This is a genomic window from Pseudomonas sp. Irchel 3F6 (assembly GCF_900187595.1).
Classification (GTDB): Bacteria; Pseudomonadota; Gammaproteobacteria; order Pseudomonadales; family Pseudomonadaceae; genus Aquipseudomonas; species Aquipseudomonas siliginis.
The window spans coordinates 228,747-285,579 of sequence record NZ_FYDP01000007.1; the positions used below are offsets into that span (position 1 = coordinate 228,747).

Below are 56,833 nucleotides of genomic sequence, written 5' to 3' on the forward strand. Positions count from 1 at the left end.
GGCGTGGGTTTCGTAATAGAAGACGAAATCCTCGGTAAGCGTGGCCTTGAGGAACGGCACCGTCAGCAGGTCCTTGGGCAACTGGCTCAGTGAACGGGTTTCGAGCAAGGCATCCGGACGGCCGAGGCCGAGCTTGTCACTGGCAAGTGCCGCCGGCGGCGCTTTGGGCTTGAGCAGCAGCCAGCCGAAACCGCCCGCCACACCGGCCACCAGGCACAGGCCGAGCACGACCAGCGGCCAGCGCCGCGAAGGTTTGGCCGCCGGTGTCGCGGCAGCTGGAGTCACAGTGTTATCGCTCATGTTCACAACATCCGAGTTCATCCGTGGCGGGATGCTTAATAGTTGAAAGTCTTGACCAGCAACAAATCACCGATCGCCCGCAGGGGCACGATGAAGGTTTCGCGTTTTTCGTCGACGGTGTTTTCGTTGAGCACCAGGGTGATCTGCGAGGTGATCACCTCGTTCTGATTACTGGTTTCCTCGAAGTTATAGCCACCATCGCCGTAGTTGCCCCAATAGTTGACGTAGACCAGATACGTGCCGTGCAGCGGCGCGGTCATGGTGAACATTTCCGGGCCGGGGCCGTCGACACCATCCGGGTCGAGGCCGCCGCCATTGCTCAGCGCCGGCCGTGCCCAAAAGGCATGCTGACCGTCGGGGGTGACAATATGCAGATCCAGCTCGGCTTTCGGGTCGTCCCATCCCAAGACAAGACGAATCTTCGCCGGCGTGCGCAGATTATTTGCTTCATAAAATTGCACGCGCTTGAGCGACTGGCCCTCGGCGCTGATCACTTCGACGCTGTTGGAGCCGGCGCCGAAGGCGTAGGGCCGGGCAAAACGCCCCTGATCGTCGGTGTACAGATTCAATGGATTGCCGTTGACGGCGAGGCTGTGCGGCGGACGCATGTGCCCGAGGGCTTTGAGCTGGCCCTGGATCATCGTGCGATTGCGCTGAATGCCGCGATCGATCGGCGGCGTCGGGTAGGCGACCTGCGGATTTTCCGAGCGATCGAGCAAGCCGTGATAACGCCAGCCGCCGACTGGCTCGGACAATTGCGCAGTCGGCGCGGCCCACAGCACAGGCGCGCAGGCGAAGCCGATCAGCAGCAAAAGAAATGAACGCATGTGACGCCTCCTGCCATGCCTTGAACGAAACCTTGCACCCGATCCTCGGTACTTCACAGCGGTGAACTGCGTTTCGTCTGAATGCCCCGCAACTGTCGGGGCCGTAGAAGCCGCGAAGATTAGCGATTCGGCAGTTTTTTAACAATCGGATACATGTGTGATTGCTGTAGGAATCTCGCTTTCGAGAGGGCGTGAGCCGAATAGCGAAGTTATTCGGCTCATAAAATGAGCCGAATAAGCCTCAGCCCCGGAACTTCACATTAACTTTGTGACGAGGGGATTTATCCCAGCTCGGCTGCGCAGCAGTCGTAAAACCGGCGACTTCGATTTTCCTGAGAGTATCGGTTGTCTGGTTTTAGGGTTGCTACGCAACCCAGCAGGGATAAATCCCCTCGCCACGGGGTCATGTGCGCGGCTTTGGGTGGGGCGCCTCATTTGCCCATACCCCCCCTATCTGCTAGTGTCGCGCCGGTTTAACGTCTACCGGAATTTGCCGCCATGGCCCGCAAAAAAGCTGCACTGGATTTCGAACAATCCCTCGCCGACCTGCAAACACTGGTCGAGCGTCTGGAGAACGGTGAATTGTCGCTGGAAGACTCGCTGACCGCTTTCGAGCAGGGCATCGGCCTGACCCGTGACTGCCAGGCGGCGCTGGCCCAGGCCGAGCAGAAAGTGCAGGTGCTGCTGGAGCGCGATGGCGAGCTCGCCGAGGAACCCTTCGACGCGGATGAGCCAGAATGATCGCGGCGTATTCGGCGAGCAGTCAGGCCCGGGTCAACGCGGCGCTGGAAACGCTGTTCAACGCGCCGCTGCCGGAACTGGCGCGGCTCTACGAAGCGATGCGCTACAGCGTGATGAACGGCGGCAAGCGCGTGCGCCCGTTGCTGGCTTACGCGGCGTGCGAAGCCCTCGGCGCAAAGGCTGAACAGGCCAGTGGCGCGGCCTGTGCGGTCGAGTTGATCCACGCCTACTCGCTGGTGCATGACGATTTGCCGGCGATGGACGATGACGATCTGCGTCGCGGCCAGCCGACGACCCACAAGAAATTCGACGAAGCCTGCGCGATCCTCGCCGGTGACGGCTTGCAGAGCCTGGCCTTCAGCGCCCTGCTCGACTCGCGCCTGAGCGATTGCAGCAGCGAAATCCGTCTGCAGATGGTCACGGCGCTGGCCCATGCAGCCGGTCCGGCGGGCATGGTCGGTGGCCAGGCCATTGATCTCGGTTCGGTCGGTCTCAAGCTCGATCAAACAGCCCTGGAACAGATGCACCGACACAAGACCGGCGCGCTGATTGAAGTCAGCGTCAAGCTTGGTGCCCTGGCCAGCGGCCGCGCCCAGCCTGATCAGCTGCAGGCATTGCAGACTTATGCACAGGCCATCGGCCTGGCCTTTCAGGTGCAGGACGACATCCTCGACGTGGAAAGCGATACCGCGACCCTCGGCAAACGCCAGGGCGCCGATATCGCCCGCGACAAGCCGACCTACCCGGCCCTGCTCGGCCTCGACGCCGCCAAGGCCTATGCTCTGGAACTGCGCGATCAGGCCTTGCAGGCGCTGCGACCGTTTGACGCGGCTGCCGAGCCGTTGCGCGAGCTGGCGCGGTATATCGTCGAGCGGCGCAACTGACGGCGTATCGGCCAAAAAAGACCAACGCGTGGGCAGGGGCCGATGCATCAGGTAAACTGCCGCATCTTTTATACCTATAACGATTCGCCTGATGCCCACGACGTTTCATGAGATTCCCCGCAAGCGCCCGACCACGCCCCTGCTCGACCGCGCGAATACGCCGGACGGCCTGCGCCGGTTAGGCGAAGCCGAGCTGGAAACCCTGGCCGATGAGTTGCGCCTGGAATTGCTCTACACGGTCGGCCAGACCGGTGGGCATTTCGGTGCCGGCCTGGGCGTGATCGAGCTGACTATCGCGCTGCATTACGTCTTCGACACCCCGGACGACCGTCTGCTGTGGGACGTCGGGCATCAGGCGTATCCGCACAAGATCCTCACCGGTCGCCGCGAGCGCATGGCCAGCCTGCGTCAGAAGGACGGCATTGCCGCATTCCCGCGCCGCTCCGAGAGCGAGTACGACACCTTTGGCGTCGGCCACTCCAGCACTTCGATCAGCGCCGCGCTGGGCATGGCCATTGCCGCCCGCCTGCGGGATAGCGATCGCAAGGCCATCGCCGTGATCGGTGACGGCGCGCTGACCGCCGGCATGGCCTTCGAGGCGCTCAACCATGCGCCGGAAGTCAACGCCAACATGCTGGTGATTCTCAACGACAACGATATGTCGATCTCGCGCAACGTCGGCGGGCTGTCGAATTATCTGGCGAAGATCCTTTCCAGCCGCACCTACGCAAGCATGCGCGAGGGCAGCAAGAAAGTCCTTTCGCGCCTGCCCGGCGCCTGGGAAATCGCCCGTCGTACCGAAGAATATGCCAAAGGCATGCTGGTCCCCGGCACCCTGTTCGAAGAGCTGGGCTGGAACTACATCGGCCCGATCGACGGCCACGATCTGCCAACCTTGATCGCCACCCTGCGCAACATGCGCGATCTCAAAGGCCCGCAGTTCCTGCACATCGTCACCAAGAAAGGCAAAGGCTTCGCCCCGGCGGAAGTCGACCCGATCGGCTACCACGCCATCACCAAACTCGAACCACTGGACGCCCCGGCTGCCGCGCCGAAAGCCGCCAGCGGGCCGAAGTATTCGGCGGTGTTCGGCGAGTGGCTGTGCGACATGGCGGCGGCTGACGCGCGCCTGGTCGGGATCACCCCGGCGATGAAGGAAGGCTCGGATCTGGTGGCGTTCAGCGAGCGTTTCCCGGAGCGTTATTTCGACGTGGCGATTGCCGAGCAGCACGCGGTAACGTTCGCCGCCGGCATGGCCTGCGAAGGCGCGAAACCGGTGGTGGCGATCTATTCGACATTCCTGCAACGCGGTTACGACCAGTTGGTACACGACGTCGCGGTGCAGAACCTCGACGTGCTGTTCGCCATCGACCGCGCCGGTCTGGTCGGCGAAGACGGCCCGACCCACGCTGGCAGCTATGACCTGTCCTACCTGCGCTGCATCCCGGGCATGCTCATCATGACCCCGAGCGATGAAAACGAATTGCGCAAAATGCTCACCACCGGCCACCTCTACAACGGCCCGGCGGCAGTGCGTTACCCGCGTGGCAGCGGGCCGAATGCAGTCATCGAAAAAGATCTCGAAGCGATCGAAATCGGCAAGGGCATCGTCCGTCGTCAGGGCAGCAAGGTCGCCATGCTGGTGTTCGGCGTGCAACTGAGCGAAGCCTTGAAAGTCGCCGAGAAGCTCGACGCCACCGTGGTCGACATGCGTTTCGTCAAACCGCTGGATGAAGCGCTGGTGCGCGAGATCGCCGGCAACCACGAGTTGCTGGTGACTATCGAAGAGAACGCAATCATGGGCGGCGCCGGTGGCGCGGTCAGCGAATTCCTCGCCCGCGAGAACATCCTCAAGTCGATGCTGCATCTGGGCTTGCCGGATATCTATGTCGAGCATGCGAAACCGGCGCAGATGCTTGCCGAGTGCGGGCTGGATGAGGCCGGGATCGAAGCGTCGATTCGCCAGCGACTGGATTTGCTCAACAGCTGACGCAATCCCTTGTAGGAGCTGCCGAAGGCTGCGATCTTTTGATCTTGCTCTTCGGCAGCTCCGGAACCTTTAAAAAGCAAAATCAAAAGATCGCAGCCTTCGGCAGCTCCTACATGGTTTTGCAAAGACCATAGATTGCCATGAACCTCTCCCGCCTCGCCCTGCCCTTCCTCCTGCTGCCAACCGCAAGCGCTGTCGCCGACACCTTCGAGCGCGATCAGGCGCTGAAGCTGCCGGACACGCTGATCAGCGCCAATCGTCAGGTCGAGGCGCGCAACGACAGCAGCGCCGCCAACACCGTGTTCACCCGCGAAGACATTGATCGCCTGCAACCAAGCGACGTGCCCGATCTGCTGCGGCGCGTGCCCGGCGTGCAAGTGGCGCAGACTGGCGGGCGCGGCAGTCTGCCGGGGATCTACATTCGCGGCACGCAATCGGCGCAGAGCCTGGTGCTGGTCGATGGCCAGCGCATCGGCAATTCGACTTCCGGCGACAGTAATCTGCAACATCTGAACATCGAGCAGATCGAGCGAGTCGAAGTGCTGCGCGGCTCGCGCTCGGTGATTTATGGCAGCGACGCGATTGGCGGGGTGATCCAGATCTTCACCCGACGCGGCACTGGGCAAGGCTTGCAGCCACGCCTGCATCTGGGCTTCGGCAGTCAGCAGACATGGGAGCGCAGCCTCGGCTTGTCCGGCGGCGACGAGAAGACCCGCTTCAACCTCGGCGCCAGCCTCGACGAAACGGCCGGGATCGACCGTACCCACGAGTCGTATCCAAGCGACAGCGACCATGACGCCTACCGCAACAAATCCCTGAGCCTGAGCCTCAGCCACGCGCTGAACGAGGACATCGAAGTCGGCGCCAATCTGCTGGATAACCGTGGCAGGAGCGAATTCGACAATCCGTTCGGCCGCTTCGACATGGACACGTTTGAGTCGGTGCAACAGCAGCCGTACAGCGACTTCAATATCAGTAGCGTGAGCAGTTACGTCGATGCGCGGGTCAACGAAACCTGGAAAACCCGCGTCGAATTCGGCCACAGCGAAAACCGCGAGAAGACTTTCGACAAGCTCAGTGACGAGCGCACGGTGTTCAACACCTATCGCGACTCAGTGAACTGGCAGAACGACCTGACGCTCGACCCGCGCAACAGCCTGATCCTCGGTGGTGACTGGTACGAAGACCGGATCAACAGCAGCACTGCGTTCGACGAGGACAGCCGCTGGAATCGCGCAGCGTTCATCCAGCATCGCTATCAGGCCGACAGTTTCTCCACCGAGATCGGCCTGCGCCACGACGACAACCAGCAGTTCGGCAACCAGAACACGTGGAGCGGCACTTTCACCCTGCCGCTGAACCCGGACAACGACGTGCTGCTGAGCTACAGCGAAGGTTTCCGCGCGCCGACCTTCAACGACCTGTACTACCCGGATTTCAGCAATCCCGACCTGAAACCGGAAACCTCAAAAAGCTACGAACTGCAATGGCGCAGCCAATTGAGCGACAGCGCGCGGCTCGAGGCCTCGATTTACCGCACCGATCTGCAAGACGCGATCATCTTCGGTAGCAACTCACGCCCGCAGAACGTTGCGTCAGCGCGCATCAACGGTTTTGAAGCAGCGCTGAAGCAGGAGCTGTTTGGCTGGCAGAGCAATCTCGGCGTGGCAATCATTGACCCGCGAGATCGCGATACCGGGCATACGCTGGCGCGACGGGCGCGGCGCACGGCCAGTTGGGATCTTGACCGGCAGTTCGATCGCTTGGGAGTGGGCGCCAGTTGGCAGTTGGTCAGTGGCAGTTACGATGATTTGAACAACACCCAGTCGCTGGGCGGCTACGGCACGCTCGGGCTGCGCAGCAGTTGGGCGCTGAACCGTGAGATCAAGCTGGATCTGAAGGTAGATAACTTGCTGGACAAGGGCTACAGCCGGGCGAACTACAGCTATGACGGCGCGCAGTATGGCTATCGCGAGGAAGGTCGGGCGTGGATATTTGGGGTCACCTGGACTCCTGAACTCTGAACTGAGATTTGTGTTGGTTGGCAGGCCTCTTCGCGAGCAGGCTCGCTCCCACAGTAGACTGAGTGCGGCCACACAGTTTGTTTTCAACGCAAATCCAGTGTGGGAGCGAGCCTGCTCGCGAATACAGGCGATGCGGTCTACCGATCCGGCGCGATCAATTGGCAGAGTTTGGCGGTCGCACTGATCATCTGACCACTGGGCCTTTCCAGACCTTTGTCAGTGACCAATAGCAGTCTCCCCTGCCTGACTGCTGCCACCTGCGGCCAGGCCTTCCACGCGCCAAGTTGCGCCTGATCACCGGCGACAATCACTTCGGGATCACGCTGCAACACTGCTTCAATACTTACCTGCGGTGCCGGCAGATTCAGCTCGGCGAAGACATTGCGCGCGCCGCACACCTCAAGCGCATCGCTGATGATCTGCCCGCCGCCAACGGTATACAGCGGCTTGTCCCAGATCTGATAAAAAACCCGCAGCGGCACATCACGACGATAACGCTGACGAAGGTCATCCAGTTGTTTACGCAATTCGGCCGCTCGTTGCGCCCCGCGTTCAGGACGTTCGAGCTGTTCGGCAATGGCTTCGATCTGCGCCGCAAGTTGCGTCAACGTATGCGGCTCGGCGACGAAGGTCGGAATGTTCAGGCGCTTGAGCTGATCACGCTGCCCGGCGCCGACGCTGCCGGGCCAGAGCAGCAGCAAATCCGGTTTCAGGCTGAGCAAGCGCTCCATGTCGAGCTGGCCGTAGCGGCCCACTGATGGAACATCCGCTATCACCGCCGGCCGCTCGCCCGCATCCAGTACGCCGACCAGCAGGTCAGCGGAATCCAGTTCAACGACGATTTCAGACAGCGAGGGGGCGAGGCTGACCACACGCAGTGCGGCCAGCGCCGGGCTGCTCAGGGCGAGCAGCAGAACCGCCAGCCACAGGCGATGCATCAGCCGAGTTGACGCGGAATACGATAGAGATAGAACAGCACGGCGGTGGACAGCGCCAGCAACATCAACGGCACGGCTTCGAGGCCGACGAATACCGCCAGTGCGCCAATCCAGGCCGGCAGGGACGCTACCAGCAACGCCGTACGCCGACGCGCCGCAAGGGCAATCCAGGCGGCGGGTTCTTCGGCGGTATCGAGGGCTTTTTGCGTGGCGATCAGGGCGTGTTTGTAGCGGGCGAAATACTTCAGGCTGACAAACATCGAGGCGACGCCGGCGATGAACAAGGGCATCGCCAGCACTGGCAACAGGCCCTGGCCTTCACCGAACAGCGCGTTGAGCACGAACAGCGGCAACAGCGCCAGCGCCAGGTATTGCCACCAGGCCACCGCCAACCGCCGCCGCACCTGGCCGCGGGTCACGCGCGGTCGGCCTCGCCCTGATGCTCGTTGCCCATCATGTGGTCGAGCTTGCTGGCCTTGGTCGCCAGGTAGAGTTTGTTGTGCGGATTGTGGCCGGTGTGCAGCGGCACGCGTTCGGCGACGACGATGCCCATGTCGGTCAGCGCTTTGACCTTGCGCGGGTTGTTGGTCATCAAGCGCAGGGATTTCACGCCCAAGTGTTCGAGCATCGGCAGGCACATGGCGTAGTCGCGCTGATCGGCGGCAAAGCCCAGACGCTCGTTGGCTTCCACGGTGTCGGCGCCGCCGTCCTGCAATTCGTAGGCGCGAATCTTGTTCAGCAGACCGATGCCACGCCCTTCCTGACGCAGATACAGCAGCACGCCCCGGCCTTCGCGGGCGATCGCCTGCAACGCGGCTTCCAGTTGCGAGCCGCAGTCGCAACGCTGGCTGAACAAGGCATCGCCGGTCAGGCATTCGGAATGCAGGCGACCGAGTACCGGGGCGCCATCGGCAATTTCACCGAGGCTCAGCACGACGTGCTCACGCCCGGTGCTCTCATCGAGAAAGCCGTGCATGGTGAATTGCGCAAAAGGCGTTGGCAGCTTGGAAGCGGCGACGAAGACGACAGGCACCGATGTGCTCCTGATCTAGAAGACTGAAAATTCGCAGGCGGGCATTGTAACAGCAGGTTCCTGTAGACGCTTAGGCTGAATTATCGGGCATAACCATCAAAAAGTTTGATGACAGCTGCCATGCGCTCCCACAGGACATTGTGATCATTTTGGATCAAACGGATACGGCTGCTGCCACTTCTCGAAGACCGGCTTCAACTCTCCGCTCTTGACCAGCTCCGCCATGCGCCGGTCATACAGCGCCATCAACGCGCGAGCCTGTGGGGTATCGGCGAAACCGAGAAACAGCGGCAACTCAGCCAGATGCGAATAGCGATACTGCGCTGGATCCGCGGCATCGCGCACGACCGCTTCAATCTCGGTCAGCGCATCGATGTAGTAATCCGCCCGGCCCTGCTTGAGCATCAGCAGAATGCCGGTACGTCGTTCGATCTGGTTGAAGCGCTGGATGTTCGGCAAGTAGTTCTCGTAGCGGTAGCCGCGCACCCAGGCCAGACGATATTTGCCCAGGGTCGCCTGGGTCGGCGGCGGGCTGCTGGACAGGCCCAGCGCGTAGATGTGATCAGAATCGAACTTCGATTGCGGGTACAGCACATGCTCGGCTTCGTCGCGGTAGGAGCCGACCAGCGCGTCGACTTCCTTCAACTGCACCAGCCCGATCGACCGGGTGTACGGCACCGTGCGGATATCCAGCTTGACCCCGGCCGGCTCGAACACTTTGCGCAACACGTCCCAGGCCAGACCATGGCCGTCGGCGGCGGTGTAATCCTCCCAGTCTTCGCTGGCCAGATGGATCACCCCAGGCACAGGCGCGGCGGCCTGCGCATGGGCGAACGTGCCCAGCAGAGCCAGAAGCAGCAGCGCCAACCCGCGTCGCAGCATTGCGTGGTTCCTCACGTGAGTCGAATCAGGCGAATACCCATACCAGCCCTTGCATCGCCAGCCAGGCGAACACACCGGCCAGCACGTCGTCGAGCATGATGCCGACGCCGCCATGCACATGCTTGTCGATCCAGCGGATCGGCCACGGCTTGAGAATATCGAAGAAGCGGAACACCAGAAAACCCGCGAGCAACCAGTACCAGCCTTCCGGCACCAGCCACAGGGTGATCCACATGCCGACCATTTCGTCCCAGACGATGCCTTCGTGGTCGTGAACGCGCAAATCGTCAGCGACTTTGCCGCACAGCCAGAAGCCGAACAGCATGGTGATGCCGAGCATCAGCCAGTAGCCCCAGTCGGGCAGCATCTGCCACAGCGGAATGAACGGCAGCGCCACCAGCGAACCCCACGTGCCCGGGGCTTTTGGCAAGGTGCCGGAGCCGAAGCCGAACGCGAGGAAATGCCACGGATTGCGCCAGACCGAAGGAGGCACGAATTCGGCAGGAACCTGTTTCGGGTGATCTGTCACGGTGTCTCCTGAAAATGTTGGTAGCCGCGAATCTGCGGAGTGATGTCGCGTCGGTCGCGGTCCAGCAGCAGCACGCCCTGGCCCGGCAGCACTTGCCCGATCACATGGATCGGCCAGCCGTCGGCCAGCAGTGCCGGCAACTCGGCGGACGGCAAGGTGAAGGCCAGTACGTAATCATCACCACCGCTCAATGCCGCGCGCTCGGCACCGCGCTGGCCGAGAAACGCGACTAAAGCATCCGACAACGGTACACGCTCGCGTTCAATCTCAAGTCGCACCTTCGACGCCAGCGCGATATGCCCGCAATCGGCGAGCAGGCCGTCGGAGATGTCCAGTGCCGCCGTGGCCTTGCCGCGCAGGGCCTGACCGAGCGCCAGTTGCGGTTGTGGCGACCAGTAATGATCGAGCAGCGGCTGGGCGATATGCGCTTCGGCATCACGTTGAGCCAATACCAGCGGCAAGGCGCCGGCCGCATTGCCCAGTTCGCCGCCGACGCAGAGCAGATCACCGGCCTGCGCACCGCTGCGGGTCAAGGCCTGGCCAGCGGGTACGCGGCCGAACACGGTGACCGTCAGGCTCAACGGCCCGCGCGTGGTATCGCCGCCGACCAGGGCAACGCCGCAGCTTTGCGCCATGCGGTTCAAACCCCGGGCATAGGCTTGCAGCCAATCGGCAGTTACCGTCGGTAAGGTCAGGGCAAGGGTAAAGGCAACGGGCGCGGCGCCCATGGCGGCCAGGTCACTGACCGCGACGGCCAGCGAGCGCTGACCGAGCAGAAACGGATCGCAGGGGTCGGCGAAATGCACACCGGCCACCAGCGTATCGGTGGAAACCGCCAGCTGTTCCCCAGCGGGAACCGCCAGCAAGGCGCAGTCGTCGCCGATCCCCAGAGCAACGCCTTCGCCGCCCTGCGCACAAGGCGCGGCGGCGAAGAAATTGCGGATCAGCTCAAACTCGCCCATGGCCGAGAAAAAGTATTCAAGCGCCGATCAGCGCTTGAACGCCTTCACTTCAGCTTCACGCAGGCGCGGGGCCAGCTTGTCGAGCACACCGTTGACGAACTTGTGGCCGTCGGTCGAACCGAACACCTTGGCCAGTTCGATACCTTCGTTGATCACAACGCGGTACGGCACGTCGACGCGCTTGAGCAGTTCCCAGGTCGACAGGCGCAGAACCGCCAGTTCAACCGGGTCCAGCTCTTCGATCGCCAGATCCAGGCACGGCGTCAGGGCGGTGTCGATTTCGGTCTTGAACTGCGGAACCCCGTGAAGGATTTCACGGAAGTAGGCACCGTCAACATCGGTGAAATCGTTATCAACGCGAAACTGCGCTTCGATCTCGTTCAGCGATTGCCGGGCCATGTGCCACTGGTACAGCGCCTGGGTCGCGAGCTGACGGGCTTCGCGACGCTTGGCGCTCTTCGACGGCTTGCCGGCATCCGCAGGTTTCGGATCGCGCGGGTTGAAACGATCGCTTTCGTCGCTAATCACTTGGCCTCCAACTGTGCCAGCAGGCTGACCATTTCCAGAGCGGACAGGGCAGCTTCGGCACCTTTGTTACCGGCCTTGGTGCCGGAACGTTCGATGGCTTGTTCGATGGAATCAACGGTCAGCACACCGAACGCAACCGGTACGCCGAATTCCATGGAAACCTGGGCCAGGCCTTTGGTGCACTCGCCAGCCACGTATTCGAAGTGCGGAGTACCGCCACGAATGACCGCGCCAAGAGCGATGATCGCTGCGAACTCGCCTTTCTGGGCGACTTTCTGCGCAACCAGCGGGATTTCGAAGGCGCCCGGTGCGCGGATGATGGTGATGTCGCTTTCGCTCACGCCGTGGCGAACCAGGGCATCAACGGCACCGCTGACCAGGCTTTCAACCACGAAGCTGTTGAAGCGGCCCACTACCAGAGCGTAGCGGCCTTTGGGGGCGATGAAGGTACCTTCGATGGTCTTCAGGGTCATTCGTCAGTTCTCTTAAAGAGCCGGGACGCGTCTGCTACGCGTCCCTCAGTGATTATTTGCCGCGAATCGGAGTCCGGAAACAGCCGGTCATTATTCGGAGGGCACGTATTCTACAACTTCCAGATCAAAACCGGATATCGCATTGAATTTCATTGGTGCCGACATCAAGCGCATCTTGCGCACGCCGAGGTCACGCAGGATCTGCGAACCGGCCCCGACAATGCTGTAGGTGGTCGGTTTTTTCGGCGCTGCCTGCTCGCCGGTTTCACGGATATGCGCCAGCAGCACGTCACCATCAAGCGGGTGACCGAGCAGCAGCACCACACCGCTGCCGGCCTCGGCGACCGCAGCCATGGCGGCGCGCAGGCTCCAGCGGCCCGGTTGCTTGACCATCAGCAGGTCGCGCAGCGGGTCCATGTTGTGCACGCGAACCAGCGTCGGCTCCTCAGCGCAGACAGTGCCCAGCGTCAGGGCCATGTGCACGTCGCCTTCCACCGAATCACGATAGGTCACCAGGTTGAATTGGCCCAGTTCGCTGTCCAGCGGCTGCTCGGCAATCCGCTGAACGGTACGTTCGTGGATCATCCGGTAGTGAATCAGGTCGGCGATGGTGCCGATCTTGATGTTGTGTTCGGCGGCGAATGCTTCGAGTTCAGCGCGACGGGACATGGTGCCGTCGTCGTTCATCACTTCGCAGATCACTCCGCTCGGCTCGAAACCGGCCATGCGCGCCAGGTCGCAAGCGGCTTCGGTGTGGCCGGCGCGAGCGAGGGTGCCGCCGGCCTGGGCCATCAGCGGGAAAATGTGACCCGGGCTGACGATGTCTTCAGCCTTGGCGTCTTTGGCGGCTGCCGCTTGCACGGTGCGCGCGCGATCGGCGGCGGAGATGCCGGTGGTCACGCCTTCGGCGGCTTCGATCGAAACGGTGAACTTGGTGCCGAAACCGGAACCGTTGCGTGGCGCCATCAGCGGCAGCTTCAACAGTTCGCAGCGCTCACGGCTCATCGGCATGCAGATCAGGCCACGGGCGTGCTTGGCCATGAAGTTGATGTGTTCGGCCTGGCAGCATTCGGCGGCCATGATCAGGTCGCCTTCGTTCTCGCGGTCTTCGTCATCCATGAGGATGACCATCTTGCCTTGGCGGATGTCTTCAACCAGTTCTTCGATGCTATTGAGCGCCACAAGGCACCCCCTTCTTTTGAATTATTTGAGGTAGCCGTTTTGGGCCAGAAAGCTTTCGGTGATGGTGCTGCCGGCAGTCTTTTCTGCAGCCTTGTCACCCAGCAGCAGACGCTCCAGATAACGCGCCAGCAGGTCGACTTCCAGATTCACCCGGCGGCCCGGCTTGTATGAAGCCATGATGGTTTCGCTGAGGGTGTGCGGAATGATCGTCAGCATGAATTCGGCGCCATCGACTTCGTTCACGGTCAGGCTGGTGCCGTCGACGGTGATCGAGCCTTTATGGGCGATGTACTTGGCCAGTTCTTTCGGCGCACGGATGCGAAATTCCACGGCACGGGCATTGTCGCTGCGCGATACCACTTCACCGACGCCGTCGACGTGTCCGCTGACCAGATGCCCGCCGAGGCGAGTGGTCGGGGTCAGGGCTTTTTCCAGATTGACCGGGCTGCCGCCTTTCAGGTCATTCATGGCGGTGCAATCGAGGGTTTCGCGGCTGACGTCGGCGGCAAAGCCGTCGCCCGGCAACTCGACGGCGGTCAGGCAAACGCCGTTGACCGCGATGCTGTCGCCGAGTTTGACGTCGCTCAGATCGAGCTTGCCGGTTGCGACGTGCACCCGCACATCACCGCCCTTTGGGGTCAGTGCGCGGATACTGCCGATGGATTCGATGATGCCGGTGAACATGGGGTTCTCCTTGAGAACGAGGCCAGCGCTAACGCAATGGCCGGGAATTATACGCGGGCTGAAGGGGCAGGGATCGCAGTGACTCGCCAGTCATCGCCCACCGCGCGGATTTCAGTGATTTTCAGCTCTGGCGCGTCTTTCATCTGCGCCAGCGGCCAGTCGAGCAGCGGACGCGCCGTGGAGCCGAGGAATTTGCCGGCAATGAAGATCACGAATTCGTCGACCAACCCCAATTGCGCAAAGGCACCGGCCAGACGCGGCCCGGCCTCGACCAGCACCTCGTTGGTGCCTCGATTGGCCAGTTCGATAAGCAATTGATGCAGATCGACCTGGCCGTCGGCACCCGGCACTATCAGGCATTCCGGGCCATTGGCGTATTGCTCCTCGACCGCGACACAGGTGGCGACCAGTGCCGGCCCGGCCTTGAAGAACGGCGCATCCAGCGGCACTCGCAGGCGGCCATCGATCAATACGCGCAATGGTGGGCGACTCATGGCCAGCGCGGTTTGCTCGCTGTCGAGACCGAGTTCGTCCGCGCGCACGGTCAACCGAGCGCCGTCGGCCAGCACCGTATCGGCGCCGGTCAGCACCACCGCCGCCTCAGCGCGCAAACGCTGCACCGCCGAACGCGCCGCCGGGCCGGTGATCCATTGGCTCTCGCCGCTTTCCATCGCCGTGCGCCCGTCGAGGCTCATGGCCAACTTGACCCGCACGAACGGCAAGCCATGTTCCATGCGTTTCAGAAAACCTTGATTGAGCTTGCGCGCCTCAGCTTCCAGCACCCCACTTTCCGTGGCGATACCGGCCTCGGCCAGGCGCTGCAAACCGCGCCCGGCGACTTGTGGATTGGGATCACGCATCGCCGCCACGACCCGGGCAACGCCAGCAGTCACCAAGGCATCGGCACACGGCGGTGTGCGGCCATGGTGGCTGCAAGGTTCGAGGGTCACATACGCCGTCGCGCCCCGGGCCTGCTCGCCGGCGGCGCGCAGGGCGTGGACTTCGGCATGGGGTTCGCCGGCGCGCTCATGCCAGCCTTCGCCGACAATCTGCCCGTCACGCACCAGCACGCAACCGACTCGTGGATTGGGATGAGTGGTGTAGTGGCCCTTGCGCGCCAGTTCCAGCGCGCGGGCCATGAAATGGGCGTCGAGGATCGCCTGCTCGGCGGCGGTGGTCATTCTTTCACCGGTTCGCGGGCGAGGCGGTCGATCTCTTCGCGGAATTCATTGAGGTCCTGGAAGCGTTTGTACACCGAAGCGAAACGGATGTAGGCGACTTCATCGAGCTTTTGCAGCTCGGCCATGACCAGTTCGCCGACCACGAGGGACTTGACCTCGCGTTCGCCGGTGGCGCGCAGCTTGTGCTTGATGTGGACCAGAGAGGATTCGAGGCGCTCGACGCTGACCGGACGTTTCTCCAGCGCGCGCTGCATGCCGGCGCGGAGTTTTTCTTCGTCGAACGGTTGGCGGCTGCCGTCGGTTTTGATCAGGCGCGGCAACACCAGTTCGGCCGTCTCGAACGTCGTGAAACGTTCGCCGCAGGCCAGGCATTCACGCCGGCGGCGCACCTGTTCGCCCTCGGCGACCAGACGCGAGTCGATGACCTTGGTGTCGTTGGCACCGCAGAAGGGACAGTGCATGGTGGCTGGCAACAAAAAATGGGAGGGCCATGGTAGCGCATCCCCGTGGCAAGACAAGCCATAGGCTTTGCGGTATACAGAACGGCATGATCGTCTGATCCATGGAATTCATTCTGCCGGAGCCTCCAATGCCGTTACGTCCGCTCGTTCTGCTCAGTCTTTTCAGCCTGCTGGTGGCCTGTGGCAGCGACGCACCCAAGCCGCAACCGCCGACCCCAGGCCCCGCGCCGCAGCAGGCGCAGAAAAAAGCCAAAGAGGCTGCCGAACTCGGCCCGCTGCCGGCGCATCAGCGCGAATTGAGCGGCAGCCTGCAAGGGGTGCCGGCCGGCGCCGAAGTCGAATTGGCGCTGCTGGTGATTGATGAAAAGGACCGCCCGCAACAATTGCTCGCCAGTTCCAGCCTGATCGGCAACAACCAGATCCTGCCGTTTCACCTGCGCTTCAACCCCGAGGCGTTTCCGGCCGGCGCACGGGTTGAGCTGCGCGGTCGCGCGAGCCAGTCCGGACAACTGATTCTGCACCTGCCATCGCAGACCATCACTCAACCGACCACTCAGGCGTTGGGCCAGCTGCAATTCGTCAAAGCGCCATGACAGCACCGCTCGACCTGCAACAGGCCTTGGGGGAATTGCTCGGCGACGCCAGACTGAAAGCCTGTGCGTTGCCGGGCACTGATTTGCAGCTGTGGCTGATCGACGGTGACAACATGGCCCGCGAATTCAGCCAGGAAGAAACCCAGCGCATCCTGCATGAACCGCCCTATTGGAGCTTTTGCTGGGCCAGCGGCTTGGCCGTGGCGCGTTATCTGGCACAGTTTCCAGAGTGGGTGCGCGGCAAGCGCGTGCTGGATTTCGGCGCTGGTTCCGGGATTGCCGGGATCGCGGCGGTGAAGGCCGGGGCGCTGGAAGTGGTGGCCTGCGATCTCGATCCGTTGGCGATCGCCGCTTGCCGGGCAAATGCCGAGCTCAATGCTGTGCAGATGAGCTACTCGACGGATTTCTTTGCCGAGGCCGATCGCTTCGATCTGATCCTGGTCGCCGACGTGTTGTACGACCGGGCGAACTTGCCGCTGCTCGACGCGTTTCTCAGTCGCGGACGCGAGGCGCTGGTGGCGGATTCACGGGTGCGGGATTTTCGGCATCCGTTGTATGAGCGAATTGAAATTCTCGAGGCGATGACCTTGCCGGATCTGGCCGAGCCTGAGGAATTCAGACATGTCAGCCTCTACCATGCGCGGCGCGACTAAAAGCTTCGCGAGCAGGCTCGCTCCCACACTGGATCTGTGTCGTTCATAAATCCCCTGTGGGAGCGAGCCTGCTCGCGAAGGCGTCCGCCCATGCAACACACCTCTCGACCCGCCCCGCTTCCGGCCACCCCCCACCAAGCCTTATAGTTGCCCCATCCACGCTTTGACGAGATCCCCCATGAGTGAGCAAACGCCGTACATCTTCGACGCCACGACTGCCGATTTCGACCAGTCGGTGATCGAAGCCTCCTTCAACAAACCGGTGCTGGTGGATTTCTGGGCCGAATGGTGTGCGCCGTGCAAGGCGTTGATGCCGATGTTGCAAGGCATTGCCGAGAGCTATCAGGGCGAGTTGCTGCTGGCCAAGGTCAACTGCGACATTGAGCAGGACATCGTCGCCCGCTTCGGCATTCGCAGCCTGCCGACTGTGGTGCTGTTCAAGGACGGTCAGCCGGTCGATGGCTTTGCCGGCGCACAACCGGAATCCGCCGTGCGCGCGCTGCTGGAACCGCATGTGCAGATGCCGCCACCGGCCGCTGCCGACCCGTTCGAACAGGCCCAGGCGATGTTCGACGAAGGTCACTTCGCCGAGGCGGAAGCGGTGCTGGTGACCATTCTCAATGAAGACAATACCAACGCCAAAGCGCTGATCCTTTACGCACGCTGCCTGACCGAACGCGGCGAACTGGGCGAAGCGCAAACCGTGCTCGACGCGGTCAAGAGCGATGAGCACAAAGCCGCACTGGCCGGCGCCAAAGCGCAGATCCAGTTCCTCGGCCTCGCCCGCGATCTGCCGGACGCCGCCGACCTGAAGAGCCGCCTGGCGCAAAATCCGCAGGATGATGAAGCGGTGTACCAACTGGCGATCCAGCAACTGGCGCGCCAGCAATACGAAGCGGCGCTGGACGCCTTGCTCAAACTGTTCATCCGCAACCGCAGCTACGGCGAAGGCTTGCCGCACAAGACCTTGCTGCAGGTGTTCGAACTGCTGGGCAATGATCATCCGTTGGTGACGGCTTACCGTCGCAAAGTGTTTGCGGCGCTGTATTAAGGCCTTACCCGATCCAGCTATAGAGCGGCGTATCCCCGCCGCTCGCCACTTTCACATCGGAACTGTGGCGCAAGCGCACGAGCAAACGCTTGCCCGCTGCCGCACTGCCGGTGAGCGCTTCCAGTTGATCGAGCAGATCCGGTCCACTGAGTTGCCCGGCCTTACGCAGCAAGTCTTTGGCCACCTGCCACAGCGCATCGTCCTGATTCACCGGCTTCGCCGCCGGAGCGGGCGCAACCGCCTCAGACTGCGCAATCGGCGCCTGCCCGCTCAGCGCCGAACCCAGCCTGGCCCAATCGCTGTCATCCAGCTCCACCGTCAAATCCACCGGCAACTCGCCGACCGTTCCGCGTATCCGCAACATCAAGTTCGCTCCTGCACTTTTCTGACCTGCATGCTCCCATGGGACTTGTGCAACGCCAAGTAAAGGGCGCCAAACACATCTGGTAATTCCCGGTTAATCGGCTAAATTAATCTCTTTTTGCGGGAAGGATTCCCAATGTCTTCAGGACGAAAACTGGCCTCTTAAGGAGGCCCGACCTCTACAGGTGGCGTGATACTTGAAGGAAATGAGAACCTCAATATCGAAGGAAGAATAATCGCTTCCATTGGACAACTCGCCAGTTGTCCGGTCTGTGGGCCTGGCAAAGGCCCCATCGTAGCAGTGGGTGAAAGAACGCTGATTTTACCTGCCGGACCAGCTGCGCTAGAGGGTGACTACGTCGCCTGCGGTTGTCCGCCCATGACCAATAAGCTGCTCACTCAGCAACACAGTGGTTTCGCAGGAATTGGCCGGCCCGCTCCAATTGACATGGGGCCACCGATTGCTGCCCTGACCTCTTATCGCTACTTGCAGGTCATCATCGAACGCCTTAATGACACGGAAAAGCCAGGTTTGGCTTACAAACTCAAGGACAAGGCGAAGGTTGCCGTTTTACAAGACAGCACTTGCAACCTCACAGGCGAAGGCTGCGAACACCCGGTAAAAAACGCTTCGGATTACGACACCCTGTTGGTAGGGGAAGATTCCGAATGGACTTTCTATGCCTATGAAGAGCCCCTGACACAGGATTTGTCATGAAATCGGAAATCAAACTCATCTTTAAAGACTTTCTGATGCAGCCACCGCCAGGCGTAAAATTTCAGCTGCTTATCGACGGTCAGGTCGTAGATGACAACATCGTTCAAAACGATGACAGGCCTCGCATTTATTCATTGATATCCAAAAACGGCCAGATCGCTATAACGCTCGCGGGCAAGGAACTACCGTCGATCAAAACCCGAGACACCCACGAAGTGACGGTTCAGATTGTGGGGAACTCCGGTACAAAAAAAGGTATGCACACTGCTACGTTGAATCCAGGGAAGTCTCTTTCGATCGTAGCGATATCACCGTGGGTAAAAGTCCCGCTAACGACCAGCGGCGCTGTCTCGAACGACGCATTCTACGAAGTCGAATATGGTGTGAAACGTACAAATGAAACCCGAACGGTGAAAGTCGTCATTCAGGACATGCCGCGCAGGATACTGATGGAGGCGCTGTCACACCGGGGATCAACACAGTGGGCAGGGAATAAAAGCAAAAAGTCGCTGCCACACCCTACTCTCAGCCAGAGCGTGGAATTTCCACCAAACACAAATAAATGCAATCTGTTCGTCTACGACGTGCTGACCGCAATTGGGGTCAACGTGGCGTTGATTGAACATGGCAAATCGAAATACCTGCCATATTTCTCCAAGGTTAGTCCTCCGCTCGCGGGTGAATGGGCGAATGGACAACGATTGCTCAACAGCTGGAAAGTCGAGCGCACGCCGTTGCCCGGGGACGTCGGCGCTTACGCAATGAATTATTCCGACGCCAGCGGCCATGTCGGCTTCGTTCTAACGAAGGGCGTATGCATTTCTGCAGGGTGGGAAAAAGTTGAAGTTAACGACGCAGGTTTTCGCCATGCGACCGGCAATGCAAATCCCAGCGACCATGACTTCACTATTTTCCGACGCTACAAACACAGCACGCCACAATGAAACGCCCTTATTCGCTCCTCCTCATAATTCCGTTTTTGCTCATCGTGGCATGGCGCATCTGGTTGCCTGCCGATCTTTCGGCTTGTCCCGCTGACGGGGAAACTGCAGGTCCACTGACCCTTGTTATTCGTGATTACTTTGAGCGCAATAGCCGGACCGACTGGCGAGACATGGATGATCGTTTCGACATACTTTCAACCCCCGAAGGCCAGAGCATAGCGAGTCAACCGAATTCACACACTTGCGAAGCATTGCGGGTACTGCAGAGTCCGGCGTTCAGTCAGAGTGAAAAAATCTTCACCATGGCACTTATGTTCAGACTGCCAATCGACCAGTACATGGCCCTGATGGATCGCAGTCATCAACTCTACACGCAGGGCAAAATGGATAAGGAGGTGCTGACTCTGGTGGTATTTCCGCGCGGAACAGCCATCAACTACTGGTGGCTTCCGGCTTGGCGACAGCGTTTCAGTCGCGATGCCCCGAGCGTGCTCGACGCAAATCTGATCAACGATGTCCTTTCGGGACACTATTGGTTCGACTATCCCGGCGCAGGCTTCTGATTCTGCAAGCATGACATTCAATCCCAGCACCGCCCGCGACCTCATCCCGGGCGGTGCTTAGCCATGTCTTGCGCAATCTCAAGCGCACGGGCACACTCTGCGCACTTTCGTTATAAGATTACATAACAAACTTTTCATTTTTCTCGGAGTCCGTCATGCGTCGTCTGTTGCTCGCTTTGCCGTTTGCCCTGTTGCCGCTGGCCGCTGCTCATGCGGTGGATGAGCACGATCACGATCATGAGCACGGCAGCCTCGGCGCCCATGAGCATGGTGTGGGTCGCCTGAATGCCGCGCTCGATGGTCAGACCCTGGAGCTGGAGCTGGAAAGCCCGGCGATGAATCTGGTGGGTTTTGAACACGCCGCGACGTCGGATGCCGACAAGGCCAAAGTGGCCGCCGCTCGGGCGCAGCTGGAAAAACCATTGGCCCTGTTCAGCCTGCCGGCAGCTGCAGGGTGCAAAGTGGTCAGCCAGGAACTGGAAAGCCCGCTGTTCGGCGACAAGCCGGACGCCGACGATCACGACGAAGATGAAGCGGACAAGGACGGTCACGAGCATCACCACGACCACAGCGAAATCCACGCGCATTACCAATTCAGCTGCGCCACACCGGGCGCGCTGAACACGCTGAATCTGGCCAACATCTTCAAAACCTTCCCGGCAACGCAGAAGATTCAGGTACAACTAATCAGCGCGACCGGCCAGCAAGGTACCGAAGTGACGGCGAAATCGGCTGCGCTGAAATTCTAGGATCCACCGAAATCCCCTGTGGGAGCGAGCCTGCTCGCGAAGGCGGCGTGTCAGTTGACAGGTGGGTGTCTGACCCAGCGCTTTCGCGAGCAGGCTCGCTCCCACAGGGTTGTGTTCACTTCATGAAAATCGGTGCCATGACCCAAGCACTCATCGAACTTTCCGACCTTGGCTTCAACTGGCCCGGTCACCCGCCGCTGCTGGAGATCCCGGCGTTTCGTCTGGAAGCCGGCGAAACCCTGTTTCTCAAAGGCCCCAGCGGCAGCGGCAAGACCACGCTGCTCGGCCTGCTTGGCGGGGTGCAGAAGCCCAATCGGGGCAGCATTCGCCTGCTCGGCCAGGAGCTGACCGAGCTTTCTGCCGGCAAGCGCGATACGTTTCGTGTCGATCACACTGGCTACATTTTCCAGCAATTCAATCTGCTGCCGTTTCTCTCGGTGCGCGAGAACGTTGAGTTGCCGTGTCACTTCTCGAAACTGCGTGCGCAACGGGCGAAACAGCGCCACGGCAGCGTCGATCAAGCCGCCGCCACGTTGCTCGCCCACCTGGGTCTGAAAGACGAAAGCATCCTCAGCCGCCGCGCCGACTCGCTGTCCATCGGCCAGCAACAACGGGTCGCCGCCGCACGCGCATTGATCGGCCAACCGGAGCTGGTGATCGCCGACGAACCGACCTCGGCGCTGGATTACGACGCCCGCGAAAACTTCATTCGCCTGCTGTTTGCCGAGTGCCGCGAGGCCGGATCGAGTCTGTTGTTCGTCAGCCACGACCAGAGCCTGGCGCCGCTGTTCGACCGTCATCTGTCCCTGGCCGATCTCAATCGCGCCGCTACGTCCGCCGAGGTCTGAGATGTATCTGTTTCGTCTGGCCATGGCCAGCCTGGCCAACCGCCGTTTCACCGCATTGCTCACCGCTTTCGCCATCGCCCTGTCCGTGTGCCTGCTGCTCGCCGTCGAGCGCGTGCGCACCGAAGCCAAGGCCAGTTTCGCCAGCACCATCAGCGGCACTGACCTCATCGTCGGCGCTCGTTCGGGGTCGGTAAACCTGCTGCTGTATTCGGTGTTCCGCATCGGCAACGCTACCAACAACATCCGTTGGGACAGCTTTGAACACTTCGCCAACAACCCGAAAGTGAAGTGGGCAATCCCCATGTCCCTAGGCGATTCCCATCGCGGCTATCGCGTGATGGGCACCACCGAAGCCTATTTCCAGCACTACCAGTACGGGCGCCAGCAACACCTGGCGCTGGCCGACGGTCGCGCGTTTGCCACCGATCCTTTCGAAGTGGTGCTCGGTGCCGAAGTCGCCGAAGCGCTGCACTACAAGCTCGGCGACAAACTGGTACTGGCCCACGGCGTGGCGGCGATCAGCCTGGTCAAGCACGACGACAAACCCTTCACCGTGGTCGGCATCCTCCAGCGCACCGGCACCCCGGTGGACCGCACGCTGCACATCAGCCTCGGCGGCATGGAGGCGATCCACATCGACTGGCACAACGGCGTGCCGGCGCGCGGCAACGGCAGGATCAGCGCTGATCAGGCGCGCAATATGGACCTGACGCCACAAGCGATCACCGCGTTCATGCTCGGCCTCAACAGCAAGATTTCCACCTTCGCCTTGCAGCGCGAGATCAACGAATACCGTGGCGAACCGATGCTGGCGATCCTGCCGGGCGTGGCCTTGCAGGAATTGTGGAGCCTGATGAGTACGGCCGAGAAAGCCTTGTTCGTGGTCTCGCTGTTCGTTGTGCTGACCGGGCTGATCGGCATGCTCACGGCGATTCTCACCAGCCTCAACGAACGTCGCCGCGAGATGGCGATTCTGCGTTCGGTGGGCGCGCGGCCGTGGCACATCGCAAGCCTGCTGGTGCTGGAAGCCTTCGCCTTGGCGCTGACCGGGGTGATTGCCGGGCTGGCGTTGCTGTACGTCGGCATCGCCACTGCGCAAGGGTACGTGCAGGCCAATTACGGTTTATACCTGCCGCTGGCATGGCCGAGCGAGTATGAATGGACGCTGCTCGGTGGCATTCTGGCGGCCGCGCTGCTGATGGGCAGCGTGCCGGCCTGGCGCGCGTATCGCCAATCATTGGCCGATGGCCTGTCGATCCGTTTATGAGGATGTTCACCATGCCCCGCGCCCTGCTTGCGCTGCTGATGCTGGTCGCCCTGCCCGTGTGGGCGGCGCCGAAAGACCTGACCTGGTCGGAAATGATCCCGCCGGACGCCGCGCCGGAAGTGCCGAACATGACCCCGCTGCATGACCTGTCGAAGATGGGCGACGCACTCTCCGCTGAGTCCGCGCCGGCGGCCAAGCAGGACATGCCCAACGCTCCGGTAGTGAAAAGCCTCGACGGGCAGAACATTCGCCTGCCGGGTTACATCGTGCCGCTGGAAGTCAGCGAAGAGGGGCGCACCACGGACTTCTTGCTGGTGCCGTATTTCGGCGCCTGCATCCACGTCCCGCCACCGCCGTCGAACCAGATCGTACACGTGAAAAGCGAACTGGGCGTGAAGCTCGATGAGCTGTATCAGCCGTATTGGGTTGAGGGACCGTTGCAGGTGAAAGCCTCGAGCAGTGAGCTGGCCGATGCCGGGTATCAAATGGAGGCGGAGAAGATTTATGCGTATGAGCTGCCGGAGTAATTCCCGGTAGTATTGTATTGTCCGCAGAGACCCCATCGCGGGCAAGCCCGCTCCCACAGGTTATCTGGGTGAGCAAAAAACTGACAAACAACTGGATCATTGTGGGAGCTGGCTTGCCAGCGATGGGGCCGAGATGAACGCCACAAAAAAACGGGCCTTCACTGTTTCATTGAGCTGAGTCAAAACACCGTATCAGACGGCTTCGTACCCTAGGACATCGAATTTTTATGTCCTTTCGGAGCCCCCATGAACAAGTCCTTGCTCAGCGCCTCGTTGTTTGCCCTCGCGCTCGCAGCCCCGCTCGCCCACGCCCACGAAGCCGGTGACATTCTCGTGCGCGCTGGCGCGATCACCGTCAACCCGAAGGCCGACAGTTCCAGCGTCAAGGTCGATCAGGGTCCGCTGAGCGGCACTGATCTGGGCGGCAAGGCGACCATGAGCAGCGACACCCAACTGGGTCTGAACTTCGCCTACATGCTCACCAACAACATCGGTATCGAGCTGCTGGCAGCCACGCCGTTCGAGCACGACGTCAAGCTCAAGGGCACCGCCCTGCCCGCCGCCAACGGCAAGCTCGGCACGCTAAAACACCTGCCGCCGACCCTCAGCGTCGTCTACTACCCGCTGGATTCGAAATCGCCTTTCCAGCCGTATGTCGGCGGTGGCATCAACTACACCTGGATCTACGACGAACACGTCGGCAGCGAAGCCAGCGCCAACGGCTTCAGCAACTTCAAGGCGAAAAACTCCTGGGGTCTGGCCTGGCAGGTCGGCGCCGACTACATGATCACCGACAACATCATGCTCAACGCCCAAGTGCGCTACATCGATATCGATACCCGCGCGACCGTCGAGAACAACGCCGTCGCACCGGGCACCCGCGCACGGGTGAATGTGGATGTCGATCCGTTCATCTACATGGTCGGTTTGGGCTATAAGTTCTAAGCTGACTTTGACCGAACGTTCACGTGGTGGTGAATGAGGCTTGGTGGCGGGCAGGCACAGACCTGACGACGACCGTACGCAGTCGATCGGGGAATAACATTCCCTCGCCACAGGAATAGCGATATTCCGGCCGTGAAAAAGGCGCCTGTTGCAGGGCGCCTTTTTCATTTGGTGCTGAGTCATGTGGGGCGTTGGAGGCCCGGGCCCCTCACCCCAGCCCTCTCCCGGGGGAGAGGGAGCCGATTTGTGTGTTGTTCAAAACCTGAGTTCGACTGGGTATCGCAAGTCGGCGTACTTCTCACAAACACCTCAGTCAGTTCCCTCTCCCCCTGGGAGAGGGCTAGGGTGAGGGGCTTCTCAGGAGCGCCCGAGCAAGCGCGCCAGGCCCACACTCATCGGCGTCTGCGGCGGCATTTCAAAGCGCTGCAGCAAGCGTCGGTTGTCAGCCCGCGAATGGCGGATATCACCCGAACGCGCCGGCCCGTAGCTCACGGGCGGCAGTTCACCGACCACTGACTTCAATGCTTCGAGCATCTGCTTCAGGCTCATTGCCTGATTCCAGCCGACGTTGACCGCACCTTCCTGCACTTCGGGCTTTTCCAGCGCCTGCACCAGCAAATCGACCAGATCACCGACATAAAGAAAATCGCGGGTCTGCTCGCCATCGCCAAATACGGTGATCGGCAAACCTTTCGACGCACGTTCGCTGAAGATGCTGATCACCCCGGAATACGGCGAGGACGGATCCTGGCGGGGGCCGAAGATGTTGAAGAAGCGGAAAATCGCCGGCTCCAGACCATGCTGGCGACGGTAGAAATCGAAGTACTGCTCACCGGCCAGTTTGTCCGAGGCATAGGGTGTCAGCGGCGCCTTCGGCGTGTCTTCATCAATCGACTCGCCCTCGCCATTGTTGCCGTACACCGCCGCGCTGGAGGCGTACACCACACGCTTGACCCCGGCCAGGCGCATGGCTTCGCAGACATTCAGGGTGCCGATGAAATTGCTCTGATGGGTTTTCACCGGATCGTCCACCGAGGCCTGCACCGAGGCCACCGCCGCCAGATGCGCGACAGCGTTGCAACCTTGTATGGCGCGGGCGACCAGGGCGGCATCGGCGACATCGCCGACCACCAGTTCAACCTTGGGATTGTCCAGCGGCAGGTTGCTGCGCTTGCCGGTCGACAGGTCGTCGAGCACGCGTACCGCATAGCCCTTGGCGAGCAAGGCATCGGTCAGGTGCGAGCCGATGAATCCGGCTCCGCCAGTGATTAAAACCGTTGCTTCAGCCATGTCGGTAGAACCTGTCCAGTAGACCCGGGAGCGCGGCACGCCAGGCGCGCGGCTTGATCCCGAAAGTGTGGAGAATTTTCTTGCAGGCCAGCACTGCATGTTGCGGCTCTTCGGCGGCGTCCGGGCGCGCGGCGTGGGCCTGCGCGGTCGGTGCTTCGATCGCCAGCGGATGCAGGCTGCGTGCTTCGGTGAGAATCGCCTGGCCCAGCGCCAGCGGGGTGGTCGCTTCGTGGCCGGCGTAATGGTAAGTGCCCCACAGCGGCGCGGCGCAGTCGAGTTGCTTGAGCACGGAGATGATCACTCGCGCGGCGTCATCGACCGGAGTCGGATTGCCGCGCCGATCATCGGCCAGCAGCAACTCTTCGGGTTTTTCCGCGCGAGCGAGGAAGCGTCCGAGGGTGCCGTCCGGGCTGTCGTCGAGCAGCCAGCCGAAACGCAGCAGTACATGTTGCGGGCAGGTCGCGCGCACGCTTTGCTCGATGCGCCACAAGGCCTGACCGCGCAGGCCCAGCGGCACCGGTTCGTCTTTTTCGCTGTAAGCGGTAGCACGTGAGCCGTCGAACACGCGATAGCTCGACGGCTGCACGAGGACAATGTTGTGGTGCTGGCACAGTTCGGCCAGACGCTCGATGGCGCGTTCCTGGCCGATCATGCGGCTTTCGCTGACGCTCTCGGCCTGGAACCAGTCGAAATAGTAGGCGAGGTTGATCAACGCATCGGGACGGGTGTCGTCGAGCAGTTGGGTGAGGCTCGCGGCATCCCAGCCGTTTTCGGGCGGGCGGGGGGCGAGGAAACCGATGTCTTCTTCCGCACCGAGGCGAATCAGCGCCTGCCCAAGGGCATTTCCGCCGCCCAGTAACATAAGGCGCATTCGCATAGAGTCAGCAGGCCCAGTCTGATTGGAACGATGGCTTTAGCGACAGTTCTTGTGGAACCGTCGTCGATAATTGCCGGAATCGTTGCATTTTGCGGGTTTAGTGCGCAACCGTCATCCGTAAAGTGTAGATGCGCGGATTTGTATCGGCCTCACTGGCGCTATCGCGAGCAGGCTCGCTCCCACAGGAGACCGCATTCCAAGGTGGGAGCGAGCCTGCTCGCGAAGGCGTCCGAACGGTACTTGCATCTTCCCGCCCCCGCCCGCATAACTCCAGTCATGAATCTGCCCCTCCCCGCCAACAGCGCGCTGGCCGGTTTTCACCCCGCCGTCAGCGCCTGGTTCAACAAAACTTTCCCGGCGGTCACCGCCGCTCAGGCCCGTGCGTGGCCGTTGATTCGCCAGCGCCGGTCGACGCTGATCGCCGCGCCCACTGGCTCCGGCAAAACCCTGACCGCGTTCCTCGCCGTGCTCGATGAGCTCGTCCACCGAGGCCTGGAGCATCCTGACGGTCTGCCCGCCGAAACCCTGGTGGTCTATGTTTCGCCGTTGAAGGCATTGTCCAACGACATTCAGATCAACCTGCAGAATCCGCTCGCCGGCATTACCGCGCAATTGCGCGAAATGGGCCTGCCGGAGCTGACCATCACTACCGCCGTACGAACCGGCGACACGCCGCAGAAAGACCGCGCCGCCATGCGCAAGACCGCGCCGCACATTCTGGTCACCACGCCGGAATCGCTGTACGTGCTGCTTGGCTCGGAATCCGGGCGCAGGATGCTCGGCACCACGCGCACGGTGATCATCGACGAAATCCACGCGATGGCAGCCGGCAAGCGTGGCAGTCATCTGTCCTTGAGCCTTGAACGGCTGCAAGCGTTGTGCGCCGAACCGCTGACCCGCATCGGCCTGTCCGCCACGCAGAAACCGGTAGAAGCCGTGGCGCAGTTCCTGGTCGGTCATGATCGCCCCTGCGAAATCGTCGACATTGGCCACGCCCGCCCTCGGGATCTGGGCATCGAAGTGCCGCCGGTGCCGCTGTCGGCGGTGATGGCCAATGATGTCTGGGAACTGGTGTACGAGCGCCTCGCCGAACTCGCTCGCGAGCATCGCACCACACTGATTTTCGTCAACACCCGACGCCTTGCCGAGCGCCTCAGCCGGCATCTGAGCGAGCGCCTCGGCAAGCAGGCCGTGGCGGCGCACCATGGCAGCCTGGCCAAGGAGTTTCGCCTCGACGCCGAACAACGGCTCAAACGCGGCGAGCTGCAAGTGCTGATCGCCACGGCATCACTGGAACTGGGCATCGATATCGGTGAAGTCGACCTGGTCTGCCAGATCAGTTCGCCGCGTTCGATTGCTGCGTTTCTGCAACGGGTCGGTCGCTCCGGACACCAGGTCGGCGGCACTCCCAAGGGTCGTTTGTTCGCCACCACCCGCGACGATCTGATCGAGTGCGCCGCCCTGCTCGACTGCGTGCGCCGGGGCGAGCTCGATACGCTGCACATTCCGGAAAAACCGCTGGACGTGCTGGCGCAGCAGATCATTGCCGAGGTCAGTTGCCAGGAATGGTCGGAGGACGCGTTGCTGGCGATGTTCCGCCGAGCGTGGCCGTATCGCGATCTCGACGAAAAACACTATCAGGCCCTGCTGAGCATGCTCGCCGAGGGTTACAACGGCCGCCAGGGCATCCGCAGCGCCTACCTGCACCGCGATGCCGTCAGTCGCACCTTGCGTGGCCGGCGGGGCGCGCAACTGACCGCCGTGACCAGTGGCGGCACCATCCCGGACAACGCCGACTACAGCGTATTGCTAGAACCCCAGGGCTTGAACATCGGCAGCGTCAACGAAGATTTCGCTGTGGAAAGTATCGCCGGCGACGTGTTCCAGCTCGGCAATACCTCGTACCGCATCCTGCGGGTGGAAAGCGGCAAAGTGCGCGTCGAGGATGCGCAGGGCATGCCGCCGACCATTCCGTTCTGGCTCGGCGAAGCGCCGGGGCGCAGTGATGAACTGTCGGCGGCCGTCGCGCGCCTGCAAGCGCAGTTGGACGAATTGCTCAGCGCCAGCCCCGGGATTCTGCAACCGGCGCTCGACTGGCTGACCGCCACACTCGGCCTCAACCTCGCCAGCGCCGAGCAACTGGTCGAATATCTGGCGCGCGCACGGCAAACCCTCGGCGCCCTGCCCTCGCAGGACACGCTGTTGATGGAACGGTTTTTCGACGAGTCCGGCGGCACCCAACTGATCATTCACACGCCGTTCGGCAGCCGCATCAACCGCGCCTGGGGCCTGGCCCTGCGCAAGCGTTTCTGCCGCACCTTCAACTTCGAGTTGCAGGCCGCCGCCAGCGAAGACGCGATCGTGCTGTCGCTGTCCACCAGTCACAGCTTCGAGCTCGACGAAGTCTGGCGTTACCTGCACAGCAACAGCGCCGAACACACCCTTATTCAAGCCGTGCTCGATGCGCCCTTGTTTGGCGTGCGCTGGCGCTGGAATGCCGGGGTGGCGCTGGCGTTGCCGCGCTTCACCGGCGGGCGCAAAGTCGCTCCGCAACTGCAACGGATGAAAAGCGAAGACCTGATCGCCAGTGTGTTTCCCGACCAGATCGCCTGCCTGGAAAACCTCGCCGGCGAGCGTGAAGTCCCCGAACATCCGCTGGTGGAACAGACCCTCGACGATTGCCTGCACGAAGCGATGGACAGCGAAGGCTGGCTGACCCTGCTGCGGCGCATGGAGCGTGGCGAGGTGCGCCTGATCGCCCGGGATTTACCTGCGCCGTCGCCGCTGGCGGCAGAAATTCTCAGCGCCCGACCCTACACGTTTCTCGACGACGCGCCGCTGGAGGAACGCCGCACGCAAGCGGTGATTAATCGACGCTGGAGCGATCCGCAATCGACCGATGATCTCGGCGCGCTCGATGCCGATGCGATCACCGCAGTGCGCGAAGAAGCCTGGCCGTCGCCCAATTCCATGGATGAAATGCACGAAGCGCTGATGAGCCTTGCCTGCATCAGTGACGCCGAAGCGCGCGCCAACGCGGGTTGGCCGGACTGGCTGCAAACGCTGATGGCCAGCGGCCGCGCCTGCCGGTTGCAGATCGACGCCGAGCATCAGTTGTGGCTGGCTCGCGAACGCTTGAGTTGCCTGCAGGCACTTTATCCACAAGCCACGCTGCTGACTGAAGCAGTCGCGCTGCCCGGGTTCGACGAAGCATGGACATTCGATGAGGCGCTGGTCGAAGTGATCCGCGCCCGCCTCGGTGCCTTTGGGCCGATCCCGTTGCCGGCCATCGCCGAGCCGCTGGCCCTGCCCGCCGCGCAAGTGAGTCAGGCCCTCGCCCGACTGGAGCGTGAAGGCTACGTCTTGCGCGGCCAGTTCACGCCGAACAGCGCGATTGAAGAATGGTGCGAACGCCATCTGCTGGCGCGCATCCATCGCTACACGGTCAAGCGCCTGCGCCGGGAAATCGAACCGGTGGCATTGCAGGACTTCATGCGTTTTCTGTTCGACTGGCAGCATCTGACGCCGGCCACCCAAGGTCAGGGCAGTGCGGTGCTGCCGGCGATTGTCGGCCAGTTCGAAGGCTACCCGGCGGCAGCTTCGGCGTGGGACAGCGACATCCTGCCGGCACGCCTCAAGGACTATTCGCCGAGCTGGCTGGATGAACTGTGCCGCAACGGCAAACTGGTGTGGACGCGCATCAGCGCGCGGCAGAAAGTCAGCGGCTCGGCATTGCGCAGTACACCGATTGTGCTGCTGCCGCGAAGCCAGGTGGGTTTGTGGAGTGCGTTGGCTGAGCAGACGCCAGTGAGCGAGTTATCGCCGAAAACACAGAAAGTCTTTGAGGCGCTGAGTCAGCATGGCGCGCTGTTTTTCGATGAGTTGATTCATGAAGCGCGCCTGCTGCGCAGCGAACTGGAAATCGCCTTGCAGGAACTGGTCGCCGCAGGTTTGGTGAACGCCGACAGCTTCGCCGGCCTGCGCGCGCTGATCACGCCGGCAAGCAAGCGCCAGCAGCGCAGTAGCCGACGCGGGCGCGGCGCGTTTATCGGCGGCATGGACGATGCCGGGCGCTGGGCATTGCTGCGCCGGGGTTCGTCAGCCGATGCCGCCGAGACACTCGAACACGTCGCCATGACCCTGCTGCGCCGCTACGGCGTGGTGTTCTGGCGCTTGCTCGAACGCGAAGCGGACTGGCTGCCGAGCTGGCGGGAATTGCTGCGCACCTTTCATCGTCTGGAGGCGCGGGGCGAGATTCGTGGCGGGCGGTTTGTCAGTGGTCTGGCTGGCGAGCAGTTTGCCTTGCCCGAAGCCATTCCCTTGCTGCGCGAAGTACGCCGCCGCCCGCAGGACGGCAGCCTGGTGGCGGTGTGTGGGGTTGATCCATTGAATCTGGCCGGGACGTTGTTGCCGGGAGCGAAAGTACCGGCGCTGGTGAGCAATCGGCTGGTGTATCGCGATGGGGTGCCGGTGGCCGCGGTGATTGCCGGCAAGCAGCAGGTTTGGGTAGAGCTGGATCCGATAGCCATGGGACAACTGCATGCCAAGCTGATCCGGCATTGAGAGTGTTCGCACCGGCGTCTTCGCGAGCAGGCTCGCTCCCACAGTCCAATCCCATTGCCCCTGTGGGAGCGAGCCTGCTCGCGAAAGCGCCGGCCCTGTCTCTACACAAACAGGCGTCAGGTCCGTGACTCCTGCGGTACCTCACCCGCAACCACCGCCCCCTCCTCCTGCCGCTTCGGCAACAGAACCTGTTGTGGATAAGTCTGCGCAAAATGCACATTGGGGGTGTTATCCACAAGCTTCTTCAAGCGCTGGTTGAATGCGCGGCTCACCGCATATTGGCCACCGGACACCGTGCGGAATTGCGCCGTCAACACCACGCCGTTGAGATCCATTTTGTCCACGCCAAACACATCCAGCGGCCCTTGCAGGTTGTACTTGAGGAACGGGTCTTCGCGGATCGAATCACCGGCCTCGCGAATCAGCTCAATGGCTTTGTCGACATCGGTGTCGTAGGTGAACTGCACCGAGAAAAATGCGAAGGCGAACTGGCGTGATTGGTTGGTCACAGCCTTGATCTGGCCGAACGGCACCGAGTGCACAAAACCCTTGCCGTCCCGCAGGCGCAAGGTGCGGATGGTCAAACCTTCCACGGTGCCGGCGTGGCCGGAATCGAGCACCACCCAGTCGCCGATCGACAGGGTGTCTTCGATGATGATGAACAACCCGGTGATGACGTCCTGCACCAGTTGCTGCGAACCGAAACCGATCGCCAGACCGACCACGCCCGCACCGGCTAGTAGCGGCGCGACGTTGATGCCGAGGTTGGCCATGGTGGTAATCGCGCAGATCACCACGAGGATGATTTTGATCGCGTTGCGCAGCAGCGGCAGGATGGTTTTCACCCGCGTGCTCGGCTGGCGTGCCGCGCGTTTGCTCAGCGGCGGTTTCAGCGCTTCCTGAATCGCCGTGTCGAGCACCACCCACAGCAGCCACGTCACCAGGAAGATCAGGCCGATGCTGCTCAAGGCGTTGCTGATCGCTCGACCGACGGTGCTGCTCTGGGCGAAATCGAGCAACGACACGCCCCAGATCCGCCCGAGAATATCGATGAACACAATCGCCATGACGATGCGCAGCAACGCATGCAACAGGCTGAGAAAGCGTTCCTTGTAGGCACTGCTGCGCTGGATCGCTTCGGCTTTGCGCGACTTGAACAGGTGCTGCAACACCGTGCTGAGAAACACCGTGGCGATCAGCAGCACGGTGGTGAACAAGGCACAGCGCAGGGCTTTCTGATTGTCCTCGCCGATGCCGATCAGGCTGACTGCCGAGACCAGCACCATCAGCACGATCGGCCAATACCACAGCCCGGAAAATATCCGCAGCGACTCCTGCAGCGACGGTTGTTTCAAACGCTGACTGAGCGGGCGATTGCGGATCAGATGCGCCACGGGCCGGCGCAGGCGAATCACCAGCAAACCGAAAATCACCGAGGCGATCAGCCCGGTGAACACGGCGATGCTGCTGGTGATATTGCCGCCCAGTTGCCGGGCGATCTGCGGGCTGGTCAGGGCATCGCTGAGCGCGGCGAGAAAGCCGATGAGGAACAGCGGGCGCGGGCAGTATTCACGGATGATTCGCGCGGCGGCGCGCTTGTGCCCGACGTTGAACATCACCACCACGCACAACAACATCGATGTGGAGAAGATACCGCTGCTGGTGGCATAGGCCAGACACAGCGCCAGCGCACGGCCCACCGAAGCTTGCAGAAAATGGCTGACATACAGCGTCAAAGGCAGGCAGATCAGCGCCGGCACGGTGTACGGCAGCACGTAGCCGAGCAGATCCTGACTGCGCTGGCGGGTGCGCAACCAGCGGCCCTCACGCAGACGCTTGGCCAACAGACTGCCGAGCACGGTGAGCAGGGCGAAACTGCCCAGCCAGACTCCCGACAGCGTGAGGAAATCCCCTGCCACGCTCCAGCCCGAGCGATTCGACGGTTGCTTGACCAGCCGATCGACCTCATCCGCCGCGCGGTCGGCGCGCAGCCGCCAGGCATCGACCAGGTGTTCGTTGAGATCGAGTTTTTCCTGCACATCGTCGATGCTCGTACTGATCGCCCCGAGCAGACCACCCTGCACCAGCGGTTCCGGTTCGGCGGGTTTCTCTGCCGTGTCGGCGGCAGCCGGAACGCCCGGTAGCGCGACGGCTTGCGATGTGTTGACGCCCAAGCACAGCAGCGCTCCCAGCAGAATGGCGATCCTGAAATTGCGCAAAGCTCCGATCTCCCGTGGCTGACCCTGGTAAGGAACTGATCGGTAATTGCGCGGCAAGTTCAAGAGCCCCCTCACCCCAGCCCTCTCCCCCAGGAGAGGGAGCCGACAGAGTTGCATGACCAAAATCACCAACTGCACGTCTTGAGTCGAACTCAAGTCCTGAAAACCATGAAAATCTGCTCCCTTCACAGTCGTACGCGATTTCAGGAGGCATGAAGATCTGCTCCCTTCCCCCTCGCCCCCTTGGGGGAGAGGGTTGGGGTGAGGGGGTAAGCTCTTGATCTTCGCTTCACCCGCGACCGTCCGTAACGCCACCGAAACTTTCCCGCCCCCGCCGCAGTCATCACAGAACATCGGCAACACGAGGACTTTCTACGGGAGGATGGGATGGCGACGATTCACATCGGTATTTCAGGCTGGCGCTACGCCCCGTGGCGCGGGGATTTCTACCCGAAGGGACTGGCGCAGAAGCGCGAATTGCAGTTCGCCTCCCGCGCGGTCAACAGCATTGAAATCAATGGATCGTTCTACGCCCTGCAACGACCCGAACGTTACGCCCAGTGGTACGCCGAAACCCCCGATGACTTCGTGTTCAGCGTCAAGGCGCCGCGCTTCATCACCCACGTGCGCCGCTTGCGCGAAATCGAAAAGCCGCTGGCGAATTTCTTTGCCTCGGGCGTGCTGGAGCTGAAGGAAAAACTCGGGCCGATCCTCTGGCAGTTTCCGCCGAATTTCAAATTCGACGCCGAGCGCTTCGATCACTTTCTCGCGCAACTGCCCCACGATACCCAAGCCGCAGCCGCCCTCGCCCGCCAGCACGACTCGCATCTTCCCGGCCACGCCAGCGTCAAAGCCTGGCGCAAGAAACCGCTGCGCCATGCGGTGGAAATCCGTCATGAAAGTTTCATCGATCCGGAATTCGTGCGCCTGCTCAAACGCCACAACACCGCGCTGGTCATTGCCGACACCGCCGGCAAATGGCCGTACCGCGAAGACCTCACCAGCGACTTCGTCTATGTGCGCCTGCACGGCGCCGAAGAGCTCTACGCCAGCGGTTATTCCGAACAAGCGCTCAAGCGCTGGGCCGAGCGCATCGACGCCTGGCATCACGGTAAACAGCCAGAGGACGCCCACCTGATAGCCCCACGCCTGAAACCCCGTGCGCGCAAATCCCGCGAAGTGTTCTGCTACTTCGACAACGACATCAAAGTCCGCGCGCCCTACGACGCACGCAACTTGTTGCAGCGCTTGGACCTCGACAAAGACCTCGCCACAACTCCCGGGCAAGTCGCCGCAGAAGGAGTTCTGTCATGAGCATTCCCGAACCGGTCGGTTTCACCGACGAAGGCTCTGTGGTTGCGCCCTCGGTGCGCACCTTCACCGTACTGACTGTCAACACCCACAAGGGCTTCACCGCGCTGAACCGGCGTTTCATTCTGCCGGAGCTGCGTGAAGCAGTGCGCAGCGTCGCCGCCGACGTGGTGTTTCTGCAGGAAGTCCACGGCACGCACGAGCAGCATCCGAAACGCTACGACAACTGGCCGACGATGCCGCAATACGAATTCCTCGCCGACAGCCTCTGGCCGCAATTCGCCTACGGGCGCAATGCCGTGTACCCGGCGGGCGATCACGGCAATGCGCTGTTGTCGAAATTCCAGATCATCCGCCACGACAACCTCGACGTGTCGATCAGCGGCCATGAAAACCGTGGTCTGCTGCATTGCGTGCTGCGCCTGCCTGGCGACGGCACCGAAGTGCACGCGATCTGCGTGCACCTTGGCCTGCGCGAGAGCCACCGCAACGCGCAACTGGATCTGCTGATGCAACGCCTCGCCGAATTGCCCGCCGACGCCCCGGTGATTGTCGCTGGCGATTTCAACGACTGGCGCCAGCGCGCCGATGCGCAGCTCAAGCCCTGTGGCCTGCGCGAAGTGTTCGCCGAGCAGTACGGCAAGCCGGCGCGCAGCTTTCCCGCGCGGCTGCCAGCGCTACGACTCGACCGCATCTACGTACGCAACCTCAAGGCCAGCCGCCCAAAAGTATTGACGAACCGGCCCTGGTCCCACCTTTCCGACCACGCACCGTTATCGGTGGAGATTGAACTATGAACAGTGCGCCACTGGAAAAATCTGCCGTCGACCCGGTCCCGCTAAACCCGCCGGTGCGCGAGCCCGGCCACGTTGACGTCGAGTATCAATGGCATAGCAATAACCGCGTAGAGCTGCTGGAGAACGGCGAGGAATATTTCCCCCGGGTATTCGAAGCGATGCGCGCAGCCAAGAGCGAGATCCTGCTGGAGACCTTCATCGTCTTCGAAGACAAGGTCGGCGCCGAGTTGCAGCAAATCCTCATCGAAGCCGCCCAGCGCGGCGTGCGCACCACGGTCAGCCTCGACGGCTTCGGCTGTGGCGAGCTGAGCACCGGCTATCTGTCGGCCTTGAGCGATGCCGGCGTGCATTTGCAGATCTTCGATCCGGCGCCGAAGCATTTGGGCATCCGCACCAACTGGTTCCGCCGCTTGCACCGCAAGATCGTGGTGGTCGACGGCTTGATCGCGTTCATTGGCGGGATCAATTTTTCCGGCGATCACCTGGCCGATTTCGGCCCTGAAGCCAAGCAGGATTATTCGGTGGAGATCCAGGGCCCGGTGGTCGCCGATATCCATCACTTCGCCCTGCTGCAAAGCGGTCGTCCCGGGCGCGCGCGGTTCTGGTGGCAGCGCCGGCGCCAGCGCCTGGAGGAAATGGCCTTCACCGATCACGACGGCCAGGTGCGCCTGGTGTTCCGCGATAACGATCAACACAACACCGATATCGAAGACGTGTATCTGCAAGTACTGCGCAAGGCAAAGCGCCGGGTGATCATCGCCAACGCCTACTTCTTTCCCGGTTACCGGCTGCTGCGTGAAATCCGCAACGCCGCCCGCCGTGGCGTCGATGTGCGGCTGATCCTGCAAGGCCAGCCGGACATGCTCGTAGCCAAACTGGCAGCGCGCATGACCTACGATTATCTGCTGCGTGCCGGCGTGCAGATTCACGAATACTGCCAACGCCCGCTGCACGGCAAAGTCGCGCTGGTCGACGATGACTGGAGCACCGTCGGCTCGAGCAATCTCGACCCGCTGAGCCTGTCGCTGAATCTGGAAGCCAACGTGCTGATCCGCGACCGCGCGTTCAATCAGCACCTGTACGAACGCCTCGAAGATCTCAGCCAGAACCACTGCAAAGCCATGGACGCCAAGCTGTTGCCGCGCGGGCGTATCTGGCACATGACCGTGGGCTTTCTGGTGTTCCACTTCCTGCGGCACTTCCCGGCCATGGCCGGTTGGCTGCCGGCGCATAAACCGCGTCTGAAGCCTTTCCGAGGTGCGCGTCCATGAGTCATTCCGAAGTCCATTCCGATAGCCATTCGACACAAGCGGCGCCGTCGAAATGGAGCCGCTGGAAACGTCCGCTGACCATCCTGTTTTTCCTTGCGCTGATCGTCTTGCTGACGATGTTCGCTACGCGCATCGAATGGGCCGAGGTGCTGGAGACCCTCGCCGATTTCAAGGTGCGCACACTGATCATCGCCGCCAGCCTGACCCTGCTGAGTTTTCTGGTGTACGCCAGTTTCGACCTGATTGGCCGCACCTACATTCGTCAGGACCTGACCTGGAAGCAGATCCTGCCGGTGGGCATCATCAGCTACGCCTTCAATCTCAACCTTAGCGCCTGGGTCGGCGGCATCGCCATGCGCTATCGCCTGTATTCGCGGCTGGGCGTGAGCAAAGGCAACATCGCCAAGATTCTCGGCCTGAGCCTGGCAACCAACTGGTTCGGCTACATGACCATCGCTGGCGTAGTGTTCAGCAGCGGTCTGGTGACTATGCCGCCGGGCTGGAAACTCAGCAGTTCGGCCTTGCAACTGGTTGGTGTGTTACTGCTGCTGGTCAGCGCCGGCTATCTGGCGGCGTGTCAGTTTTCCAAGCGCCGCGAGTGGTCGATTCGCGGCGTAGAAATCAACCTGCCGTCGCTGCGCATGGCCGTGCTGCAATTGCTCTTGGGCGCGTTGAACTGGTCGCTGATGGCGGCGGTGATCTTCACTCTGCTGCCAAGCAAACTGGATTATCCGCTGGTGCTTGGGGTGCTGTTGATCAGCGCGATTGCCGGGGTCATTACGCACATTCCGGCGGGGCTGGGTGTGCTTGAGGCGGTGTTCGTGGCGTTGCTGCAGCATGAGGCATCGCGCGGCAGTCTGGTCGCGGGATTGCTGGCATATCGGGCGATTTATTTTCTGCTGCCGCTGTTGATCACGGTGGTGATGTATCTGGTGGTCGAGGCCAAGGCCAAGGCGCTGCGGATCGAGAAGAAACCCACACATTAGAATCAAGATCAAAAGATCGCAGCCTTCGGCAGCTCCTACATTTGAAATGCGTTCAACCTGTGGGAGCGAGCCTGCTCGCGAAGGGGCCGGTACATGCGACAGATCATCTGGATTGGATAATGCTCAACCGCTCCCCCACCACCATCTCGGTAATCCAGTCCACCAGGATCGAGGTGTAGGCCTGCTGCGAAACCGGATCACTCAACGCGTGATCGGCGCCATCAATAATCCGATGGGTCAACGAGTGAGTCTGCTGACATGCGGCGCGGTAACTCATGATCGTCGCGTGGGGCACGAAGTCGTCGGTTTCCGATTCCACCAACAGCACGTCGCCCGTGAATTGCGAACAGGCATGCAGGGCGCGATTGCTGTCGGCGCGCACCAGCGTATTGCGATAATCGCGCAGGTCGGCCTTGTCCAGATCGCGCTTGGGCGTGTGCCACTGCTCGTCGCGGTACAGCGCCGGCACGCGCAGCGCCAGCCAGCGCACCGGGCGCAGTGACGTCAGGATCGAGGCCAGATAACCGCCATAACTGGTGCCGACCACGGCGATCGCCGAAGTGTCGAGGGCCGGGTGCGCCAGCAGGCGATCGTAGGCCGCCAGCAAATCACGCAGATTGTCTTCACGGGTCACCCGGGTCAGCGGAATTCCTGTGCCGCCGGTGTGCCCGCGCAGGTCGAAGGTCAGGCATACGCAACCCAGGCCGGCGATGCCTTTGGCCCGCTCCAGATCACGTTCCTGACTGCCGCCCCAACCGTGAACAAACAACACCCCCGGGACTTTCGATTTGGGACTGAGAAAAGTCCCGCTCATCTGTTCGTCATCAATGTCGATTTGAATGCTTTCGCTTCTAGCCGTCATAGGATTGGACCGTCACATATTTGAGAAGAAATGCGCTGTTTTCCGCCGGGCCGCGATAGACCTCGATGGCGTCCGCCGGCAGCGCCTGATCGGTATAGGTTTCCACCGACGACACGCGAATCGCGCGCATCTGTGGATCGTTGACGAAGCTCTGCAACGCGGCCACTTCAGCGCTGCTGGCACCGCCCATGCGCCAGGATTGTTCGAGCACGCCGCTGCGCGGGTTGCCGCTGGCGTCGAGGCCTTGGGCGATATCGTAATTGCGCCGCGAGGCGAAGAAGTGCGGGTAGGCTTCGTTGGCGGCACTGTCGAAGACCTGCGCCTGCTCGATGGCCAGACGCACATCGTCAGGCAGACCCAGCGCGAGCAATTGATCATAGCCGCCCTGCACCACCAGCAGATTCGAGCCGCCGTAGACCTCTTCGCCCTGACCGCCCTCAGTCAAGTATTGATCACCGCAGTAGCTCAACACTTTGCCGCCGATGAACGACTGGCCGACGCTGTGGGTGACGACGTTGCGCAAGTCCTGCTCCAGCACTACGCCGTCGCTGAACAGGCTTTGCGCTTCGGGACGAGCGAGGATTTCATCGAACGCATCGAGGCTTTTGATCACTTCCTGACCGCGACCGGCGCAAGCGTGAATCGGCTTCAAGCGAATCGGCCCGGCGTACAACAGATGCTCGGCGGCGGGCCGCGCATCTTCCAGGGCGAATACGCTGAGACCGTCGAGCACAACGTTGCGCACCCGCTCCGAAAACAGCGGCGACCAGCCCTGCGGCGCGTGCGCCAGATGACTGCGCAAACCGTGGCTGATGGCTTTGGTGCAGATGAAATCGTATTCGACGTAACCGCCCCACAAATCATCGGGGCCGTTGATGCCCAGCGCTTGCGCGTGGGCGGCGCCGACGATGGTCTGCGTTGGCAGCAGATACAGCTCGCGGCCCTGATGTTTGGCCGGATCGTAACTGCCGCCGAATTTGCAGCCGAGAATCTGCGCCAGCCAACGCGCCAGGGCCTTGTTGGTCTCGACTTCATGTTGCGGCGCCTCGGCACGCACCGAATGGGCCACGACGATTTTGTTGCTGGGTGTCGGGGTCATGCGTTCCCCTTTTATCAGTCGATGGGTTCTCAAAGGAAATTGCAGAGATCAGGCCAATCAACCATCCCCACGAACCGCCCGATAATCGGGAGCTTGCCGTGACTGTGCTGGCATCACGCCTGTTTCAAACTGCACGACAGCGCGCAAAACTCCGGCAAATTGCACGATCTCTCACCCTCGCCGCGATCATTGTGGGAGCGAGCCTGCTCGCGAAAGCGTAGTGTCAGCCGACTACAATTCTGTAGATCCAGCGCCTTCGCGAGCAGGCTCGCTCCCACATTAGTTCATCGTCGTTCTGGGAGCGGGATTCACACCAAACCGCCCCCGGTACTCACTCGGCCCAAGCCCGGTAATCTTCTTGAAGATCGCACGAAACGCGCCCGGATCCTGATAGCCCACCGTCCAGGCAATGTGGTCGATCGTGCCATTGGTGAACTCGAGCATTTCCCGCGCCTTGCCGACCCGCAAGTGCTGGCAATACTCGGTCGGTTTCAAGCCTGTCGCGGCGCGGAATCGGCGCAGGAAAGTACGCTCTTCAAGTCCCGCACGCTCGGCCATTGCCGTCAGCGAGACATCCGTCGCCCCGGTGCTTTGCAGCCAGTGCTGGACCTTGAGAATCGCCGCGTCGCCATGGCTGAGGATCGGTGCGAAATTGCTTCCGCATTCACTGGCGCTGTCGCTGTGTTCCATCACCAGAAAACGCGCGGTCGCGGTGGCGATGCTTGGGCCGAGCAAGCGATCGACCAGGCGCAACCCCAACTCGGACCAGGCCATCAGCCCGGCCGTGGTGATCAGGTCGCCGTCGTCGACAATCGGCGTGTCGGCCTTCAGTTTGATCTTCGGGTAACGCTCGGCAAAAGCCTGGGCCGAGGTCCAGTGCGTGGTGGCGCTGCGACCGTCGAGCAAGCCGCTTTCGGCGAGCATCAACGAGCCCACACAGACACCACCAAGCGTTGCGCCGCGCGCATGCTGATCGCGCAGCCATTGCGCAAGACTCGCAGTCATCTGTGCCGCATCGAACCCGCCGAGGGACGGCGGAATCAGCACGGCGAGCAAAGCGTCTTCGGCACCGGGATGACTGTCGTAAACCCGCGTCGGCAACTGCTCGCCCTCGACCTGCCAGTGACTGACCCGCAGCAAGGGCAATTGCACAGCCTGATACTCGGCGGCAATGCGGTTGGCCACCGCGAACAGGTCGGTCAGACCGTGCACCGCCGCCAGTTGCGCGCCGGGATAAATCAGCACGCCCAGTTCAGCGGTGGCGGCTCTTTGTGCGGCCATTGTCAGTTTTCCCCCGTCTATTGTCGGTGCGGCCAATCCTCGAATCCTCGGCCAGCGTCAATACTGAGGCCACACCCAATCACCGTCTCGAGGACAATCCCATGGCCAAGCAAGCGCTCATCGTAGTCGATATCCAGAACGACTACTTCCCCCAAGGCAAGTGGCCGCTGGTCGGCGCCGACGCCGCTGCCGACAACGCCGCACGGCTGATCGCAGCCTTTCGCGAAGCGGGCAATCCGGTGGTGCACATTCGGCACGAATTCACCTCCGAAGACGCGCCGTTTTTCACTCCCGGCTCCGAGGGCGCGAAACTGCATCCGAAAGTGCTCAACCGCGCCGACGAGCCGGTGGTGCTCAAGCACTTCGTCAACTCGTTCCGTGAGACTGAGCTGAAATCGGTGCTCGACGAACACGGGATCAACGACCTGGTGGTGGTCGGCAGCATGAGCCATATGTGCGTCGATGGCATCACCCGCGCGGCGGCGGACATGGGTTACAGCGTGACCGTGATTCACGATGCCTGCGCCAGCCGTGACCTTGAATTCAACGGCCTGACGGTGCCGGCCGCTCATGTGCACGCAGCATTCATGTCGGCGCTGGGTTTTGCCTACGCCAGCGTGGTATCGACTGAGCAGTTCCTGCACAGCAACGCCTAGCAACAACTGCGCAATCCACAGGCCCGCCACGTTGCGGGCCTTTTTGCGTCTGTCATGAAAATCTCACGCGTGAGTCATTGATGGCACTTTGCATTGGTTGTAGTGTGGCCCACGCGTGAGACGCTCATAACCGGATTCCAGCCATGACAAGCCGCACTCCGACGCCTGCCGCAGCCAGCCCCAAGGGCGAACGTGGCAAGACGTCAGCGAAAAAACCGTCGAGCTTCTACATGAAGCAGATGCGCGCAGGCCTGGCCGCCGCCGGTTATGTGAAACACGAAACTTGGGTGCTTCCGGAAAACCGAAGCTTGCTCAAGCAAATGGAGCAACAGCTACGCCAACCGATTCTGGCTGGCTCTTTCATGTCGGAGAAATACATGAGCGCAGGCAACAACTGGACCATCGACAGCCTCTTCAATGCCCTCAAGGCGCTGGACGAGGTGGCTTCCCAAGAGATTTCGCTGTCCCTGATCCAGAGCTCCGAGCCGAGCATCAAGCTGGAAATGAACGAATTCGGCGGCCTGCCGATTCACATCGCCCTGGCCGGCCAGCAGATCATCGTCGACACCGTGCTGGTGGACATCGATTCGATCAGCAATGTCCAGGCGTTCAACGATGCCGTGCTGCGCAGCCGCGAGATGTTCCCGCTGTCTTCGATCGGGATCGAATCGATGCCGAACGGGCAGACCGTCTACAACATGTTCGGCGCGCTCAGTGCTGATTCGAGCCTGACCAACGTCGTCACCGAGGTGAAAACCCTGGTCGACAACGTGCAGCGCGCCAGCGAAGCCTTCGAACACTTCTTCAAGTAATCAACAGGGAATATCCAATGACTCAGTCCATCTGGAGCAAGTTGTTCACCGCACTGCGCGGCGGCGCCAATGAAGTCGGCGAAGCCATCGCCGACCAGCAGGCCCTGCGCATCCTCGATCAGGAAATCCGCGACGCGGACACCGCGCTGTCCAATGCCCGCCGCGAACTGGTAACGATCATGGCCAAGCACAAACTGGCCGCCGACCGCGTCAGCGAATACGACGCCAAGATCAAGGACCTCGAAGCCAAGGCTGTGGCCGCGTTGAATGCCGGCCGTGAAGACCTGGCGCTGGAAGTGGCCGAAGCGATTTCGACCCTGACCAACGACCTCGCTGCCGAGAAGAAACTCAGCGATGAATTCGGCGCCTACGCCGACAACATGCGCAAAGACATCAGCAAAGCCGAATCGCGGATCAAGAGCCTGCGCCAGCAAGTGGACATGGCCAAGGCCCGCGACAGCGTGCAGAAAGCCCAGGTCAGCGCCTCGATTGCCAGCGGCGGCGCCAACGGCAAACTGGAAACCGCGGTCGGCACCCTGAACCGCCTGCAAGCCAAGCAGCAGCAACGCGCTGCCGAGCTGAGCGCAGCGGACGAACTGGCCGACGCCTCTACCGGTAACGACCTGGAACGCAAACTGCGCGACGCCGGCATCACGCCGAACGAAGGCAGCGCCAATGCGATCCTTGAGCGCCTGAAGCAGAAGTCCGCGCAGTAATGACTGAACGGTAACTTGTGGGAGCGAGCCTGCTCGCGAAAGCGTCGTGACAGTCAAATAATCGAGTGACTGACACAACCCATTCGCGAGCAGGCTCGCTCCCACATGGTTTTGCGGCGTAATTGCCCCTGCTCGTTCACCGCTTCGCCCGTTACACTACCGCCACTTTTTCACCCGAACACCTCCACCCGCTTCAAGGAACGCACCCATGGGATGGTTTAAAGACTTGCTCGGCACCAGCAATTGGCAGACCGCTGCGCCAACGACCACCGGCGCCAGCGGCCCACTGGGCATGGCACAAGGCAAAGGCGTGCGCTTCGACACGACCCTGGCGTTGCTGCTGGAAGGCTCGACTTCGGTGCGGGTGCCATTCGATCAAGCGGTGTGGAGCGCCGGCTGGGTCGACCTCGGTCAGTCCAACAAACTGCATCGCTATTACATGAACGACGAGGATTTCTGGGTGCAGATCCACGTCACCGGCGATGATCAGGTCGAGTCGGTCACCCTGTTCAATTACCTCAGCTACGTGACGGTCAACAGTGACGCCGAACTGCAGCGTCTGGCCGGCCCCAACAGCCTGATCGGTCTGCCGACCTACCACCACGACGGTGTTGAATACACCCGCGAATGGGGCACCGAACTGCAGCAGACTGAACTGGTGCCAATGACCGAACACGTGGTCAATCCGGACGAGTCCTACACCATCAAGCACCACGCCATGCTGTATGCCCGCGACACCGGTCTGACCGATCGCCGCGAACTGCTGCTGTTCTCCGTCGAACAGGACGAAGAAGGCACCGTCAGCCTGAGCACCTCGCTGGGCATCTCGCTGTACACGACTGATTTGAGCGCCATCTAAAAAAGGAAGTTTTTCATGCTGGAAGTCTTGGCCGTTTCTCTGAACAAAACCGCGCTGGTCGGTTTTGTCGTCTACCTGATCGGCGCCGTGTTGCTGTTCATGCTGTTTCAATTCGTCTACACGCGCATCACCGCGCACAAGGAATTCGAGCTGATCCGCGCCGGCAACACTGCCGCCGCCATTGCCCTGTCCGGGGCAATCATCGGTTTCGCGATTCCGGCGAGCAACGTGATCGCCTACTCGGTCAACGTGCTCGACTTCGTCCTCTGGGCGGTCATCGCCGCCGTCGTGCAGCTGTTGGCGTTCGTTGCGACCGGGCTGGTGCTCAAGGGCACGTCCCAGCGCATCGCCAACGGCGAAGTGGCGGCCGGCATCTATGTGGCTGCCGTGGCGATCAGCGTCGGCATGCTCAATGCCGCGTGCATGACCCCGTCCCACTGACCGGCAGGAAGCCTCTCGATGAAACGCAGCAAATACGTGCAATTGTCCCTCGCCGCATCGGTGGCGATGGCGATTTCCGGTGAAGCAGCGGCGCTGGATCAGCCGCGCAACTTCCAGAGCGTTGAACAGTGTGTCGACGCCGAATTGGCCGCCGATCTCTGCTCCAGCGCCTACGTCGCCGCCCTGAACGAACACCGGCGCATCGCCCCGGCCTACAACGACAAGGCCAAGTGCGACGCAGACTTTGCCGCTGGCTGGTGTCAGAAAAATTCCGATGGCCGTTTCGTGCCGAAACTCGGCGGCTTCAAAGTGCCGGGCAATGCCGAGACGCCGCAAGATCTCGATGCCATCGCCAATTCGCAAATGCCGGCGGGCGACACCACCACCAGCAGCAGTGCCAGCCACGGCGGCTCGCACTATTCCGGTGGCTCAGGTGGCGGCGGCAATGGCTGGCTGACCGGCTGGCTGATCGGCAACGCAATGAGCAACAACGCCGAACGCACCGTTTACCGTGATCGCGAAACGCGCCAGCCGTACAACACCTCAACGCAGTACCGCCGAGCTGACACAACCTCGCGCAGCCAGTCGGATTACGAGAGCAGCAAGAGCAAACCGGTGAACGTTGCGTCGTCGACTTCGCGCGGCGGCTTCGGCAGTCAGTCCAGCGCCCGCAGCGGTTGGGGTGGCTGGGGCAGCAGTTCCGGACGCTCGAGCAGCTGACATGAAAAAGATCCACTGCGCCGAGCGCCCCGACTGGAAACACACCGCCGAAAGCCTTGGTTTCCTGTTCCACACCATCGACGACGAACCGTACTGGGACGAAAGCGCCTACTACCAGTTCAGCCTCGCGCAGATCGAAAACGATCTGGAAGACCCGACTACCGAACTGCACGAGATGTGTATGGATCTGGTGGATCGCGTCGTCAACAGCGAGGAGTTGCTCGATCGCCTGAGTATCCCGGCGGCGTACTACGACATGATCCGCACCTCCTGGCGCGAGGGTCATCCGCATCTGTACGGTCGCATGGACTTTTCCTACAGCGGCAACGGGCCGGCGAAACTGCTGGAGCTCAACTACGACACGCCGACCAGCCTCTATGAGGCGGCGGCGTTTCAATGGGGCTGGCTGGAACAGTGCATCGAGCGTGGCACGCTGCCGCCACATGCTGACCAGTTCAACAGCATCGACACCAAGCTGCATCAGGCCTTCGCCGAGTTGCAGTTGAAGCGGCCGTTCTACTTTGCCTCGATAAAGGACTCGGTCGAGGACAAAGGCACCACCGATTACCTGCGGCTGATCGCGGAAAAGGTCGGCATCGAATCACGCCACATCGATATCGAAGACATTGGCCTGACGGCTGAAGGTCGTTTCGTCGATCTGCAGGATCGCTGGATCCCGCACCTGTTCAAGCTGCACGCCTGGGAATTCATCTTCCACGAGCCGTTCGGCGCAGCGATCGCCGAATGCGATACGCAGTTTTTCGAACCGGCGTGGAAGGCGATTCTGTCGAACAAAGGTGCGCTGCCTTTGCTGTGGGAGTTGCACCAAGGCCATCCGAATCTGCTCGCTGCGCACCTTGATCCGAATCCGCAGAGTGCGGTGCCGAAGGGCTGGGTGCGCAAGCCGTACTTTTCTCGCGAAGGTGCCAACATTGAACTGCAAACAGTGGAAGGTCTGATCGTCAAAGAAGACGGGCCTTACACCGATGCGCCGTTCATCCTGCAGGAGTTCGCGCCGCTGCCGAAGTTTGGCGATAGCTACACGCTGATTGGCTCGTGGGTGATTGGCGATGAGGCAGCGGGGATTGGTGTGCGTGAAGACAATAGTCTGATCACCAAGGATTCAAGTCGATTTTTGCCGCACCTGATCCTCGACTGAAACAATTCCTCATGTAGGAGCTGACGAGTGCAACGAGGCTGCGATCTTTTGATCTTCAGAAGCAACGTCAAAAGATCGCAGCCTCGTTGCACTCGTCAGCTCCTACAGGTGATAGGGGTCGCGCTGAAATAGCCTCACAAAAAAGGCCCGTCGTTTAAGCGACGGGCCTTTTTCATTCAAGACGGTTACAGCGGCAAATCAAAACGGTTATGCCTACCTAAGAACGGAAAGCATGACAATTTATCCTTAAAAAACAGTCCGATATGCCGCATAAGCAGCAACTCTGTTATGTTTTTTGTCAATAAATCGCATTATTCACGCGTATTTTTTTACATCTCATATTGCTTAAAGAACACGCGATCATGGGGCAGCAAGAATGTATCAATGAACAGCTCTCATTAAGGGGAGCTGCCCACATGGGACGGATCCCGGTGGGTAGTTTCGCTATGCGGTGATTCAAGGCTGGGTGGCTGTTTATTTGAGTAGATCAGCGTTCTACCATGTCAGCTGGTCTCAAGATCAGCTAACAAGTGGGTGTATTTTTAGCTGAGGAAACGGGATCGTCAAGAATTTAAATATCAAAAATGGCAACAGGGACACCTGCCGTACCTGTCAATTCTGACTTAGTTAGAGATCGGAGTTCCACTACAGACAGATCCTCTATGCAAAGCATGATCTGTCGGATAACTGCAGGCCTCAAGCGACGCCTCGACCAATAATGAGTGCTGCCTGTGGCGATTCGCAGGAAGGGATGCATCCTAACTCAGCTAACCCCAAGCGCTTTGAAAACCGCATCCACCGGATCGCTATAGAAGCTGGTCTGGAACTTGGCAAACAGCTCTCCCGGTACGGTAGGGATGTCAGTTACGCTGGCCATCGGTAGAAGAATACGCTTTGCTCCCGCATCAAATGCCACTTGCATGCACTCAGCCAGGTTTTCCACGGGCATCACGTTTCCGCCAAGGCTCATATCCCCCAACACCACCATTTGTGCTTGAAGCGGTCTCTGCATCAAAGCAGAACAGTAAGCGACGAAGCCTGCCAAGGTCAGCGCTTTAGGGGCTCCGGTGTTATGCAACTCCACAACATGTAGGTGGTAATCGTGATCACCGACTTTTGAAGCAGCGCTGACGCGAGTGATATTGGCCTTGAAGTAATCAAAAGCGACTTTGAGTGCCTCTTTCGCCGATGAACTGCTACCCAAGCCGGACATGTTCAGTTTGCCGCTGCCTGCGGTGATCTGGGTTTCCAAACGGTACAGCCCCAAATGGCCATTAGCACCAGTGGATACCAAGTGCATTGCCCCTGGTTTGCCTTGCCCCTCAGGAATCAACCCACCACCGCCCTGCTCTGGCACGCTGATGAAGGTTTCTTCAAGGGTATCAGCATCAATATACGAGAAGTGCACATCGAAGAATTCCATTCCGCCGATCTTCTTCAGTTGCTCCTTCACCCGGCGTCGGCTTTCTAGGGCGTACTCTAAGCAGCGACGTACCGCTTCGCGGTCATAGTCAGCGCTCGGATGTAGCAGCTTGAGCAGGCCTGACACCGTCCGGCGTACTGCAATCGTGTCGCGTTGATTGAGGTTATTGCCCAGCTTGAAATAACGGTCAATGGCGTCGGCAAAGTTGCGCTTGCGCATCTCGCGCATGAACTCCGCCAGATAGTCTGTGATCAGCCCATAGCGGTTGGTGAAAAACTCTGGGCGCATCTTCGGGACTTCCCAACCTGGGATGTAGGCATGGAAACGGTCAAAAAATGCAGAGTCGATCATCGCACTCGGAAATGGGGCCAGCAGGTGGCTGGTCTTCACCAGGGTGTCGACCGGCTGGTTGATATTGCCGACAAACATCATGCTCGCAGAGGCTGAGATGGAGTCACGGCCACGAGCAAATGAGCCAGAGGCCATGAAATCCTTCATGATTTGCACCCCGTCTTTGTCCTTGAACGAGATACCCGCTACCTCATCGAAGGCAACCACATCCCACATTCCGACCAAGCCAATCTGCCTACGAGACATGTTGTAGAAGAGATTGGCGACTGTGGTCTGGCCACCGGACACCAAAATGCTGTTGGGGCTGACTTCCTTGTAGATGTGACTCTTACCTGTACCGCGAGGGCCAAGCTCGCAGCAGTTGTAGTTGTTCTCGACAAAGGCAATCATACGGGTGAGCAGATGCCATTTTGTGCGCACATTGAAATGTGCAGGTTCCATGCCGGTAGAGCGCAACAACACATCCAACCACTGCTCTTCACTGAAATTTTTACGTGCCTCCAGTAGCGCCTCCATGTCCATGTTGGGCATCTGAATTGGCTTGAGGTCATGCACGGTGAAAGGCGAACCTTTCGCCCCCTCTTCGAAGAAATAGTTCAGCGTAACAATGCACCAAATCCCTCCCGCCAGGAGCTTCTCGAACTCTTTAATAAAGCGGCTGGGGATCTCGGCGTCCTTCACCCCCAGATTCATAAACAGAGCTTGATAGATATCGCGGCGCTCGTTCAGGCTGACTGAAACCTTGTCGATGATCTTAAAGCTACCGCGCTCACGGATTTTGGATTTGACCTTCTCAGCCTCATCCGGGCGGACATAGTTCTCTGCGAGGATGCGCTTTACCGTCTCCAGACCATCAGCAATCACCTCTTCGTTGTCTGAGGCGCAATACATGCCGAGCAGATATTCCAGTACATAAACAGGCACATTGATGCCTTCCTTCAAGCGTTTGGTCAGATCCTTGCGCACCACCTTGCCAGTGAAATGCTGGTTCAACCGGGCATCCAGGTCGAGTTCAGGGTTGCCGCTGTCAGAAGTCAAAGTCATTGCTAATCGCCAGGTTGATACGCACATCAATGCGGAACTGCTCGACGTCAGTCTCAGTGTCCAGCAGTTTGAAGAAGTAACGCTCGTTCGAAGAGAACGGCCGGTTTAACAGGGTGAGAATCACCTTCCGCTGACGCTGGTCGAGGTTCTGCGAATCGCTGTCCATGGAAACCTGCTCAACAACCGAAACGGCTTCGCCAGCCTCATCAAACAACCCTACGCGCAGAACAGCCGGATGCACACGTTCAGAAACGGGCTCGGTCTGCAACAGATTGAACACATATCGATTCGTGGTGATGGTGAAGTTGTTCCCCAACACCGTGACTTGTGCCTTGCGTACGGCCGTTTCCTTGGCCTTCTGTCCTCTTACCTGTTGTACCTTCAGCACTGGCACAGCTACTTCCTGCAAGCTAGCCCCACCATGAATAAACCTTGCCCCGCCAACGAAGTGGAATCGACTCACCCCTTTCGGCGACCAGAACATCATGTCATCACTGATGCCTGCCGTGTCTCGAATAAATCCAGCGTGTACCTGATCACTGCCACCGAGATTGCGGCCAATCAGGTAGCGCTTCTTCGATACGATACCGCCTGCCGGCTTAGCGAGCAGCTTGCTCTTATCCAGCTCCTCAAGCGCAGAATCTTGGAACAGAAAACCATGATCAGCAGTCACCAAGACACGATGTCCATTAAGGTTGTTGATAATGCGACTAACGATGGATTCCAGTTCCCCAATAGCATCGCGGCAGGCACTAAAGGTGCTGCTCTCGGTGCTGGAGGTGTCACCGACGGCATCAATCTTGTTGTGATAGATGTAAATCACTCGATAAGGCTTAATCAGTTCACGTCCGTCGGTCTTGTTCATGTTCAAAAAGTCTTCGGCTCGTAGTGCTACGCCATTTACACCTGCCAGAATTTTGTTGCGTGTTTCCAGACCATCGCTGCTCTGACCATCGACTTGTACCAGGCCTGTATCGGTGTAGCTCAGCACTTTGTGCGGCAACAAACTGGCCATGCCAAGCTTAGTATACGAAGGCAGCACGCCTAGCTGACTACTCAGCTCAGAGGAGAACCGATACTTGCCATTGAGCGATTCATTCAGCTCCTGCGCAACCTCGTAGCGCAGTGCGTCACTGATTACCACAAACACCCGCCGATCCTCCCCCCCCCTCAGATACCTTTCCACGTGCTCTGCATAGAAGTCCTGCTGATTGGGTACCTCGGGCAATTGCCACTGTTGCAGCAAACCAGCGTCAAGGAAACTGCCCCACTTTTGAGCTAAGGGTTGCAGAAATCCAATCAAATAATCCTGCTCTACCCGGGTGGTCAGCGGTGACAGCGCATCAGGACTGCGCGCATACACTGCATCAGCAGCCTCGTGATATGCCCTATACAACTGATCGAAACGATAAAGCTCGCTGGTGTAAGCGCTGTAACACACCTCAGCCGAGTAAAAGGAAAAGCCTGCTGCGTAGCGCAACCTCAGCTCGAATAGCTCGGAAGCAGCAATCAGCGCACGGTAGTAACCGCACCAGATGGAGCGATTGGCATCATCGTTATCTGGCCAGCGCGGGTTTGCCCAGTAGCCATCCATCCGCCTACTAGCCATATCACGCAATTGCTGACCTACAGCTTCGCTGGTGTTATTGAGCACAGCATCCCGGAGCCGCTCAGCAATAAGCCGCTCAACATCTACAAAAGTGCTGACTGCCATAAGAGCCTCTAGCGTCACCTGCGCTAATAGCTCTGCAGAGCGTAAATCGGCAGCAATACGTTTCGACAATCGGTCATAGGAATGTTGACGCAGGGTGCTATCGCGCCATTGAGACAAGAACACAGCAACATTCGCAGCGCGCGTCGGGTTCATCTGAAGAGCTTTGAGGTTGGCCGGAACCTGAGCATGCAACGCATGCCCCATATCGGTGGCGAATAACCGCACCAAAAAATGCCGCAGTGTAGGTTCGCTATGCTGATAGCCAAATGCTTTTTGCATCAGCTGCCAAAATACTGGCTGCATGTCGAACTTGGTAATTGATTCCCACAGCGGGTTGTTTTCGAGATCCTCAGCTTCGGCTAAGGTCGCAAAAATGGCCGTGAGCACGGCAAACAGCTCGGCTTGTTCAACCTTAACCAGCGCAGCGAGGATCTTCAGATCCAGTGCCGCTTCATCGTCATCCGGACTGAGTAGGCGATGAATCCGGGCCACTCGTTCTTTGCTGGCGAAGAACGCACCACGTACTTTCAAGTGCTCACGTAAGCTGTGCTGACGGAGCCCCAGCTCCTGCAACAGCATGGAGGTGCGATCTGCTGCAAATGGCGCGGCATAGAGACGAATATCCAACAGCCAGTCCTGGTCAGGATCAGGACGGATGCGGTCTTCATAAATGAGAAACAGTCCTGCGGGATCAAGCACCTCGACTTGCCGCTTGATTGCCAACGCAGGCGTTGCAGACCGCCGTAAAACCTGTACGTCTTGCAATGGCAGAGCTTCGAGGATTTCGCTGAATTCTCCTTGCGGATCCTCCCACCAGACCACTCGGCTGCGGGAAAACTGCTGTTGCAGGCTATCGATGATTCTTTCGAGTTGTGCGGATAGCTCAGACATCAATTACCGCCCCCAAGCGGTTAAAACTAAAAAACGCTTATGATGCGCCTTGCTTCAAAAAAATAAATCACTCTGACTCACCGCCATCGGGCAGTCAAAGCGCGCCAATCAAAAATTCAGCCTCCCGACAAAAAAATGCCGTAGGCCACCTCGAAACACGGTCTGTACTGAACCGAAAACCGACGGCATCAGTGTTCCTCATATTGCTGGCGCACTATTGGATGCTGCTCGGCTGGCGTCAGCTTTGTGGCCCGAGATTGCTGCTCGCATGCGTAACCCAGGATATGCAGCTTGCTAAGCTTACTCTAGGTCGATTCGGTACGTGGAAAAGACTGGCCTACTGCGTCTGTTCAGCCCTTAGTAGCGACCAGTCTTGTACCTAGTGTTTATGCATACAAACGCGGGAGAAAGCTCTAAGTCTATGGCAGTAGAGCTTTCTCATAGCCAGTTCACCTTTTTACTTATTCTTCTTTACCGCCGGTAACCACCTTAACGTCTGCCAGCAAGTTACCAAATTTTCCGTAGTTGACCTTGACGCCATCATCCAGATCAAGAGTAATGCGCTGGTCGGCGTAGGGCCGCAGGGTTTCGTCGAAGCGGCGGAGTTCTTCGAGTTGTTTGGCAAGTTTGTCTTTGTACTTTTGCAGTGCTTTTTGTTGGGCGCTGCTGGTAGCACTATCGATGTCGTCGGTAAGCTTATCGATACGGGCCTGCATGCGGCTTTGCAGTGGCACAACGTACTCCATACGCATGCGCGACAGGGTGCCCTCGTTATAACGGTGCAAGTACACCAGGCACTCAAAAGCCTTTAGCTTACCGCTGGAGAACAGCCAATAAATTGGGCGTTTTTTGTAAGTCTGTAGGTGATCTTTGTAGAAATTGGTGGACAGATAACGGCCGATGACCTCGTCGGCAGATTCGCCTGCCTTACGGCCTAGGCTATCGGCCAGCCACTCAATATTCTCTACAAGAGTTTCAGCCCCCCAGACCACCTTGACAAACTCACGCACGCGCGCAGCGGCATCATCTTCGAACCAAGACTCCTCAGTTATGGGGATAATGCCGTCGGCATCTACTAGAAACTCTGTGTAATGAGAAGAGTCGAAGCCGATGCCACCGCTTTTAGCATAAATTAAACCGGGCTTATCTAAGCTGTAACGACCCATCATGCATCCGACAGCGTATGAAATCATCCGCCGCATATCCTTTTCTCTATCAGAGCGAGCCAGAGAGACGCTATCCTCCGAAACTTCAGCCGCTAGGACACCATCCAGCCCGTACGCTCTAATAAAGGCTCGATTATTATCCTCCTCCAACGAAATAGTTTTAGATACTCTAAACGCACATTCCTGACTCCACTCCACCCATGCGAGGCTCAAGCTCCTTTCCTTAAGCCAACTAAGCCCTTCGAAATCCCAAGAGACCTCAAAGGAATCCCAATCAGCTTTTGCCATATCAATAAGTGATTGATACAAATCACGTTCGATGCGCTCCGGCCTCAATATAGGAAGCGCACCAATTTGACCTGCCTCGTAGTTAACCGTTGGCGATAGTAAGCCGAGAATTTCGGCTGCCACATTAGAGTTAAGAAATAGCAACAACAACTCAAAGTCTTCGGACTCTGGAAATATTGACATACCCGCAACATCAAATATTGAGCCATGAGGCTGATATCTAAACGACGGCTTGCCACTACTTATTTTCGACCAGGTTATACTTGACTTAAAATACGACCCCTCATTCACCACGCGCTTTGCAGCACTACCATAGCGACTTATAGAAAGCTGCTTAATTTCCTCACCTGAATTTTTCCAATTTACAACCACTCCATGATTACCGTACCACTTCCTATAATCTCCACCCTTATTATAAGAATACCATTTAACTTGACCCTCACCATCAAATGACAACTGGTCAATTGACACCTCATGCCATTCCCTGGTAAACCTTGAGTTATCCATAGTAGCCAGCCCCTGACGGGGAATAGCTATATTTCTCAACAACTCTCCATTCTTAAAAGCGTATTTAATTTCATCACGCATCCAGTAAGCAAACGGCCTACCGGGAATTTTTATGAAATCGTCGGCCCTGGTTAGAGTAAGCCGTTCATTCTGAACCGGAAAACATTTAGGCACTCCCGACTCGCCCAAATCATTACCACTACAATAACTAAAGCTACCTACGCTACCACCAACAGGCTGATTAAAGAAAGAAGTAGCCGCTGTACCAAAGGCGATCCCCATTACCCCATTTCCCATATGCACCATGGAGGTAACAGTTTTTTCCTTCAGAAGCTTTTCGCGCATCGACTCATAGGATGAGAGGAACATCCAGCTTTGCATCGTTACCATGCTATTGAAGCCGACTTGCTTGCACCACCCAAATCCTCGCTCAATAAACATGGCGAATAGGTCGGTCTTGCTCTCGGGAAAATATCCTTTTGCGAATTCCTTAAGCATTGGATTCATTCCCTTGCTCCCCATATAGGGCGGATTTGCCACTACTGCATCGTATTGCAGTGCGAGCATGCTGGCGGGCCAAGCAAACTGCTCTAGTACCTGCCCAGCATAGCTGCGAGACAAATCGTCACCGTGGTTACGCACACTGACGAGCATATCGACGATCTTGCCCAGCTTGACCTTGAGAGCATCTGACACGCGGATCAGCGAACCAAAGGTTTTTCCATGTTCAAACAACTGAATCAGCTGGCGTAGGTCGAACACGGTAAGCCCAGAACTAAGGTGGGTTTCAAGCTGCCCACCACCAAACAACTGACCTGAGTGGAATTCTGCTCCGCCTTCGATCTGAATCGCAGCATTAATGATGGTTTCAGCTATTTTCTGATCCGGTAAACCTGCACTTTGCTGAATGGCCATCACATTCAAGTGCGGCGGGTTACCTTCATCATCAAACAGGCGGCGATCATCCTCGCGAGCCTTCATCAGTAGGGCAAAACCGGCAAGCTGCGCGGCACGGTCATCAATATCCAACCCGAACAGATTCTTTTGCAGGATCAGTCGAGGAATGTCGCGCAAGCGATAGCCGCGCTCCTCATAAATCGCCCGCAGCAGGTTGTACGCCTCGACTAGAATATGACCAGACCCACAGGCCGGATCAAGAACGGAGAGGGACTCAGGGTTGAGCGTACCGCTATCCTCATCTATCCGCACCTTGAACAAGGCGCTGAACCGTGCCTGAACTTCCAGCGATTGCTCAGCAGGTTCAATGTAATACGGCATTTTTTCTTTTAGGCTGGAGCCAGGATTAGCCATTAACCAGAGCCGACCGAGACTATTCTGCACTAAGTACTGAACGATCCAGTTGGGGGTGAATAGCTGAGTGGCGGCAGGAATGTCCTCGCTCTTGACCACCTTGCCGATCACCTCCTCCTTCTTTTCGCTGATATAAAACTGATAGAGCCAGCCAATGACTTCTACCTCTTGCCAGTCAGCCTCTTCGATATCGCTGACTAGGCGGGCAATGGGCGAATCAGTGCGCAGGAGGTTGTCCGGAAGCAGCAACTCGGTGGCATCGTCCAGCGCCTCGAAGAGGAACGGCATGTTGCGGTGCAGTTCATGGCACTGGGCGAGAAGGATCTCGCGGTATAGCGCTTCATCCTGATTGCCTGCGGTTTTCAGGCGGATAACTTCAGCCTTGTCCAAGCCAGGTAAATCGAGATGCTGAACGTGATCGAGGATCTCAGGTTGATGGCCTTGCGGGTGGCTAAGCACGCGGTAGCCGTGACTCAGGTAGCCCTTAAGCTCCATAAAGCGGATGGCTACCAGGCGGTTAAACCAGGTGTAAGCCAGCGCCTCGATCACAGCATTAAAGCCCTGCTGTTGAATACGTCGAGCCAGCTCAGAGCGCTGCTTGGCAATGCTGGCCGGGAACGGCTGGCCACCAATCAGCAATACGTCGCCCGTTTGTTCGACACTGACCGACATTGCCGGATCAAGCCCCAGACGACGGGTACGCAGGGTAACGGCCTCAATAAAATCGAGACGGGCTTGAGGGGCGTATTTCTTGAGCGCAGAGCGGTTCATGCCTGTTCCTTAGGAGACGATCTGACCTTGCGCGGCTTGAGCGCACGGCCATACATCATTAGGTATTTGTCGAATTCACTTTCTGGGCGTTGAAATCGTTTGCTCGCCTCATGCAGGAAGTGCTTAAGCCGGACGATATCGCACCAGGTGGATGGTTTTTTCTTGGCGGACGGGATTCGCCGCAGATGATTCATGGCGCGGAAATTGTGCTGGTCGATGATCGGCACCTGTAGAGGATGGATCAGGTGAGTCAGGTAGGCGCTGGTGATATAGCGCATCCTATCCAAACGCTTATCCCACCATTGAAAAGTGGCTTCGGGGGTAAATTGATCACCAGCAGATAACGCCCAGCCTCGAAAAGCAGGCCACAGACTCTCGATCTCGCCGATCAAGGACTTCTGCTTCGAGGGAAAGTCGTCCTTGCCCCAGTGCCCCCACTTCCACAGCAGCGCTGCCTGTAGATCCACCTTCTCTGCCAAGACGGAGAAGGTGTTCTTGAAGGTCTCATAATCGAGCGCGGGGTACTTTTTGAAGCTGTAGAGCTCAAGGTGTGAGGTATAGGTTGTCTTTACCTCATCAGTAATTCGCTGCCAGTCGGTAGCCTTCAG

The 56,833-nt window shown here is 59.7% G+C and carries 52 protein-coding genes and 1 pseudogene (2 of these 53 only partly in view); 28 read left to right on the forward strand and 25 right to left on the reverse strand.

Annotation, left to right across the window (positions count from 1 at the left end):
- On the reverse strand, positions 1 to 300 hold the 5' end (the start) of the coding sequence (locus CKW30_RS22105; protein ID WP_095181921.1) for a DUF2138 domain-containing protein. It extends 1,413 nt beyond the left edge of the window; only the first 300 of its 1,713 coding nucleotides appear in the window; the start codon lies at positions 298 to 300; its stop codon lies off the left edge, out of view.
- 35 nt (positions 301 to 335) lie between these two features.
- The gene (locus tag CKW30_RS22110) at positions 336 to 1,127 is read right to left on the reverse strand and encodes a YfaP family protein (protein ID WP_095181922.1); all 792 of its coding nucleotides are present in this window, start codon (positions 1,125 to 1,127) and stop codon (positions 336 to 338) included.
- Between the two features lie 498 nt (positions 1,128 to 1,625).
- On the opposite strand from CKW30_RS22110, the gene CKW30_RS22115 reads away from it, so the two are divergent.
- The 4 genes from CKW30_RS22115 (at position 1,626) to CKW30_RS22130 (ending at position 6,766) form a co-directional block, all read left to right on the forward strand.
- Positions 1,626 to 1,868, forward strand: coding sequence for an exodeoxyribonuclease VII small subunit (locus CKW30_RS22115; RefSeq protein WP_016772991.1), 243 nt, complete (start codon positions 1,626 to 1,628; stop codon positions 1,866 to 1,868).
- The gene (ispA, locus tag CKW30_RS22120; protein ID WP_095181923.1) at positions 1,865 to 2,752 is read left to right on the forward strand and encodes a (2E,6E)-farnesyl diphosphate synthase; all 888 of its coding nucleotides are present in this window, start codon (positions 1,865 to 1,867) and stop codon (positions 2,750 to 2,752) included. Before CKW30_RS22115 ends, ispA begins: the two co-directional genes overlap by 4 nt.
- 91 nt (positions 2,753 to 2,843) lie before the next feature.
- Positions 2,844 to 4,742, forward strand: coding sequence for a 1-deoxy-D-xylulose-5-phosphate synthase (gene dxs / locus CKW30_RS22125; RefSeq protein WP_095181924.1), 1,899 nt, complete (start codon positions 2,844 to 2,846; stop codon positions 4,740 to 4,742).
- Between the two features lie 140 nt (positions 4,743 to 4,882).
- Positions 4,883 to 6,766, forward strand: a complete 1,884-nt coding sequence (locus tag CKW30_RS22130; RefSeq protein ID WP_095181925.1) for a TonB-dependent receptor domain-containing protein — start codon at positions 4,883 to 4,885, stop codon at positions 6,764 to 6,766.
- A gap of 137 nt (positions 6,767 to 6,903) precedes the next feature.
- On the opposite strand, the gene CKW30_RS22135 is transcribed toward CKW30_RS22130, so the two are convergent.
- From CKW30_RS22135 to nrdR, 12 genes are all read right to left on the reverse strand, one after another.
- Positions 6,904 to 7,704: a cobalamin-binding protein gene (locus tag CKW30_RS22135; protein ID WP_095181926.1), complete on the reverse strand. Its 801-nt coding sequence runs from the start codon at positions 7,702 to 7,704 to the stop codon at positions 6,904 to 6,906.
- The gene (locus CKW30_RS22140) at positions 7,704 to 8,123 is read right to left on the reverse strand and encodes a hypothetical protein (protein WP_041477693.1); all 420 of its coding nucleotides are present in this window, start codon (positions 8,121 to 8,123) and stop codon (positions 7,704 to 7,706) included. Before CKW30_RS22140 ends, CKW30_RS22135 begins: the two co-directional genes overlap by 1 nt.
- Positions 8,120 to 8,737: a GTP cyclohydrolase II gene (gene ribA, locus CKW30_RS22145; protein ID WP_041477692.1), complete on the reverse strand. Its 618-nt coding sequence runs from the start codon at positions 8,735 to 8,737 to the stop codon at positions 8,120 to 8,122. The genes CKW30_RS22140 and ribA overlap by 4 nt, the downstream gene beginning before the upstream one ends.
- Positions 8,738 to 8,881: 144 nt before the next feature.
- Positions 8,882 to 9,619: an ABC transporter substrate-binding protein gene (locus tag CKW30_RS22150; RefSeq protein ID WP_071173721.1), complete on the reverse strand. Its 738-nt coding sequence runs from the start codon at positions 9,617 to 9,619 to the stop codon at positions 8,882 to 8,884.
- Between the two features lie 25 nt (positions 9,620 to 9,644).
- Positions 9,645 to 10,148, reverse strand: a complete 504-nt coding sequence (locus tag CKW30_RS22155; protein ID WP_039761886.1) for a phosphatidylglycerophosphatase A — start codon at positions 10,146 to 10,148, stop codon at positions 9,645 to 9,647.
- Positions 10,145 to 11,110: a thiamine-phosphate kinase gene (gene thiL, locus CKW30_RS22160; protein WP_095181927.1), complete on the reverse strand. Its 966-nt coding sequence runs from the start codon at positions 11,108 to 11,110 to the stop codon at positions 10,145 to 10,147. Before thiL ends, CKW30_RS22155 begins: the two co-directional genes overlap by 4 nt.
- A 27-nt stretch (positions 11,111 to 11,137) precedes the next feature.
- Entirely contained in the window at positions 11,138 to 11,638 is a 501-nt protein-coding gene (nusB, locus tag CKW30_RS22165) for a transcription antitermination factor NusB (protein WP_024014489.1), read from the reverse strand.
- Entirely contained in the window at positions 11,635 to 12,111 is a 477-nt protein-coding gene (gene ribE / locus CKW30_RS22170; protein ID WP_003228649.1) for a 6,7-dimethyl-8-ribityllumazine synthase, read from the reverse strand. The genes nusB and ribE overlap by 4 nt, the downstream gene beginning before the upstream one ends.
- Positions 12,112 to 12,201: 90 nt before the next feature.
- Positions 12,202 to 13,293, reverse strand: coding sequence for a bifunctional 3,4-dihydroxy-2-butanone-4-phosphate synthase/GTP cyclohydrolase II (gene ribBA, locus CKW30_RS22175; protein ID WP_039761895.1), 1,092 nt, complete (start codon positions 13,291 to 13,293; stop codon positions 12,202 to 12,204).
- A gap of 21 nt (positions 13,294 to 13,314) precedes the next feature.
- On the reverse strand, positions 13,315 to 13,977 hold the full coding sequence (locus CKW30_RS22180) for a riboflavin synthase (RefSeq protein WP_095181928.1): 663 nt from the start codon (positions 13,975 to 13,977) through the stop codon (positions 13,315 to 13,317).
- A gap of 47 nt (positions 13,978 to 14,024) precedes the next feature.
- Complete coding sequence (gene ribD, locus CKW30_RS22185; protein ID WP_095181929.1) at positions 14,025 to 15,158, reverse strand: bifunctional diaminohydroxyphosphoribosylaminopyrimidine deaminase/5-amino-6-(5-phosphoribosylamino)uracil reductase RibD; 1,134 nt, start codon at positions 15,156 to 15,158, stop codon at positions 14,025 to 14,027.
- Positions 15,155 to 15,619, reverse strand: a complete 465-nt coding sequence (gene nrdR / locus CKW30_RS22190) for a transcriptional regulator NrdR (RefSeq protein WP_007910946.1) — start codon at positions 15,617 to 15,619, stop codon at positions 15,155 to 15,157. Before nrdR ends, ribD begins: the two co-directional genes overlap by 4 nt.
- Before the next feature lie 128 nt (positions 15,620 to 15,747).
- Here nrdR and CKW30_RS22195 point away from each other — a divergent pair, with 128 nt between their 5' ends.
- The 3 genes from CKW30_RS22195 (at position 15,748) to trxA (ending at position 17,916) form a co-directional block, all read left to right on the forward strand.
- Positions 15,748 to 16,212: a YbaY family lipoprotein gene (locus CKW30_RS22195; RefSeq protein ID WP_024014493.1), complete on the forward strand. Its 465-nt coding sequence runs from the start codon at positions 15,748 to 15,750 to the stop codon at positions 16,210 to 16,212.
- The gene (locus CKW30_RS22200) at positions 16,209 to 16,865 is read left to right on the forward strand and encodes a methyltransferase (RefSeq protein WP_095181930.1); all 657 of its coding nucleotides are present in this window, start codon (positions 16,209 to 16,211) and stop codon (positions 16,863 to 16,865) included. The genes CKW30_RS22195 and CKW30_RS22200 overlap by 4 nt, the downstream gene beginning before the upstream one ends.
- Positions 16,866 to 17,043: 178 nt before the next feature.
- Entirely contained in the window at positions 17,044 to 17,916 is an 873-nt protein-coding gene (trxA, locus tag CKW30_RS22205) for a thioredoxin (RefSeq protein ID WP_095181931.1), read from the forward strand.
- Between the two features lie 4 nt (positions 17,917 to 17,920).
- On the opposite strand, the gene CKW30_RS22210 is transcribed toward trxA, so the two are convergent.
- Positions 17,921 to 18,280 (reverse strand): hypothetical protein, encoded by a 360-nt coding sequence (locus CKW30_RS22210; protein ID WP_095181932.1) that lies wholly within the window; start codon positions 18,278 to 18,280, stop codon positions 17,921 to 17,923.
- A gap of 177 nt (positions 18,281 to 18,457) precedes the next feature.
- Here CKW30_RS22210 and CKW30_RS22215 point away from each other — a divergent pair.
- From CKW30_RS22215 to CKW30_RS22255, 9 genes and pseudogenes are all read left to right on the forward strand, one after another.
- Positions 18,458 to 18,643, forward strand: a pseudogene (locus tag CKW30_RS22215) (PAAR domain-containing protein); the annotation flags it as partial.
- Positions 18,644 to 18,658: 15 nt separating this feature from the next.
- Positions 18,659 to 18,997, forward strand: a complete 339-nt coding sequence (locus CKW30_RS22220) for a hypothetical protein (RefSeq protein ID WP_224787298.1) — start codon at positions 18,659 to 18,661, stop codon at positions 18,995 to 18,997.
- Entirely contained in the window at positions 18,994 to 19,941 is a 948-nt protein-coding gene (locus CKW30_RS22225; protein ID WP_095181933.1) for a CHAP domain-containing protein, read from the forward strand. The genes CKW30_RS22220 and CKW30_RS22225 overlap by 4 nt, the downstream gene beginning before the upstream one ends.
- Positions 19,938 to 20,504, forward strand: a complete 567-nt coding sequence (locus tag CKW30_RS22230; RefSeq protein WP_024014498.1) for a hypothetical protein — start codon at positions 19,938 to 19,940, stop codon at positions 20,502 to 20,504. The genes CKW30_RS22225 and CKW30_RS22230 overlap by 4 nt, the downstream gene beginning before the upstream one ends.
- Positions 20,505 to 20,659: 155 nt before the next feature.
- A complete protein-coding gene (locus CKW30_RS22235; protein WP_041477685.1) occupies positions 20,660 to 21,253 on the forward strand; it encodes a DUF2796 domain-containing protein in 594 nt (197 codons plus the stop codon).
- Positions 21,254 to 21,390: 137 nt separating this feature from the next.
- Positions 21,391 to 22,101 carry an ABC transporter ATP-binding protein gene (locus tag CKW30_RS22240; protein ID WP_095181934.1) on the forward strand — a complete coding sequence of 237 codons (711 nt, stop codon included), beginning with the start codon at positions 21,391 to 21,393 and terminating at the stop codon, positions 22,099 to 22,101.
- Position 22,102: 1 nt separating this feature from the next.
- Positions 22,103 to 23,368 (forward strand): ABC transporter permease, encoded by a 1,266-nt coding sequence (locus CKW30_RS22245; RefSeq protein ID WP_095181935.1) that lies wholly within the window; start codon positions 22,103 to 22,105, stop codon positions 23,366 to 23,368.
- Positions 23,369 to 23,379: 11 nt separating this feature from the next.
- Entirely contained in the window at positions 23,380 to 23,895 is a 516-nt protein-coding gene (locus CKW30_RS22250) for a DUF3299 domain-containing protein (protein ID WP_095181974.1), read from the forward strand.
- A 246-nt stretch (positions 23,896 to 24,141) separates the two neighbouring features.
- Positions 24,142 to 24,840, forward strand: coding sequence for an OmpW family protein (locus CKW30_RS22255; protein WP_095181936.1), 699 nt, complete (start codon positions 24,142 to 24,144; stop codon positions 24,838 to 24,840).
- A gap of 357 nt (positions 24,841 to 25,197) precedes the next feature.
- Here CKW30_RS22255 and CKW30_RS22260 read toward each other — a convergent pair whose 3' ends face one another.
- Positions 25,198 to 26,130 carry an NAD-dependent epimerase/dehydratase family protein gene (locus CKW30_RS22260; protein ID WP_095181937.1) on the reverse strand — a complete coding sequence of 311 codons (933 nt, stop codon included), beginning with the start codon at positions 26,128 to 26,130 and terminating at the stop codon, positions 25,198 to 25,200.
- On the reverse strand, positions 26,123 to 27,007 hold the full coding sequence (locus CKW30_RS22265) for a sugar nucleotide-binding protein (RefSeq protein WP_095181938.1): 885 nt from the start codon (positions 27,005 to 27,007) through the stop codon (positions 26,123 to 26,125). The genes CKW30_RS22260 and CKW30_RS22265 overlap by 8 nt, the downstream gene beginning before the upstream one ends.
- Positions 27,008 to 27,283: 276 nt before the next feature.
- Here CKW30_RS22265 and CKW30_RS22270 point away from each other — a divergent pair, with 276 nt between their 5' ends.
- Complete coding sequence (locus tag CKW30_RS22270; protein ID WP_095181939.1) at positions 27,284 to 31,570, forward strand: DEAD/DEAH box helicase; 4,287 nt, start codon at positions 27,284 to 27,286, stop codon at positions 31,568 to 31,570.
- A 116-nt stretch (positions 31,571 to 31,686) separates the two neighbouring features.
- Here CKW30_RS22270 and CKW30_RS22275 read toward each other — a convergent pair whose 3' ends face one another.
- The gene (locus tag CKW30_RS22275) at positions 31,687 to 33,789 is read right to left on the reverse strand and encodes a mechanosensitive ion channel family protein (protein WP_095181940.1); all 2,103 of its coding nucleotides are present in this window, start codon (positions 33,787 to 33,789) and stop codon (positions 31,687 to 31,689) included.
- Positions 33,790 to 34,176: 387 nt separating this feature from the next.
- On the opposite strand from CKW30_RS22275, the gene CKW30_RS22280 reads away from it, so the two are divergent.
- From CKW30_RS22280 to CKW30_RS22295, 4 genes are read left to right on the forward strand one after another with little or no spacing between them, the layout of a single operon-like run.
- Positions 34,177 to 35,103 (forward strand): DUF72 domain-containing protein, encoded by a 927-nt coding sequence (locus CKW30_RS22280; protein ID WP_095181941.1) that lies wholly within the window; start codon positions 34,177 to 34,179, stop codon positions 35,101 to 35,103.
- Positions 35,100 to 35,897, forward strand: a complete 798-nt coding sequence (locus tag CKW30_RS22285; protein WP_056790768.1) for an endonuclease/exonuclease/phosphatase family protein — start codon at positions 35,100 to 35,102, stop codon at positions 35,895 to 35,897. Before CKW30_RS22280 ends, CKW30_RS22285 begins: the two co-directional genes overlap by 4 nt.
- Positions 35,894 to 37,168, forward strand: coding sequence for a cardiolipin synthase ClsB (gene clsB, locus CKW30_RS22290; protein WP_095181942.1), 1,275 nt, complete (start codon positions 35,894 to 35,896; stop codon positions 37,166 to 37,168). Before CKW30_RS22285 ends, clsB begins: the two co-directional genes overlap by 4 nt.
- Positions 37,165 to 38,154 (forward strand): lysylphosphatidylglycerol synthase domain-containing protein, encoded by a 990-nt coding sequence (locus tag CKW30_RS22295; RefSeq protein WP_041477676.1) that lies wholly within the window; start codon positions 37,165 to 37,167, stop codon positions 38,152 to 38,154. The genes clsB and CKW30_RS22295 overlap by 4 nt, the downstream gene beginning before the upstream one ends.
- A gap of 103 nt (positions 38,155 to 38,257) precedes the next feature.
- Here CKW30_RS22295 and CKW30_RS22300 read toward each other — a convergent pair whose 3' ends face one another.
- The 3 genes from CKW30_RS22300 to CKW30_RS22310 form a co-directional block, all read right to left on the reverse strand.
- Complete coding sequence (locus CKW30_RS22300) at positions 38,258 to 39,016, reverse strand: S9 family peptidase (protein WP_042610641.1); 759 nt, start codon at positions 39,014 to 39,016, stop codon at positions 38,258 to 38,260.
- Positions 39,006 to 40,115, reverse strand: coding sequence for a DUF3182 family protein (locus tag CKW30_RS22305; RefSeq protein ID WP_095181943.1), 1,110 nt, complete (start codon positions 40,113 to 40,115; stop codon positions 39,006 to 39,008). The genes CKW30_RS22300 and CKW30_RS22305 overlap by 11 nt, the downstream gene beginning before the upstream one ends.
- A 279-nt stretch (positions 40,116 to 40,394) precedes the next feature.
- Entirely contained in the window at positions 40,395 to 41,396 is a 1,002-nt protein-coding gene (locus tag CKW30_RS22310) for a GlxA family transcriptional regulator (protein WP_095181944.1), read from the reverse strand.
- Positions 41,397 to 41,497: 101 nt separating this feature from the next.
- Between CKW30_RS22310 and CKW30_RS22315 the strand changes: the two genes are divergently transcribed.
- From CKW30_RS22315 to CKW30_RS22345, 7 genes are all read left to right on the forward strand, one after another.
- Complete coding sequence (locus tag CKW30_RS22315) at positions 41,498 to 42,052, forward strand: cysteine hydrolase family protein (protein WP_095181945.1); 555 nt, start codon at positions 41,498 to 41,500, stop codon at positions 42,050 to 42,052.
- A 230-nt stretch (positions 42,053 to 42,282) separates the two neighbouring features.
- Positions 42,283 to 42,864: a YjfI family protein gene (locus tag CKW30_RS22320; protein WP_225914461.1), complete on the forward strand. Its 582-nt coding sequence runs from the start codon at positions 42,283 to 42,285 to the stop codon at positions 42,862 to 42,864.
- Positions 42,865 to 42,881: 17 nt separating this feature from the next.
- Complete coding sequence (locus tag CKW30_RS22325) at positions 42,882 to 43,580, forward strand: PspA/IM30 family protein (protein WP_041477670.1); 699 nt, start codon at positions 42,882 to 42,884, stop codon at positions 43,578 to 43,580.
- A 208-nt stretch (positions 43,581 to 43,788) separates the two neighbouring features.
- Positions 43,789 to 44,439 carry a DUF2491 family protein gene (locus tag CKW30_RS22330; RefSeq protein WP_095181946.1) on the forward strand — a complete coding sequence of 217 codons (651 nt, stop codon included), beginning with the start codon at positions 43,789 to 43,791 and terminating at the stop codon, positions 44,437 to 44,439.
- 15 nt (positions 44,440 to 44,454) lie between these two features.
- Positions 44,455 to 44,880 (forward strand): DUF350 domain-containing protein, encoded by a 426-nt coding sequence (locus CKW30_RS22335; protein WP_016772952.1) that lies wholly within the window; start codon positions 44,455 to 44,457, stop codon positions 44,878 to 44,880.
- A gap of 18 nt (positions 44,881 to 44,898) precedes the next feature.
- On the forward strand, positions 44,899 to 45,600 hold the full coding sequence (locus CKW30_RS22340; RefSeq protein ID WP_095181947.1) for a DUF1190 domain-containing protein: 702 nt from the start codon (positions 44,899 to 44,901) through the stop codon (positions 45,598 to 45,600).
- Between the two features lies 1 nt (position 45,601).
- On the forward strand, positions 45,602 to 46,759 hold the full coding sequence (locus CKW30_RS22345) for a glutathionylspermidine synthase family protein (protein ID WP_095181948.1): 1,158 nt from the start codon (positions 45,602 to 45,604) through the stop codon (positions 46,757 to 46,759).
- A gap of 763 nt (positions 46,760 to 47,522) precedes the next feature.
- Here the strand turns inward: CKW30_RS22345 and brxL are convergent.
- The 4 genes from brxL to CKW30_RS22365 all read right to left on the reverse strand — a co-directional run.
- On the reverse strand, positions 47,523 to 49,577 hold the full coding sequence (brxL, locus tag CKW30_RS22350) for a protease Lon-related BREX system protein BrxL (protein WP_095181949.1): 2,055 nt from the start codon (positions 49,575 to 49,577) through the stop codon (positions 47,523 to 47,525).
- Complete coding sequence (pglZ, locus tag CKW30_RS22355; protein ID WP_095181950.1) at positions 49,561 to 52,182, reverse strand: BREX-1 system phosphatase PglZ type A; 2,622 nt, start codon at positions 52,180 to 52,182, stop codon at positions 49,561 to 49,563. The genes brxL and pglZ overlap by 17 nt, the downstream gene beginning before the upstream one ends.
- A gap of 461 nt (positions 52,183 to 52,643) precedes the next feature.
- On the reverse strand, positions 52,644 to 56,225 hold the full coding sequence (gene pglX / locus CKW30_RS22360) for a BREX-1 system adenine-specific DNA-methyltransferase PglX (RefSeq protein ID WP_095181951.1): 3,582 nt from the start codon (positions 56,223 to 56,225) through the stop codon (positions 52,644 to 52,646).
- Positions 56,222 to 56,833 carry the 3' portion of a hypothetical protein gene (locus CKW30_RS22365; protein ID WP_095181952.1) on the reverse strand. It continues 18 nt past the right edge of the window, so the window shows 612 of its 630 coding nt (coding positions 19–630); its start codon lies beyond the right edge, outside the window — the gene reads right to left on this strand; the stop codon is at positions 56,222 to 56,224. Before CKW30_RS22365 ends, pglX begins: the two co-directional genes overlap by 4 nt.

What these genes read in the sequence shown, in the direction of transcription:
- clsB (WP_095181942.1), top strand. Translation starts at nt 35,894, where the DNA reads ATGAACAGTGCGCCACTGGAAAAATCTGCCGTCGACCCGGTCCCGCTA.
- CKW30_RS22280 (WP_095181941.1), top strand. Translation starts at nt 34,177, where the DNA reads ATGGCGACGATTCACATCGGTATTTCAGGCTGGCGCTACGCCCCGTGG.
- nrdR (WP_007910946.1), bottom strand. Translation starts at nt 15,619, where the DNA reads ATGCACTGTCCCTTCTGCGGTGCCAACGACACCAAGGTCATCGACTCG.
- CKW30_RS22240 (WP_095181934.1), top strand. Translation starts at nt 21,391, where the DNA reads ATGACCCAAGCACTCATCGAACTTTCCGACCTTGGCTTCAACTGGCCC.
- CKW30_RS22245 (WP_095181935.1), top strand. Translation starts at nt 22,103, where the DNA reads ATGTATCTGTTTCGTCTGGCCATGGCCAGCCTGGCCAACCGCCGTTTC.
- CKW30_RS22345 (WP_095181948.1), top strand. Translation starts at nt 45,602, where the DNA reads ATGAAAAAGATCCACTGCGCCGAGCGCCCCGACTGGAAACACACCGCC.
- CKW30_RS22230 (WP_024014498.1), top strand. Translation starts at nt 19,938, where the DNA reads ATGAAACGCCCTTATTCGCTCCTCCTCATAATTCCGTTTTTGCTCATC.
- CKW30_RS22310 (WP_095181944.1), bottom strand. Translation starts at nt 41,396, where the DNA reads ATGGCCGCACAAAGAGCCGCCACCGCTGAACTGGGCGTGCTGATTTAT.
- CKW30_RS22260 (WP_095181937.1), bottom strand. Translation starts at nt 26,130, where the DNA reads ATGGCTGAAGCAACGGTTTTAATCACTGGCGGAGCCGGATTCATCGGC.
- pglX (WP_095181951.1), bottom strand. Translation starts at nt 56,225, where the DNA reads ATGAACCGCTCTGCGCTCAAGAAATACGCCCCTCAAGCCCGTCTCGAT.
- CKW30_RS22150 (WP_071173721.1), bottom strand. Translation starts at nt 9,619, where the DNA reads ATGCTGCGACGCGGGTTGGCGCTGCTGCTTCTGGCTCTGCTGGGCACG.
- CKW30_RS22135 (WP_095181926.1), bottom strand. Translation starts at nt 7,704, where the DNA reads ATGCATCGCCTGTGGCTGGCGGTTCTGCTGCTCGCCCTGAGCAGCCCG.
- CKW30_RS22305 (WP_095181943.1), bottom strand. Translation starts at nt 40,115, where the DNA reads ATGACCCCGACACCCAGCAACAAAATCGTCGTGGCCCATTCGGTGCGT.
- CKW30_RS22325 (WP_041477670.1), top strand. Translation starts at nt 42,882, where the DNA reads ATGACTCAGTCCATCTGGAGCAAGTTGTTCACCGCACTGCGCGGCGGC.
- CKW30_RS22320 (WP_225914461.1), top strand. Translation starts at nt 42,283, where the DNA reads ATGAAGCAGATGCGCGCAGGCCTGGCCGCCGCCGGTTATGTGAAACAC.
- CKW30_RS22295 (WP_041477676.1), top strand. Translation starts at nt 37,165, where the DNA reads ATGAGTCATTCCGAAGTCCATTCCGATAGCCATTCGACACAAGCGGCG.
- ispA (WP_095181923.1), top strand. Translation starts at nt 1,865, where the DNA reads ATGATCGCGGCGTATTCGGCGAGCAGTCAGGCCCGGGTCAACGCGGCG.
- trxA (WP_095181931.1), top strand. Translation starts at nt 17,044, where the DNA reads ATGAGTGAGCAAACGCCGTACATCTTCGACGCCACGACTGCCGATTTC.
- brxL (WP_095181949.1), bottom strand. Translation starts at nt 49,577, where the DNA reads ATGACTTTGACTTCTGACAGCGGCAACCCTGAACTCGACCTGGATGCC.
- CKW30_RS22110 (WP_095181922.1), bottom strand. Translation starts at nt 1,127, where the DNA reads ATGCGTTCATTTCTTTTGCTGCTGATCGGCTTCGCCTGCGCGCCTGTG.
- CKW30_RS22200 (WP_095181930.1), top strand. Translation starts at nt 16,209, where the DNA reads ATGACAGCACCGCTCGACCTGCAACAGGCCTTGGGGGAATTGCTCGGC.
- CKW30_RS22285 (WP_056790768.1), top strand. Translation starts at nt 35,100, where the DNA reads ATGAGCATTCCCGAACCGGTCGGTTTCACCGACGAAGGCTCTGTGGTT.
- ribE (WP_003228649.1), bottom strand. Translation starts at nt 12,111, where the DNA reads ATGACCCTGAAGACCATCGAAGGTACCTTCATCGCCCCCAAAGGCCGC.
- pglZ (WP_095181950.1), bottom strand. Translation starts at nt 52,182, where the DNA reads ATGTCTGAGCTATCCGCACAACTCGAAAGAATCATCGATAGCCTGCAA.
- ribD (WP_095181929.1), bottom strand. Translation starts at nt 15,158, where the DNA reads ATGACCACCGCCGCCGAGCAGGCGATCCTCGACGCCCATTTCATGGCC.
- CKW30_RS22220 (WP_224787298.1), top strand. Translation starts at nt 18,659, where the DNA reads ATGACCAATAAGCTGCTCACTCAGCAACACAGTGGTTTCGCAGGAATT.
- CKW30_RS22270 (WP_095181939.1), top strand. Translation starts at nt 27,284, where the DNA reads ATGAATCTGCCCCTCCCCGCCAACAGCGCGCTGGCCGGTTTTCACCCC.
- CKW30_RS22115 (WP_016772991.1), top strand. Translation starts at nt 1,626, where the DNA reads ATGGCCCGCAAAAAAGCTGCACTGGATTTCGAACAATCCCTCGCCGAC.
- CKW30_RS22130 (WP_095181925.1), top strand. Translation starts at nt 4,883, where the DNA reads ATGAACCTCTCCCGCCTCGCCCTGCCCTTCCTCCTGCTGCCAACCGCA.
- CKW30_RS22180 (WP_095181928.1), bottom strand. Translation starts at nt 13,977, where the DNA reads ATGTTCACCGGCATCATCGAATCCATCGGCAGTATCCGCGCACTGACC.
- CKW30_RS22315 (WP_095181945.1), top strand. Translation starts at nt 41,498, where the DNA reads ATGGCCAAGCAAGCGCTCATCGTAGTCGATATCCAGAACGACTACTTC.
- CKW30_RS22225 (WP_095181933.1), top strand. Translation starts at nt 18,994, where the DNA reads ATGAAATCGGAAATCAAACTCATCTTTAAAGACTTTCTGATGCAGCCA.
- CKW30_RS22340 (WP_095181947.1), top strand. Translation starts at nt 44,899, where the DNA reads ATGAAACGCAGCAAATACGTGCAATTGTCCCTCGCCGCATCGGTGGCG.
- dxs (WP_095181924.1), top strand. Translation starts at nt 2,844, where the DNA reads ATGCCCACGACGTTTCATGAGATTCCCCGCAAGCGCCCGACCACGCCC.
- CKW30_RS22300 (WP_042610641.1), bottom strand. Translation starts at nt 39,016, where the DNA reads ATGACGGCTAGAAGCGAAAGCATTCAAATCGACATTGATGACGAACAG.
- CKW30_RS22335 (WP_016772952.1), top strand. Translation starts at nt 44,455, where the DNA reads ATGCTGGAAGTCTTGGCCGTTTCTCTGAACAAAACCGCGCTGGTCGGT.
- CKW30_RS22265 (WP_095181938.1), bottom strand. Translation starts at nt 27,007, where the DNA reads ATGCGAATGCGCCTTATGTTACTGGGCGGCGGAAATGCCCTTGGGCAG.
- thiL (WP_095181927.1), bottom strand. Translation starts at nt 11,110, where the DNA reads ATGGGCGAGTTTGAGCTGATCCGCAATTTCTTCGCCGCCGCGCCTTGT.
- CKW30_RS22255 (WP_095181936.1), top strand. Translation starts at nt 24,142, where the DNA reads ATGAACAAGTCCTTGCTCAGCGCCTCGTTGTTTGCCCTCGCGCTCGCA.
- CKW30_RS22210 (WP_095181932.1), bottom strand. Translation starts at nt 18,280, where the DNA reads ATGTTGCGGATACGCGGAACGGTCGGCGAGTTGCCGGTGGATTTGACG.
- CKW30_RS22330 (WP_095181946.1), top strand. Translation starts at nt 43,789, where the DNA reads ATGGGATGGTTTAAAGACTTGCTCGGCACCAGCAATTGGCAGACCGCT.
- CKW30_RS22235 (WP_041477685.1), top strand. Translation starts at nt 20,660, where the DNA reads ATGCGTCGTCTGTTGCTCGCTTTGCCGTTTGCCCTGTTGCCGCTGGCC.
- CKW30_RS22195 (WP_024014493.1), top strand. Translation starts at nt 15,748, where the DNA reads ATGCCGTTACGTCCGCTCGTTCTGCTCAGTCTTTTCAGCCTGCTGGTG.
- CKW30_RS22250 (WP_095181974.1), top strand. Translation starts at nt 23,380, where the DNA reads ATGCCCCGCGCCCTGCTTGCGCTGCTGATGCTGGTCGCCCTGCCCGTG.